Genomic DNA, 56,058 nt, shown 5'->3' with positions numbered 1-56,058 from the left:
GACGCCGATGTCGCGGTGGTCGCGGCCTATGGGCTGATCCTGCCGGTCGCGGTGCTGGAGGCGCCGCGGCTGGGCTGCCTCAACGTCCATGGCTCGCTGTTGCCGCGCTGGCGCGGGGCGGCGCCGGTCCAGCGCGCGATCCTCGCCGGCGATGCCGAGACCGGCGTCGGGATCATGCAGATGGAAGCCGGGCTCGACACCGGGCCGGTGCGGCGCGAGGCGCGGACGCCGGTGGCCGGCAAGACCGCGGGAGAATTGACCGGCGAATTGAGCGCGATGGGCGCGCGGTTGATGGTCGAGGTGCTCGATAATATCGCGGCCCATCCCGCAATGCCCCAGCCTGAGGAGGGCGTCACTTATGCCGCCAAGATCGACAAGGCCGAGGCGCGGCTCGATTTTTCGCGGTCCGCAGTCGAAGTCGAGCGACAAATACGCGCGTTCAATCCGGCGCCGGGCGCGTTCTTCGAATATGCGGGCGAGCGCGTGCGGGTGCATGCGGCCGAGATCCTGGCAGCGGGCGGCGTGGCCGGGATCGTGCTCGACGACCGGATGACGATCGCCTGCGGCGAAGGCGCGATCCGCCCCACCCTCGTCCAGCGCGCCGGGCGCGGCGTCATGACGCCAGACGAGCTGCTGCGCGGGTTCGCGATCCCGGCGGGCACCGGGCTTTGACCCGGTTCGCGCTGACGGTGGAGTATGACGGCCGTCCGTTCATGGGCTGGCAGCGACAGGACCATGGCCCGAGCGTCCAGCAGGCAATCGAGGAAGCGGCGTTCGCGGTCACCGGCGAGACATCGGTGGTGCATGCGGCGGGGCGCACCGATGCGGGCGTGCACGGGCTGGGCATGCGCGCGCATCTCGATATCGCCCGCGAAATCGTGCCGTTCCGGCTGATGGAGGCGCTCAACGCGCGACTGCGGCCGCATCCGGTGGCGGTGCTCGAATGCGTCGCAGTGCCCGACGACTGGCATGCGCGCTTCTCGTGCATCGCGCGGCACTACGAATATCGCATCGTCCAGCGGCGCGCGCCGCTGACCTGGGAGAAGGGGCTGGCGTGGCGGATCCCGGGCGCGCTCGATGCCGCGGCGATGCACGAAGCGGCGCAATTTCTGGTCGGGCGGCACGATTTCACGACGTTCCGCTCGGCGCATTGCCAGTCGGCGAGTCCGGTCAAGACGCTCGACCGGCTCGACGTGACTCGCCAGGGCGACCGGCTGCTGGTGCACGCCTCGGCGCGGTCGTTCCTCCACCACCAGGTACGCTCGATGGTCGGGTGTCTCGGGCTGGTGGGTCAGCGAAAGTGGAGCCTCGAGGATCTGTGCGACGCGCTCGAAGCGCGCGACCGCGCCCGGCTCGGGCTCAATGCGCCGCCCGACGGGCTGTTCTTCGTGCGCGCGGATTACCCCTGACGGCTGAACTTCGCGGCGAGCTCGACATGGGTCGACCAGCGGAACTGGCCGACCGGCTGGACCCAGTCGAGGCGATAACCGGATTGCGACAGAGTCTCTGCATCGCGTGCGAAGGTACTGGGATTGCACGATACATAGGCAAGGACCGGCGCGGTAGACGCGGCGATCTCGACGACCTGCTCGCGCGCCCCGGCGCGCGGCGGATCGAGGACGATCGCGTCGAAATTGGAAAGGTCCTTCGCAGTGACCGGGCGGCGGAACAGGTCGCGATGCTCGGCGAACACCGGGCGGCGTGCGAGCCCAGCCGCGGCCTTGAGCGCCGTGATCGGATCGCGCGCGCCTTCGGCGGCGTAGACCTTGGCTTTGGGGAAGGCGAAGGTGAAGGTGCCGAGGCCGGCGAACAGGTCGGCGACGGCTTTCGCACCGCCGACAATCTCCTGCACCGCGGCGACCAAAGCCGCCTCGCCCTCGGGCGTGGCCTGAAGGAAATTGCCCGGCGGGAACGGCACGGGGACGCCGCCCAGCGTGACGGTGACCGGCTCGGGCTCGTAACGGGCGCTCGCGCCGAAGCCCTCGTCGATCGACAGGCGGGCGAGATGATGGCGATGCGAAAAGGCGCTCAACGCCTCGGCGGCGGCGAGGCCTTCGGCTTCGAGCCCGTCGATCAGCACGTCCGGCCCCTGATCGGTCTGGACGAGATGGACGTTGATCCGGCGGGTGCCGGGGATCAGCGCCGCGAGCATGCCGCGGAGCGGCGCGACGAGCGCGAACAATTCGGGCGCGAGGATCCAGCATTCCTCGAGATCGATCAGCTCGTGGCTGTTCTGCCGGGTGAAGCCGAGCCGGATCTGGCGGCCGCGGCGCTCGGCGTGGAGCGTCGCGCGACGGCGGGTGTTGGGGGGCGAGAGCAAAGGCGGACGAACCCACGTCTCGAGCCCATGCGCCGCCAGCGCAGTGACCACGCGATCGGCGATGAATTGGGTCCAGCTGACGTCGTCGAGATGCTGGAGCTGGCAGCCGCCGCATTCGGAGAAATGCTTGCAGGGCGGGTTCTGGTGGTGCGGCCCCGGGAGGATCGCCCCCTCGGGCGTAACCCGATCGCCCGGCGCGGCGAAAGCGGCGTGGCGGCCATCGGCGGTGACGCCATCGCCGCGCGCGGCGACGCGGAGGACTTCGTCATCGTTCACAGACATTCTGAAACTGCCTCGGGGATGTGATCGACCAGCTGATCGGCGATCAGCGCCGGTCCGGCAAGCTGCGCGGCGCGGGCATGGAGCCACGTCGCGGCTTCGGCGGGGGCAATGCCCTTCCCGCCCTGCACGACCTGCGCGGCGAGCAGCCCGGCGAGCACGTCGCCGGTGCCCGCGGTCGACAGCCAGGGCGATCCGCCGGCGAGGATTCGGACCTCGCTTTTGGGCGACGCGATCACGGTGTCGGCACCCTTGTGGACGATCGTCGCGCGCGCCTCCGCGGCGGCCGCGAGCGTGCGCTCGATCTTGCTGCCTTCGCCGGCGAACATCCGGCCGAACTCGCCCGAATGCGGCGTGAGCCAGGTCGGCGCGGCGCGGGTTTCGAGCCAGCGCGCCGCGCCGCTGCCGAGCAGGGTCAGCGCGTCGCCGTCGAGGATCAGGGGTTTGGGCGCGGCGAAGGCGGCGCGGAGATAGGCCTCGGCGCGCCGGTCGCGGCCGAGGCCGGGGCCGAGCACCACCGCGTCGATCCGGTCCCAGCCGAGGAATTCGGCGAGATCCTCGGCGCTGCGCACTTCGCGGCGGACGAGCGCATCGGGCCCCTCGCTCCAAGGCCGATCGCCGGCGAGCACGACATAGCCCGCGCCGCCCGCCATCGCGGCACGCGCGGCGAGGCGCGCGGCGCCGGGCATCGCACCTTCGACCGCCGCGACGAGGCCGCGGCTATATTTGTGGCTGTGCACGCCGGGTGTCTCCAGCCCGGGGCGCGCGACGGTGCGCCAGCGAGTCTCGACCCGGATGTCGAGGTCGGCCAGCAGGAGCTTGCCGCAACGTTCGAGGCCGGCGTCGAGCAGATGCCCCGGCTTGAACGCCCCGAGCGCGAGCGTGACGTCAATCCCGCGCGGTGCGCCGAGATCGGCGCCGGTGTCGGCATCGATCCCCGACGGCAGATCGATCGACAGGACGAACTCGGCCTGTTTGACGAGATCGGCGAACACCGCGGCGAGGCCACGCTCGAGCGGGCGGGTCATGCCAGTGCCGAACAGCCCGTCGACGAGCACGGGACGCGGCCGCGCGGCGTAAAGCGACGAGGTTGGGCCGTGCCACGATGCGTGCATCCGCTCGGCGGCGCCGGGCGCAGGCGTGCCGGTGGCCACGAGACTGACGTCATGGCCCCAATTCCGAAGGAGGCGCGCGGCGACATAGGCATCGCCGCCATTGTTGCCGGGGCCGGCGAGAATGAGGATCGGGCGCCCCATCGCGAAGCGCGCGGCTTCCCGAGCGACCGCGGCGCCTGCCCGCTCCATCAGCGAATCCTGCGAGACGCCGCCGGCGAACACCGCCTGCTCGGCGGCGCGCATCTCCGTGGCAGTGACGACGGGCGCGCCGGCGGGGATCACTGGCGTACCGTCGCAGGCAGGCGATAGCGCGCGCCGCCGAGCGCAACCTCGATCTGGGCGGGTCCGAGCGGAGTGACTTTCGCCGGCTCGGCCCCGTCGGCGGCGATCACGCCGCGGCCGTCGCGGATGATCTGGAGGCGGCGGAAGGCGCCGTCGGGGTGGCGTAGGGTGAGGATCACGCCATTCGGGGTTTCGGTGCGGTCGAGGGTGCAGACCGGGGTGAGATCGGTGGCGCCGGCAGCGGCGCAGGCGATTTTGGGTTCTTCGGGCGCGCGCGCGGCCGATTGGTTGGGGACTTCGAGGGCTGGTTCAGCCGGCTTCTCGGCGGGCGGCCCGCCGCAGGAGAGAAGTGCGAAGCAAGCGCCGGTTACCGCAAGGAAAGGCGTGCGCGTGGCGCTCCCGTCCCCCAGCCCCTCCCGTAAACGGGAAGGGAGCGATCGCGGCGCGCGCTCGAATTCATCGCGCCCCTTCCGCGGAGCGGGAGGGGTCGGGGGCAGGTCTAGAGCCACCGGCATCTGCGCGACGCGGGAACATCCTTGTCCCTCCCTTGCAGGGAGGGGAAAGTATCAGATATCCGCGTAGACATGGCGTTCGGCGCTGGCTCCCGGGTGCGTTACCGCACCCTTATAGGCAGGGCCGACGGTTCGGGAATAGCGCCAGAGCGCGCCCGCCTGGTAATCGTTGACGCGCGGCTGCCACTTTGCGCGGCGTTCGGCGAGCACGTCCTCGGGAACGTCGAGGTCGATTGTCCCTGCCTCCGCGTCGATGCGGATGGTGTCGCCATTCTCGACCAGTGCGATCGGGCCGCCCTCGGCCGCTTCGGGACCGACATGGCCGATGCAAAAGCCGCGGGTGGCGCCCGAGAAGCGTCCGTCGGTGATCAATGCGACCTTCTCGCCCATGCCGAGACCGTAGAGCGCCGCGGTGGTCGACAGCATCTCGCGCATGCCGGGGCCGCCCTTGGGTCCTTCGTAGCGGATGATGACGACTTCGCCCTCCTCGATCTTGCGATGCTCGACCGCTTCGAACGCATCCTCCTCGCAATCGAACACCCGAGCCGGGCCGGTGAACTGGAGCCGGTGCATGCCCGCGACCTTCACGATCGCGCCCTCGGGCGCCAGCGTGCCGCGCAGGCCGACGACGCCGCCGGTGGGCGAAAGCGGCGTCTTGACGTCATAGATGACCTTCTGGTCGGGGTTCCATGTGACCTGGTCGATGTTCTCGCCCAAGGTCTTGCCCGTCACCGTCTTGCAATTGCCGTCAAGGAAACCGCCGGCGAGCATCGTCTTCATCAGCATGTAGACGCCGCCGGCCTCGTGCATGTCCTTGGCGACATACTTACCACCGGGCTTGAGGTCGGCGATGTAAGGTGTTGATTTGAAAGCCTCTGCAACGTCGTGGAGGTCGAACTCGATCCCGGCTTCGCTCGCCATGGCTGGGAGGTGCAGCGCGGCGTTGGTCGAGCCGCCGGTGGCCGCGACGACGCGGGCGGCGTTGATAAACGCCTCGCGGGTGCAGATGTCGCGCGGGCGCAGGTTCATCTCGATCAGGTTCATCACCTGATGCCCCGCCGCGACCGCGATCTGCTCGCGCGACTGATAGGGCGCGGGCACCATGTTCGAATTGGGCAGCGACAGGCCGATCGCCTCGCCGACGCAGGCCATGGTATTGGCAGTGAACTGGCCGCCGCAGGCGCCGTGGCCGGGGCATGCGACCTTTTCGAGCGCTGTCAGCTCGTGGAGCGGGCAATTGCCCGCGGCGAACTTGCCCACCGCTTCGAACACGTCGACGACAGTGACGTCCTTGTCGTGGAACCGGCCGGGCAGGATCGACCCGCCATAGACGAAGATCGAGGGAACGTTGAGGCGAAGCATCGCCATCATCATGCCGGGAAGCGACTTGTCGCAACCGGCGAAGCCGACCAACGCGTCGTAGCAATGGCCGCGGACGCTGAGCTCGACCGAATCGGCGATCACTTCGCGACTGACCAGCGAGGACTTCATCCCCTGATGCCCCATCGCGATGCCATCGGTGACGGTGATCGTATTGAAGCGCCGGGGCATGCCGCCATTGGCGATCACGCCCTCGCGCGCGGCATCGGCCTGGAAATCGAGCGTGGTGTTGCACGGCGCGCTGTCATTGCCGGCGCTGGCCACCGCGACGAAGGGCTTGGCGATATCCTCTTCGGGGATGCCCATCGCATAATAATAGCTGCGATGCGGTGCGCGCTCGGGCCCGACCGAAACATGGCGGCTGGGCAGACGGGATTTGTCGAATCGGTTGGTCATGATGCGCAAGCCTATGTCGCGGTAGCCCCGTTTTGCGCAAGACTATTGCGCAAAGAATTTGCCAGTCCGACTAAAGTCCGGCTCCATTGCTCCACTCCTGCCGCGTCGCGAACAAGGTCGTTGCGTATTTCGATCGCGACCGAGGGGATGCCGTTGGCCTCGGCATGACGGTTGAGCGTGGCGTTGAGCAGGCGGCCCGAATAGGGCTCGTTGTCGCCGGTGACCAGGCCTTGGCTTCGGAAGAAGTCGATCGCGGGGCGCGCGGCGCGGGCATCGCGATTGTAGAGTATGCCGACCTGCCATGGCCGATCGGTGCCGCCATGTTCGAGGCACGGCGTGAAACTGTGGATCGACAGGATCAGCCTCGGCCGCTGGCTGCGCACGCGGCGCGCGAGCAGACGATGATAAGGCGCGTGAAAACGCGCGATCCGTGCGGCGCGGTCGACCGTGTCGTTTCCGGGGATCAGATGGCCGTCGCTGCGATGGGGGATCAGGCCGACATGGTCGGGCTCGCGATGGAGATCGACCACCAGCCGCGAGACCGTGGCGAGGATCGCCGGCGCGTCGAGACGCGCAGCAAGGCTGCGGGTCAGCGGCCCGGCGCCGATGTCGACGGCGATGTGGAGATCGAGCAGTTCAGCGGCTATCTGCAGGTCGATATCGGCCGGCACGGCGTTTGAGGCATGATCGCAAAGCAGCAGGATATCCTGCTGCTTTCCTTCGATGATCTCGGCGGGCGCGCTCATCGATACAGCGGCTTGCGGCGCTCGCGGAAGGCCGCGATGCCCTCGGCGAACTCGGCCCCGCCAAACGCGTCGTCGAACGCCTGATCGAGCCCCTTCCCACCCGTGATCGCGCGCTTGAGCAGCCGGACCGCTTGCGGCGCGTTGCCGGCGATCGCGGCGGCGAGCTCCGAAGCGGTGTCGATCGCCTTTCTGGAACGCAGCTCGACAAGCCCGATGCGCTTGGCTTCGTCCGGCGCCAGCCGGTCGCCGGTGAACAGCATCAGCGAAGCCATGCCCTTGCCCAGTTGCGCGACCAGCCGGGCGACGTCCGGCTCGGGATAGCCGAGCCCGAGCCGCGCGGGCGTGGTGGCGAACTCGGCGTGGTTGCCGGCGACGCGGATATCGGCGGCGAGAATCAATGCCACCGCGGCGCCGAAGCAGCCGCCGTCGATCGCGGCGATCACCGGCATCGGCAAGGCGGCGAGCGCCTCGATCGCTTCGCGCATGGCGGTGCGGAAGGCCGTGCGCAACGCCGGATCCTGCTGGAGCGCCTCGAACTCGCGGACATCAGCGCCGGCCGAGAAGATGCCGGGAACGTCGGATCTGAGGATCACCGCCCGGGCGTCGCCGACTTCGCGCGCGGCGGCGGCGAGCGCCTGCCATGCCGCGATCGGCAGCGCATTCCTGGCTTCGGGACGCGCCAGCGCGAGAGACGCGACCGGGCCGTCGCGGGTCAGGTGGATCATGGCCGCGCTCTGCCCGATCGCGCCGCTTCTGTCACGCTGGCGGTTGCGGCGGCGGGCATTGCCCGATAGCGCGCCCGGCATGACTCGCATCGTCGGCCATGTCGCGGCGCTCAACCGTTATCCCGTCAAGTCGATGGCGGGCGAGCGGCTGGGGATTGCCGAGGTCGACTGGCAGGGGATCGAGGGGGATCGCCAATATGCGTTCGTCCGCAAGGCCAATGGCACGCGCTTTCCGTGGCTGACCGCGCGCGAGGTGCCAGCGATGGCGCTCCACCGCGCCAGCTTCGCCGATCCGGGCGCGCCCAAGACCTCGGCGGTGCTGGTCGAGACACCCGACGGCGCGGCGGTACCGCTGCACGATCCGATGCTCCACGCCCATCTCGAGGCGGCGGCGGGGGAGCCGGTGGGGCTGCTCCAGGTCGCGCGCGGCATCTATGATTCGATGCCGATCTCGGTCGTCACCACGGCGAGCCACGCGCGGATCGAGGCGGCGCATGGCTGCGCACTCGATCCGCAGCGTTTCCGCGCCAATGTGATGATCGAAAGCGAATTGCCGGTGAATGATTGGCAGGGGCTGCGGCTCGCCTTCGGCAACGAGGCGGATGGCGCGATCGTGCAGATGGCCGATCCCATCCCGCGCTGCGTGCTGATCACCATCGATCCCGACACCGCCGCCAAGGACGTGGGGGTATTGCGGACGGTCGCCCGGCAGTTCGGCAATGCCTATGGCGTCTATGCGACGCCGGCGCGGCCGGGGCTGATCCGGGCGGGGGATCCGGTGCGGGTGGTCGACTGACGCCAGTTCGCGGCCCGGAAGTACCGGATCGGTTCAACTGCCCGCTGATCAGCGAGATGGAGCAGAAGGCTGAACGTCGAGCAAATGGAAGCTGGTGATCGCATGATGCACATCGCACATCCCGGCCACGAACATCAAAAGAGAGGCGATCCCCACCGATATCCCAATGGTGCGCATGGCGTTCGCAGATCTACTCCAGAAAACACTGGCACGCGAGGCATGCACATATGGAGGCTGGAATGAACACTTCTTCTTCTCGAGACTATTCCTGGTAGCGTATTGCGACAGATAGGACGCTCCCAAGGAACCCACACCGCAAACTATACCAATCGCGAACCAGACCAGGCTATCTGCTATCGATGTGATTTCCTTAATACCGAGCCGCCCCTGCCCGACCAACCCGCCAATGAAAGCGAGGACGGAAACAGCCGCCCCCGCGTTAACGATGACTGCGCTCCGGATCGTGACCTGGCCCGCCTGGACTGCCGTCTCATGCGCTTTCGCAACAAGCTGGTGATGCCGATCATGTTCTCGAATCGCGTCCTCGCTTGATGGCTCCGAAGGAGACGCTTCGATTTTCCGTTTCGGTCGGTGTCCAGGCACGGCCGCTCGCCTTCGATAGGCCCGCATCGGGCGGGCTTGACGGCGGCATCCTTTATCACCTGCACAATATCCGCAATCTCCCGATGCAGATCGCTCCCATGAGCGACGACCGCCGGGAGCAGCACGCAGCGTCCTGTCATGATTCGGACAAAACGATCGGCCGGCGCGAAGGGGCGCATCGACGCCGCCTGATCGCAACCCTCAGCCCAGCCCGTCGAGCGCCTTTTCCACCCCGTCCATGGTGAAGGGCTTGGACAGGATCGGGCGATCGCGCCACGGCTCGGCGATCGAATCGCCTGCCCCGCCGGTGGCGAGGATGAAGGGGATGCCAAGTTCGGCGAGCTTTGCGGCGATCGGCCAGCTCTGCTCGCCGCCGCGCAGATTGACGTCGAGGATCGCCGCCTCGACTCCCCCCGCCTCGATCCGCGCCAGCGCACCGGCGACGTCGTCGGCCGTTCCGGCGAGCTCCCGGTCGAGCGCGTCGAGAAAGTCCTCGAGCATCATCGCGATCAAGGGTTCATCCTCTACGATGAGGACACGGCGCAAGCTTGGCATGTTCGGCACTTTGCAGGAAATTCCGGCGCCGCCAAGAGATTATTTCGGCGCGAGAACGTCGCGGGTAGCTTCGGCAAGCTGTTGAACCGAAAAGGGTTTGGGCAGGAAGGCGACATTGCCGAGATCGATCGACCTGCGCAGCTGCTCCTCGGCATAGCCCGACATGAACAGGATCGGCAGATCGGGATAGCGCGCGCGGACCTGCCGCGCCATGGTCGGGCCGTCCATCGACGGCATCACCACGTCGCTGATCAGCAAATCGGGGCGCTCCATGGTCTCGAGCGTCTCGAGCGCCGCCTCGCCATTTTCGGCGGTGACGACGGTATAGCCCTGCCGGGTGAGCGCACGCTCGGCGACGGCGCGGACCATGTCCTCGTCCTCGACCAGCAGGATCGTCCCCGAACCCCACAGGTCGATCTGCTTGGGCTTGGCCGGCACCTTGGCGACCACGGCCTCGGGCGCACTGTGCACCGGCAAATAGATGGTGAATTCGGCGCCGCCATCGGGGATGTTGTCGGCGAAGATGAACCCGCCCGATTGCTTGATGATGCCGTAGACGGTCGACAGGCCGAGCCCGGTGCCCTTGCCGACTTCCTTGGTGGTGAAGAACGGCTCCCAGATCTTGCCGAGAATGTCGGGCGGGATGCCCGTCCCCGTGTCGGTGATGCGCAGCGCGGTATAGTCGCCGACCGGCAGAACGTCGTCGTCCATCTGCCGGACCTCGGCCGCGGCGACGCAGGCAGTGGCGATGGTCAGGGTGCCGCCGCCGCTCGGGTTGGCCGATAGCATCGCGTCACGGGCATTGACCGCGAGATTGACCACGACCTGCTCAAGCTGGCCCGGATCGGCGCGGACCGGGCCGAGATTGCGGCCATGCTTGACCTCGAGCCGGACGGTCTCGCCGAGCAGGCGCTTGAGCAGGTTCGACACCTCCGAGATGACGTCGGGGAGCTGGAGCACTTGCGGTCGGAGAGTCTGCTGACGCGAGAATGCGAGCAATTGCCGGGTCAGCGAGGCGGCGCGGTTCGAATTGGCGCGGATCTGCTGGATGTCGTCATAGTCGCTGTCGCCGGGCGAATGGCGCATCAGCATCAGATCGCAATGGCCGATGATCGCGGTGAGGATGTTGTTGAAGTCGTGCGCGACGCCGCCCGCGAGCTGGCCGACGGCCTGCATCTTGGTGGCCTGGGCGATCTGCCGCTTGAGCTTGCCCTCCTCGCCCGAATCCTTGAGGCTGATCAGCACTGCCGCGTCGCCGAGCCCGCGCGCGCCGGCGATGGTGAGCGCGACCGGCTCCTCGGGCGCGTCGTTGAAGCGCACCGTCATCTCGGCAGATTGCGCGGCGCCGCCGGCGAAACGGCGGACGGCATCGGCAAGTGCGGCCTTGTCCTCGCGCACCACCAGATCGATCGGATAAAGCGGCGGCGCAGCGGCGTTGATCCGCGCGGCGCGAACGAACGCGTCGTTCATGCTGACGAAGCGGCCGTCGCGATCGACCAAAGCGAGCCCCGATGGCAGCATCGCGATCAGCGAGCGGACATGCGCCGAGGCGCTCGCCCCGATCGCCGGCGCCGGCAGTGCCATATTGTCCTCGTCGAGCAAAGCGACCAGCATCGGTGCCTCGTCGCCGTCGAGGAACGGGATCTGGAGCACCCGCAGCGGATTGCCCTCGAGCCCCTCGCGCTCGAAGCGGACCAGCCCCGCGGAATCGGTGATCAGGAAGCGGGTGAAGTCGCGGCCCTCGGCGGGCGCGTCGGGCGCGCCCATCGCGCGCGCCTTGAACACCCGATTGGCCGAGCGGACCCGGCCTTCGGGAGTGACCATCACCGCCATGATCCCCGCCGCGGCGAGCCGATCGCCGGTATGGCCATGAATCAGCGCTTCGACCTGGGTGGCGAGATCGAGCGCCTGCACGCCGACGAAGCGCCACACCAGCGATTCGTCGCCGACCCGCTCGACCCGGGCGGAGACGGGCGCGCCGTAAACCTGAATATTGTCGACATGCGCCTCGCCGTCGCGCCACGCCGTGCGCGCGGCGACGCCCAATGCCTCTACCGCGGAGTCGCTGACCGGCAGGCTGGGCGGAGTCGGCCAGCCGGCGAACAGCATCTCGTAGCGGGCATTGGCGCAGACCATGCGGCCGGCGCGGTCGGTGACGGCAAGCGCGTCCTCCGATGCGGCGGCGAGCGCCTGCGCCACCGACCAGTCGGTGTAAGTCTCGACCTGCGCCTCGCGATGGAGCATCCGGCGCGCACCGAGCAACACGCCCGCCGCCAGCAGGCTCGCGGCGACGAAGCCGATCGCGACGACGCGATCGTTGAGCGTGATCAGGATGAGCGCGGCCGCGGTCAAACCGGCAGCGACCGCAGCGACCAACGGCAGCAGGCGGCGCGGAGCAGGTGCAGGAGTCGGCAAGGTCGCCATCGGGTTAGCGATGTTCGCTGCGGCCGGGCGGGTCAAGTATTCCCTCTCCCGTCGGGAGAGCGAGGGAGCCGCGAAGCGGCGGAAGGCTGAGGGTTGAACCGCCCTCAGCCTTCCCACTCGCTTGGCGAGCGGGCCCTTCCCGCTCCCAAAGGGAGCGGAAGACGGGAATCACCAGATCCGGACGCGTTGCTCGGGGGTCAGGAACAATTTGTTGCCCGGGGCCGGCGCGAAGGCCGAATACCAGGGATCGAGGTTGCGCACGACCCAGGCGCGCTGCTGCGACGGGCTGTGCGGATCGGTGAGCAGACGTTGGCGCAGATTGGCCTCGCGGTAGTTGCGCCGCCAGACCTGTGCCCAGCCGAGATAGAAACGCTGATCGCCCGAGGTGCCGTCGATCACCGGCGCGCCCTCGCCGCCCAGCGAATGCTTGTAGGCGTCATAAGCCACGGTGAGGCCGGCCAGATCGGCGACATTCTCGCCGAGCGTGAGCGCGCCCTTCACGTGCATCCCCGGCAGCGGCTCGTACTGGTCGTATTGCGCGGAAAGCGCGTCGGTGCGCGCCTTGAATGCGGCGACATCGGCCGGCGTCCACCAATCGGTGAGGCGGCCCTCGGCATTGTACTTGGCGCCCTGATCATCGAAATGGTGGCTTAGCTCGTGGCCGATCACCGCTCCGATGCCGCCATAATTGACCGCGGGATCGGCGTTGGGATCGAAGAAAGGCGGCTGCAGGATCGCCGCGGGGAAGACGATCTCGACCATGCCGAAATTGGCATAGGCATTCACTTCCATCGGCGTCATGCCCCATTCCCAGCGCCGGATCGGCGAACCGAGCTTCGAGACCTCGTCGTCATGCGCCCAATTATTGGCGCGGACATTGTTGCCGTACGCGTCGCCGGCGGTGATCTGCAGGTTCGAATAATCGTGCCAGCGATCGGGATAGCCGATCTTGGGGGTGAAGGCGGCGAGCTTGGCATGTGCCTTGACCTTGGTCTCGGGCGCCATCCAGTCGAGCTGATCGATGCGGCGATCCATCGCGGCGATGACGTTCTTGACCAATGCGTCGGCCGCGGCCTTGGTGGCCGGCGGGAAATATTTGGCGACATAGGCCTGGCTGACCTCGTCCGACACGGCACCGGTGGTGAACTCGACTGCGCGCTTCCAGCGGACCTGCTGCTCGGGCGTGCCCGACAGCGTGGTGCCGTAGAATGCGAACTGTTCCTTGTCGAAGCCGGACGGCAGCACGTCGGCGAAATTGTCGAGGCTGCGGACGAGCAACTGATCCTTGAGAACGGCGAGCGGCGTGGCCTGGACCTGCCTGGCGATCGCCGTCACGGCGCTGGGCTGCGCGACGATCACACTGTCGACCGACGCGCCGATGCCGGCGAAATAGCCCTTGAAATCGAAGCCCGGCGCCTTCCGCACGAGCTGGGCGACGGTCATCTTGTTGTAGGTCTTGTTGGCATCGCGGCTCTCGACGCGGGTCCAGTGCGCCTGCGCGATCCGCGTCTCAAGCGCGAGGATCGCCTTGGCGCGCGCGGCGGCATTGGGTTCGTGCGCCAAGGTCAGGACGTTGGCGAGATGCTTCTCATAGGCACCCCGCGTCTCGACGAGCTTGGCGTCCTTCGAGAGATAATAATCGCGGTCGGGCATGCCGAGCCCGCCCTGCGCGAGGCTGAGCGCATAGACCTCGGGATTCTTGTCGTCCTGGCCGATATAGCTGCCGAACAGGCCCTGCACGCCGTTGCGATCGGCCTGCGCGTACAATGAAGCGAGGCCCGATTTGGCCTTCACGCTCTTGATCTGGTCGAGCCAGGGCTGAATCGGCGCAAGGCCCTTGGCGTCGATCGCCGCAGTGTCGAGATAGGTGGCATAGGCGACGCCGATCTTCGAATTGGGATCGGCCTTGGCCGCTTCGAGGATTTCCTGCGTGCGCTGCTTCGACAGATCGTCGATCACGTTGAACGCGCCGAAATTCGACTTGTCCGACGGGATCGGGGTGGTCCGCGCCCAGATGCCGTTGGCATAGCCGTAGAAATCGTCGCCGGGGGCGATCGACTTGTCCATGCCGGCCTCGTCGAAGCCGTAATTGCCGAGCTGCGGGCGCGGCGCCGTCGCGGGCGCGACCGGGCCGACAGCGGCCTGCGACACGGTGGCGGTCTGGGCGGCTACAGCCTCGGGCGGCGGCGTGTCAGCGCGGGTGCAGCCGGCGAGCAGCGCCGGCGCGGCGAGGAAGGTAGTGGCAAGAAGCGGAAGACGCATGGAGCGGCCCTTCGAAAAGAGAAAGGCGCTGTCTTACGCCGCTGCTACGCCGCGTCAATCTGCCGCGCTGCGCGCTCGGTTGAGCGCTTGCGCCATTTGCGCGTGATCCAAAGACGCCAGCCGAACGCCGCCACGACATAGCCGAGAATGCCGCCGATGACGGCGCACATCGCCATGCCGACTGCGGTGGGCAGGCCGACATCCGCCGCGAGCCAGTGCAGCCAGCCGGCATCGGCGACTGCGGTCCTGGCCTGCGCCGCGCTGGTGCCGCTCAGATGCAGCGTCCAATTGCCGAGCTTGTAGTAGAGAATGAACAGGAACGGCGTGGTGAACGGATTGGTGAAGAAGGTGGTCAAGGCGGCCGCGGGCACGTTCGCGCGCAACGGCAGCGCGAGCACCGCCGATGCCGGGATCTGGCCCATCGGAATCAGGATGCCGGTGAACATGCCGAGCGCGACGCCGCGCGGCACCGAGCGCCGCGTCATCCGCCACAGCGACGAATGCAGGATGCGGTGCGCGATCGGGCGCAGCCAGCGGTTCGATTCGAAGCTCTCGCGCGTCGGCAAATTGCGATCGACCCAGGCGCGGAAGCGTGCGCCGAACCCGTCAGCCACGGTCGCGGAGGATCCGGCCTTGCTCGCGCTTCCAGTCGCGTTCCTTGATCGACTCGCGCTTGTCATGCGTCTTCTTGCCCTTCGCGAGCGCCAGCTCGACCTTGGCGCGCCCGCGCCCGTTGAAATAGATCGAGAGCGGGACGAGCGTCATACCCTCGCGCGCCACGGCTCCGTGCAGCTTGTTTATTTCACGCTCGTGAAGGAGCAATTTACGCGGGCGCTTGGGCTCGTGATTATAGCGATTGCCATGGCTGAATTCGGGGATGTTGGCGTTGACCAGCCACACCCCGTTTTCCTTCACTTCGGCATAGGCCTCGGCGATCGAGCCCTCGCCGAAGCGCAGCGACTTCACTTCGGTGCCGGTCAGGGCAAGCCCGGCCTCGTAGACCGTCTCGATGAAATATTCGTACCGCGCGCGCCGGTTCTCGGCGACGGTCTTCACTTTCTCGAAGGTGGCGGGGCGAGGACGGGCCATGGGATGTGGGCATGTAGGGGGGCGGCGCGCCGAAGGGAAGCCGATCGTCCCGGTCGGCAAAAGAAAAGGCCCGGCATTGCGGCCGGGCCTTTCATTCCCCTCCCTACCGGGGAGGGGTTAGGGGGTGGGTTACGGCGAGCGGGGCTCGATGCCCTGCTCGCCGCTTCAATGCCGGGTGATGAGTCCTCAGAGCGCGCAGACGCGCGCACCCACCCCGGGCCCTCCCTGCGAGCAGGGAGGGGCGCTCTTCAGATCAACGCATCCGCGTGCTGAACGAGACGCCGATGATCCGCGGATCGTTGAACACCGCGGCCATATAGTTCTCGATCACGCCCTTGAGGTTCTTCTCGTTGGTGATGTTGCGGGCGAACGCAGCGATTTCCCAATCGCCGTCGCCGCCTTCATAGCCGATCTTGAGACCGCCTTCGAAGTTGCCGTCCGAAGTGAACTCTTTGGTGTCGTACAGCACGAAGCTGGTGAAGCCCTGCAGGTTCCAGTCGGTCGAGACGAAGAACTTGCCGTCATCGCCCGTCGGGATGTCGTAGCGCGCCGCGACGTTGAGATTGTATTCGGGCGCGTTGGGCAGGCGATTGCCGTCGATCCGGGCGAAGGTGCCGCGGCCGGGGATGACCACGGTCGGATCGTCGACGGTGCAGACGATCGTCCCACCGAGCACACAGACCTGCGCGAGCGCGGCCTGATCGTCGATCTCGGTGTGGAGCCAGCTGCCGCCCAGCGAGAGCGCGAGATTCTGCACCGGATGCACGTCGAGCTCGGCCTCGACACCATAGGCCTTGGCCTTGTCGGCATTGAGCAGCACGCCGTTGCCGTTCACGTCATTGGCGTTCAACTGGATGTCGTCGACCGTGTAATAGAAGCCGCTCAGATTGAAGCGCACGCGATTGTCGAGCAATGCGCCCTTCACGCCGGCCTCCCACGACAGGATCGTCTCCGAATCCGCCGTAGTGAAGTCCGAGTTGAACACCGCCGAGCGGCCCTGGATCGTCGGACCGCGGAAGCCGCTGGCGACGCGGGCATAGACGCTGACATCGTCGCTAAGCTTGTAGAGCGCGCTGACGTCCCAGCTTTCCCTGGTGTCCTCGAGCTCGACGAAGCGGCGGCCGGCATAGGTCACCGCGCCGGTGCCGGTGTCGGCGGTCTTGAGCAGGCGGGTCGACTTGCTGTCGTTGGTGATGCGCGCGCCGGCGGTGAGCGTGAGGTTCGGGATCAACTCGTAGCTGGCCTGGCCGAACGCCGCCCACGACGTGTTGACGTTGCGCAGCCGCACCCAGTTGTTGGGATTGTTGCTGTTGGGATCGGCGGGGTCGAACGGCGCCGAGAGGAACACGCGGCGCTGGTAGAAATCGGTGATGTCGCGCGAGTCGAAATAATAGCCGCCGAACTGCCAGTTAAACTTGCCGGTGCCGGGGCTGGCGATGCGCAGCTCCTGGCTGAACTGGTCGAGATCGCGGACATTGCCCTGCGACTGGCCGTAGAATGCCGGGCCGGCGAACAGGGTCGCTGCGCCGCCATCGGTGTCGCCGCGGCTGTAACCCGAGGTGGTTTCCCAGGCCGAGATCGAGGTGAGCACCGCGCCGCCCAGATCGTAGCTCGCGCGCAGCGACGCACCATAGGTGTCGTACGCCTGCGGATTGTCCATCGCCTCGTCATAGGCGACGCGGTCGCGCGGTTCGTTCTCGACGCTGTTCGAGCCCTTCACCAGCGCGCCGCGGTGGAACAGGGTCGAGCTGCCCTTGTACCAGCGGCCATGCCCGGAAAGGTCGAAGGTCAGGCGATCGGTCGGCGTGAAGCGGAGCTGGAGTCGCAGGTTGCGGTCGTCGAAACCGCCCATCGCGTTGAAGCTGCCGCGGGTGCCGTCGAAGCTCGGGCCGGTATAGCTGTTGTCGACCCAGTCGTCGCGGTGCTGATAGAGGCCGGAAACGCGGAACGACAGCACGTCGTCGACGATCGGACCGCCGAAGCCGGCGTCGATGTTGGAGCTGCCATATTCGCCGACCGACAATGCGGCGCGGCCCTGAAAGGTCTGGCTCGGGCGGATCGTGTCGAACTTGACGATGCCGGCGGTGGTGTTGCGACCGAACAGCGAGCCCTGCGGGCCGCGCAGCACTTCGACGCGGTCGAGATCGTAGACCGGGTTCGACTTGAGCACGACATGCTCGAGCACGACATCGTCCTGGATGATCGACACCGGCTGCGACGCGCCGAGATAGAAATCTATATTGCCGAGGCCGCGGATGTAATAGCGCGGGAAGATGCGGCCGGTGGTCGTCTCGGCATAGAGGCCGGGGACGCGGCCGGCGAGCGCGAGCGTGTCGTCGCCCGCGGCCTGGAAGTCGCGAAGCGAATCGCCCTGCAGCACGGCGACCGAGACCGGCACGTCGATGAGGCGCTCTTCGCGGCGTTGCGCGGTGACGACGATGTCGCCGGCATCAGCCTGGGCGTCGACTGCGGCCTCGGTGTCCTGAGCAAAAGCGGTGCCGGCGTAGAGCAAGGCGGCGATGGCCGCGCTCGAACGAAGGACGCGGCGGACAGATACGAATTTCATCGGTTCCCCAATCTTGTTCTGGTTCGCGGACGCACGCAGCCGTCGCCCGGCGCAGAATGCGCGCGGGACGGCCGGGGTTCGCGAAAGGGCTGTTTTCCCTGAGCGCGCCGCTAGGCGCGGATTGTGATGGGATTGTGACGAATGCTTGCGCTTTTCCGCGGCGCAAGATGCAGCATTTGCAAGCGGTCGCTAGATCAGCCCGGCATGCGCCAAAGCAGCGTCGACCGCGGCGCGGCTCGCCTCGCCGGCTTCGGTCATCGGCAGACGCAGCTCGCCGGGGAAGCCGGGGCGGACCTTGCCCAGCGCATATTTGACCGGGCCGGGCGAGGCATCGGTGAACATCGCGATATGGAGCGGATAGAGCCGGTCGTGGAGTTCGAGCGCGCGGGCGGTGTCGCCCGCGGCCCAGGCAGCCTGGAAGTCGGCGCACAGCCGCGGCGCGACATTGGCGCTGACCGAGATGCAGCCGGTGCCGCCCATCGCGTTGAAGGCCAATGCGGTCTCGTCATTGCCCGAGAGCTGGATGAAATCGGGCCCGCAGCCGGCGCGCTGCTCGGACACCCGGCCGAGCTGGCCGGTCGCGTCCTTGACCCCGAGGAAGCGGCTGCCGAACGCCGCGACGATCCGCGCCATCGTCGCCGGCTGGATGTCGGTGACCGTCCGGCCGGGAACGTTATAGAGGATAATCGGCAAATCGGTGGCGTTGGCGACGGCCTCGAAATGGCGGAAGATGCCTTCCTGGCTCGGGCGGTTGTAATAAGGCGGCACCATCAGCACCGCGTCGGCGCCCGACTGCTTCGCGGCATGGACGTTGGCGATCGCCACCTGGGTGTCGTTCGAGCCCGCCCCGGCCAGCACCGGCACTCTGCCCTTGGCCTGATCGGCGCAGATGCGGACGATCTCGAAATGCTCGTCCTTGGTCAGCGTCGCCGCCTCGCCGGTGGTGCCGCACGGAACCAGAGCCGCCGAACCTTCGGCAATCTGCCATTCAACAAGGTCCCGGTAATCTTGCTCTGCAAAACTGCCGTTACGGAACGGCGTGACCAATGCAGGAATCGACCCGGAGAACATGGCGTGAAAATCTTCCTCATTTCCCGAGATCGGGACTGGCAGATAGGCGGCGAGTCCGTATGATGTCCAGCATGCTCGGGACGGTTATCAAGAGCGCTGTATTGCTCGCTGGGGTGTCGGGGGTCGCGGTTTCGTCGCAGCTCACGCAGGAACAAATCCGATCGGCCGCGGGGGCGCTGCAGAATGCAGTCGCACCGGTTTCGCCGGCTTATGCGCAGGCCGATCCGCTCGCGCCGGCGCTCGCCGAATGGAAGCGGCTCCAGCAGTCCGACAATTGGCCCTTTTCCGACTATGCCAATTTCATGCTCGCGCATCCCGGCTGGCCAGGCGAGACCGGCCGGCGCGCCGCGGCCGAGACGGTGCTCGACAGCGGCAGCTGGGCACCGGGGCTGGTGGTGCGCTTCTTCGATCGCTTTCCGCCGCTGACGCCCGCCGGGCATGTCCGCTTCGCCGAGGCGCTCGCCGCTTCCGGCCGGCGCGCCGATGCCGACGAACAGGCGCGCAAGGCGTGGCGCGCGGGGACGATGCGCGCGTCGGACGAGAGCAAGCTGATGGCTTCGTTTCTGTCGGCGCTGGCGCCGGCGGACCACGATGCCCGGGCGGACATGCTGTTGTGGAAGGGCGCGACCAGCGCGGCGCAGCGCCAGCTCGGCTTCGTCTCACCGTCGAAGCGCGCGATCTTCGAGGCGCGGATCGCGTTTCGCGCCAAGGCGGCCGACGCCGCGCTCAAGGGCGCGAACGCGATGGATATCGGCCGCAACGATCCCGGTTACATCGCCGATCGTGCGCGTTGGCTGCGCGACAGCGGCCAGAGTCCGGCGATGCGCGCCTATCTGGCGCAGCGGCCGCGGCTGACTTCGTATCCGGGCGATGCCGAGGCGTGGTACGAAGTGCTGCTGATGGCAGCGCGCGGCGCCTCGGCCGACGGACAGCACAGCCTCGCCTATCAGATCGCCGCCCAGGTCGACGACGCCTTCCCGTCAACCACGGTCATTGCCGAACTGCCGCTGGGCGAGCGCGACGATTATACCAGCCTGACCTGGCTGGCGGGCACCACGGCCTATTACAATCTCGCCCGCCCCCGCGACGCAATGGGCATGTTCGAGCGCTATTCGAGGGGCTCGAAGACCCCGACCACCCAGTCCAAGGGCCTGTACTGGGCGGGGCGCGCCGCCGAGGCGGCGGGCGATCAGGTCGCCGCGCAGGACTATTTCGCGCGCGCCGCGGGCTTCGCCGATCTCTATTACGGCCAGCTCGCCGCCGAACGGCTGGGGCGCCCGCTCAAAGGGCCGCCGCCGCTCGACACCCGTGTCGCCGACATTGCGGCCCGCGATGCCTTTTACCGGCGCGAGACGGTACGCGCGGTCCAGCTGCTCGGGACGACCGGCGACCGCGTCTCGCAAGGCATGTTCATTCGCCAGATCGCGCGCGACGCCACGTCCGACAGCGACCATGTCCTCGCCGCCGAGCTCAGCCGCACGATCGGCCGGCCCGACCTGGGGGTGATGGTCGGGCGCAGCGCGCTGGAGAACGGACTGTCGGACTATACCGCGGCGGGCTTCCCCTCGGTGAAGGTCCCCGAGACGCAGCGCGATTACTGGACGATCATCCACGCGATCGCGCGGCAGGAGAGCCAGTTCGATCGCGCGGCAGTGAGCCATGCCGGCGCGCGCGGGCTGATGCAGCTGATGCCGGGCACCGCCGCCGAGACCGCGGGCAAATTGGGGCTGAGCTACAACCGCGAGTCGCTGACCACCGATACCGACTACAACATCAAGCTCGGCTCGAGCTATTTCCAGCGCGTCTACAACCTCTATGGCAGCTATCCGCTGGCGGTGGCGGCGTACAATGCCGGGCCGGGCAATGTGAATAAATGGATCCGCGCGAACGGCGATCCCCGGCTGCCGGGGGGCGACATGGTCAAATGGATCGAGCAGATCCCGATCTTCGAGACCAAGAACTACGTCCAGCGCGTGCTCGAGAACGCCGTGGTCTATGATCTGCTGAACCCGCAATTCGCGCGCTCGCGCGGACCTTCGAACATGAGCTGGTATCTGGGCAAGAACCGGCCGGGTTAGCCGCACATCAAGCGGTCACCCCGGCCCTGTGCCGGGGTCCACTGCGCCGCAAACGATCAGCCTGAGGTTCAATGTGCGCCTCAAGCCGCATAGCGGACCCCGGCACAAGGCCGGGGTGACGAAGGTGGCGAGGCGTTGTAGTCCCATTTCGATGGACCGCCCGAACTACATCACCCCCGCCGGCTATGCCGCGCTCCGCGCCGAATATGACGCGCTGTTCGCGACCGAGCGACCGGCTCTGGTCGAGACGATTGCTTGGGCGGCGGGCAATGGCGACCGCTCCGAGAATGGCGATTACATCTATGGCCGCAAGCGGCTGCGCGAGATCGATCGACGGCTGGGGTTCCTGTCGCGGCGGATGAAAGCCGCCAGGGTGATCGATCCCGCCGGGCAGGAAGAGCGCGGCAAGGTGTTCTTCGGCGCTACCGTGACCATCGCCGACGAGGACGACAACCATCGCACGCTAACCTTGGTCGGCGACGACGAGACCGATGCCGGCAAGGGGCTGATCGGCTGGAATGCACCGCTCGCCCGCGCGCTGCGTGGCGCCGCGATCGGCGACCTGCGCCGGGTCGTCCTGCCCGGCGGCGAACGGGAATATGAAGTGATTGCCGTAACCTACCCCTGATTCAAGGCCCTGACTCGTGCCCCGGATGCGGTGAACCGCATCCCCGCCCCGCTTCGCTTTCGACACGCCGTGCTAGACTGGCGACGGGAGCCCGATAACGGGTCCGGGTTGAGTATGGGTATATGGCAACACAGCGCATAATGGTTTCCGGCCGCGTTCAGGGCGTCGGCTATCGCGACTGGGTCGTGCGCACCGCGCAGCGCACCGGCCTGACCGGCTGGGTACGCAACGTCCGCGACGGGCGGGTCGAGATCCTCGTTTCCGGCGAAGACGATACCGTGGCGAAGCTGGTAGAGGGGTGCCGCGAAGGATCGCCGCTGGCGCGGGTCGAGCATGTCGAGGCGTTCGCCGCCGACGACGAGAAGCAGCACAAGGGCTTCACCAAACGCTTCACCGCCTGACGGGGAACAGCCGCTCTGTCCCGGCATTTGTTCGGGCAGAGGAGACGACCAATGGAAAATCCCCGAACCGACGCCGCGCGCGCCAATGACGACAGCGATCTGATCGAAGGCAGCGAAACGACCGGCGAACCGACGAGCAGCGGCGGCAATCTGGCGCGCGACGTCGCGAGCCAGGCTGAAGAAGCGCTGATCAACGATCCCGAAGAGCGCGCCCGCGTAAACAAGGACGACGACATCGCGCACGGCACCGAGGTCCGGCCGGATCGCGCCTCGCGCGGCCGACTGAAGCGAAACGCAGGGTTTCGCGGCGCCCGGTTGATTCCGCGGTCCGGGCATGAAAGGTTCCGCTTGTGAAACGGCGCGGCCGACGCGCCGCCGAACAGGAGGAAACGCATGCCCATACCCGCGAGCTGGTCCGGTCCCTTGCTGAGCGTGCTGCGCATCGTCGCCGCACTCGCTTTCCTGCACCACGGCACATCCAAATTCTTCGGCCTGCCGCCCTTTCCGATGCCCGCGCCGCTCCCGCCGATGCTGCTCGCCGCGGGCGCGATCGAATTGGTCGGCGGTGCATTGCTGCTGATCGGATTCTTCACCCGTCCGGTGGCGTTCATCGCCTCGGGCATGTGCGCGGTCGGCTATTTCATGGCACACGCGCCCAAGGGCTTCTTCCCATCGGTCAACGGCGGCGAGGCGATCCTGCTCTATTGCTTCATCTTCCTCTATCTCGCCGCGGCGGGCGCAGGGCCGTGGAGCGTCGACGCGACGCGCAATCGCCCAAAGGCATGATATCCGGGATCGCGTCGGCCGAGCGCCGGCGCGATCCGCCGTCGCAACAGTGCGCTGAGCTATGGGGACCTAGGACGATCCCCCGCGCATGATAAGGTACCGCGCATGACGGAGTTGCTGCCTCTCAACAACAGCCACTTGCCCGTCAAGCTGCGGCTGGAAGATTATCTGCGTCTCGATGCTGCCGGCGCATTCGAAGAGTATCGGAAGACCGAGCTGATCGAGGGGGAAATCTTCTTCATAAACGCGCAGCATCGGCCGCATGCAGTGGTGAAGTCCCGCTTGCACGTCCTTCTCGCCGCAGCGCTGAAAGCTCAGGATGACGGCTGGGAGGCGATTGTCGAAGGATCGATCGCGGTTCCGCCGCACAGCTCGCCCGAGCCCGATATCGCCGTGACCAGCGAGCCCGACGGCAAGGGATTGATACCGCTCGATAGTGTCAAGCTGATCGTCGAAGTGTCCGACGCCACGTTGGCGTTCGACATGCAGCGCAAGCTGGCGCTGTACGCGCGCAATGGCGTGCCCGAATATTGGGTGGTCGACGTGAATGCACGCGTGATCCACCAAATGTGGACGCCGGAAGGGCAGACATATGCCAGGCACCGCGAGCTGGCTTTCGGACAGGCTGTCAAAGCTACGACGATCGTCGGGCTGACGATCGAGACCGCGCAAATCGGCTAGCCGCGCTTCCGCGCCAGCCAGTAATCGAAAGCCTGCGCCTGCAGCCGGGCGACCAGCGCAGCCGCTTCCGGACCGGTCCATTCGCCCTGATAGGCATAGGCTTCGCGCGCGCCGATCCACCAGCCCTGCCCCGGCAGCCGATCGGTTTCGCGGACCACCAGCACGGCGAGATCGGGCTCCCCTGCGGCCGCCCCTGCCGCATCGATCGCATCGAGCGTCTTGCACACCGCGCGCATCTTCGGCCGGGTGAAACGATGGCCCAGCCCGCCTAAAAGCTCCGAATAGCTCAAGGCGCGCCGCTCACGCGCAGCCGCGATCAGCAGCGTACGCACCCGCGGCACATCGGCGAGCGAGCCGGCGCCGGCTTCATCGGGCACCAGTCCTTCGTCAACGAGCCAGCGGCCGAGCGTGTCGCCGAAGCCGGGCGCCTTGCGAGCCATCAGACCGCAGGCGCCCGGTTCGTCATCAGCGCGTCAGCTTCTTGTACGACAGCGCGGTCGGGCGGTCGGCGGCGTCGCCGAGGCGGCGGCGCTTGTCTTCCTCATAGGCTTCGAAATTACCTTCGAACCATTCGACGTGGCTGTTGCCTTCGAAGGCGAGGATGTGCGTGGCGAGACGATCGAGGAAGAAGCGATCGTGGCTGATCACCACCGCGCAGCCCGCGAAATTCTCGATCGCTTCCTCGAGCGCGCCCAGAGTCTCGACGTCGAGATCGTTGGTCGGCTCGTCGAGCAGCAGGACGTTGCCGCCGCGCTTGAGCATCTTGGCGATGTTCACCCGATTACGTTCACCGCCCGAGAGCTTGCCGACATTCTTCTGCTGATCGGCGCCCTTGAAGTTGAACGCGCCGACATAAGCGCGGGTCGAGGCGTCGTGGCCGTTGACCTTCATGTAATCGAGCCCGTCCGAGATTTCCTCCCAGACGTTCTTCGACGGATCGAGGTGATCGCGGCTCTGATCGACATAGCCGAGGCGGACGGTGCTGCCCATTTCGATCGTGCCGGTGTCGGGGGTCTCCTGCCCGGTGATCATCTTGAACAGAGTCGACTTGCCCGCGCCGTTGGGCCCGATCACCCCGACGATGCCGCCGGCGGGCAGCGTGAAGGAGAGGTTCTCGAACAGCAATTTGTCGCCATAGGCCTTGGAGATGTTCTCGACCTCGATGACCTTGCCGCCGAGCCGCTCGGGCACCTGGATGACGATCTGGGCCTTGCCGGGCGAGCGATTCTTCTGCGCCTCGACGAGTTGCTCGAACTTGGCGATACGCGCCTTGGACTTGGTCTGGCGCGCCTTGGCGCCCTGCCGGATCCATTCGAGCTCATCCTTGATCGCCTTCTGACGCCCGGACTCCTCGCGCTCCTCCTGTTCGAGGCGCTTCGATTTCTTCTCGAGATAGGTCGAGTAATTGCCCTCGTAGGGGAAATATTTGCCGCGATCGATCTCGAGGATCCAGCCGACGACATTGTCGAGGAAGTAGCGGTCGTGGGTGATCATCAGCACCGCGCCCGGATATTCCTTGAGATGATTCTCGAGCCATTCGACGCTCTCGGCATCGAGATGGTTGGTCGGTTCGTCGAGCAGCAGGATCGACGGCTTCTGGATCAGCAGCCGGGTGAGCGCGATCCGGCGCTTCTCACCGCCGGAGAGGTTCTCGACCGGCCAGTCGCTCGGCGGGCAGCGCAGCGCTTCCATCGCGACTTCCAGCTGGTTGTCGAGGGTCCAGCCATCGACCGCGTCGATCTTGGCCTGGAGATCGCCCATCTCCTCCATCAGCGCGTCGAAATCGGTATCGTCCTTAGGGTCGCCCATCTCGGCCGAAATCGCATTGAAGCGGTCGACGAGGTCGGCGGTGCCGCGCGCGCCTTCCTTGACGTTCTCGAGCACGGTCTTGGTCGGGTCGAGCTGGGGCTCCTGCTCGAGATAGCCGACCGTGATGTACTCGCCGGGCCAGGCCTCGCCGGTGAAATCCTTGTCGACGCCCGCCATGATCTTCATCAGCGTCGACTTGCCGGCGCCGTTGGGGCCGACGATGCCGATCTTGGCGCCCTGATAGAATTGCAGGTTGATGTTCGACAGCACCGGCTTGGGGGCGCCGGGGAAGGTCTTGGTCATGTCCTTCATGACGAAGGCGTATTGGGCGGCCACGATAGGGTCTCCGATGGGGTTCTGGAATGCAGGAAAGTCGGCCGCGCATGTAGCGATCAGGCGTTCACTTGGCAACGTGACCCCTGCCCGGCGCGGTGATATCGTCATCGCGCCGGGAGGAGCACGACCATGTCCATCGAAGAGCGTGAGGATCACACCGTCTACATCGCCGTGGTGAACCGGGAGGAACAATATTCCATGTGGCCGGCCGGGCGCGAATTGCCCGTCGGCTGGAAGGAGGCGGGCAAGTCCGGGACGAGGGAGGAAGTGCTCGCTTTCATCGAGGAAGTGTGGACCGACATGCGGCCGCGGAGTCTGCGCAAGGACAATGCGGAATAGACCGCGGAAACGCACCGGAAATTCGTCTGTGCATTGGCAAATGTTACGGGGGTGGCTAGCACCGCCGCCATGACCAAGCGCTTCCTGCTCGCGGCCGTCGCCGCGCTCGCCCTTCCCCTCCCCGCTCTCGCCCAGACCCACGATGTCGCGGCACTGCGCGATGCGGCGCTCAAGGACGATGTCGCTTGGGACATCACCGAGGGGCTGACCACCGAGGTCGGCCAGCGGCTCGCCGCGACCGAGGCCGAAGCGCGCGCCCGGCAATGGGCCGTGAAGAAGCTTACCGCATTGGGCTTCAAGAACGTCCGGATCGAGAGCTATCGCATGCCGTCATGGGTGCGCGGTGCGGAAACGGCCGAAGTGCTCGGTGCCTCGGCGCAGAAATTGACGATCGCGGCGCTCGGCAATTCGGGGTCGACCGGGCCGAAGGGGGTGGAAGCGGAAATCGCCTATTTTCCGAGCTTAGCCGATCTTCAGGCCGCGCCGGCCGAAGCCGTGAAGGGCAAGATCGTCTTCGTCAGCCACGGCATGACCCCGACCCAGGACGGCTCGCAATATGGCGCGTTCGGCGGCGCGCGGCGGCAGGGCCCGGCGATTGCGGCGAGCAAGGGCGCTGCGGCGATCCTGATCCGCTCGATCGGCACCGATTATCATCGCAATCCACACACCGGCGTCACCAGCTGGCCCGAAGGTACGAAGCCGATCGCGGCGGCGGCGCTGTCGCTCCCCGATTCCGAGCAGCTCGAGCGGTTGCTCAAGCGCGGCCCTGTGCGGCTCAAACTGCTGGTGACTCCCGAGTTCGCCGGCGGGGCGCCCTCGGGCAACGTCATCGCCGAAGTGCCGGGCAGCGATCCCGCCGCGGGCGTGGTGGTGGTCGGCGGCCATCTCGATAGCTGGGATCTCGGCACCGGGGCGATCGACGACGCCTCGGGTCTCGGCATCACCACCGCGGCGGCGAAGCGGATCATGGACGCGGGTCAGCCGCGCCGGACGATCCGGGTGGTCTGGTTCGGCGCCGAGGAAGTCGGCGGCGTGGGCGGCGAGGCTTATGCCAAAGCGCATGCCGGCGAACGCCACGTCTTCGCTTCCGAATCGGACTTCGGCGCGGACCGGGTGTGGCGGTTCGAGACCAATCTGCCCGATTCGGCCAAACCGATCGCCGACCGCCTCGCGACCGCGCTCGCCCCGCTGGGGATCGCGCGCGGTAAGGATCCCGCCGGCGGCGGCACCGATGTCGCCCCGATCTTGCGCACCGGCGTCGCCGGGATCGATCTGATCCAGTCGGGACTGCGCTATTTCGACTATCACCACACCCCCGACGACACGCTCGACAAGGTGGATCCGGAACAATTGCGCCAGAATGTAGCGGCATGGACGGCGTTGCTCGCAATCGTCGCGAACGCGCCCGAGGAGATCGGCAAGGTCCAGCCCGCCGCGCATTGATTGCGATCTGGCGGCGCTCGCATGTCCGAATTCGGGCGAAAAAGTGGCAGAAATTTTGCGGCGCGGCACATTTGCGATTGACGCAAGCGCAACGACCGCTATTCCAGCGGTTCGCGTCGGGCATTCGGGCCGGGTGCGAAACGTTTAATGTTCCACAGGAGCAACCCACATGAAGAAGATCCTCATTGTTGCTGCGACCGCCGGCCTGATGTCGCTCGCGGCTTGCAACGGCGGCACCACCAACACCACTGCCGAGAACGTCGCGGAGAGCCACGAGGCGAACGCAGCGATCTACGAAGAAGCCGCTGACAACACCACCAACGCCGTCGCAGAGAACGTCCTCGAGAACGCTGCCGATGTCGAAGAGAACAAGGCCGACGCCGCCGAGGCGAACGCGCATTGATCTCTTTTCCGGTCCGCATGGGCCGGAACTGAAATTCGGGAAGGGCGCCTCCGCGGGGGCGCCCTTTTTGTTTGCGAGGCGTTGATCGCGACCGGCATCGAACCGGCGCGGCTGCGAAGGGAACGCGGATGGGACCTGGCGTGAGCGCGGATGGAAAGAAGCGGCCGTTCTGGCGTCTGCTCTATTTCTGGGTGCTGATCGGCATCGTCGCCGGAATCGGCGTCGGAGCCCTATGGCCCGCGTTTGGCGCGAGCCTCCAGCCGCTCGGCGAGGGTTTCATCAATCTCGTCAAGATGATCATCCCGCCGGTGATCTTCCTCACCGTGGTGACCGGAATCGCCGGATCGCGCCAGCTGGCGGCGCTCGGCCGGGTCGTCGTCAAGGCATTCGTCTATTTCCTGTTCTTCTCGACGCTGGCGCTGATCGTCGGCCTCGTCGTCGCGCACATCGTCCAGCCCGGCGCGGGCATGAATGTCGATCCGGCCACGCTCAACGCGGCGGCGGTCCATGGCTTCGAGGAAAAGGCGCACGACACGACGGTGACCGGGTTCCTGCTCTCGGTGATTCCGACCACCCTCGTCTCGGCGTTCACCAGCGGGTCGATCCTTCAGATCCTGTTCGTCGCGGTGCTGTTCGGCGTGTCGCTGACCTTGGTCGGCGAGGCTGCGCGGCCGGTGACCGACATGCTCGAGCGGATCGCGCTCGTCATATTCCGGCTGGTGACGATCGTGATGTGGGCGGCGCCGGTGGGCGCGTTCGGCGCGATGGCGTTCACGATCGGCAAATACGGCCTCGCCAGCCTGTTCAGCCTCGGGGCGCTGGTCGGCACCTTCTATCTGACGGCCTTGATCTTCGTCCTCGGCATTCTCGGCGCAGTTGCCGCGCTCAACGGCTTCTCGATCTTCAAGCTGATCCGCTACCTCAAGGCCGAATTGCTGCTCGTCCTCGGCACGTCCTCGTCGGAAGCCGCCCTGCCCGCCTTGATCCAGAAGATGCAGCGCGCCGGCTGCGACAAGGAAGTGGTGGGGGTGGTGGTGCCCACCGGCTATTCGTTCAATCTCGACGGCACCAACATCTACATGACCCTCGCCGCCTTGTTCATCGCGCAGGCGACCGGAGTCGAGCTGAGCCTGGGCGAGCAGATCGCCTTGCTCGGCGTGGCGATGCTGAGCTCGAAGGGCGCGGCGGGGGTGACCGGATCGGGCTTCATCACCCTCGCGGCGACGTTGGCGATCGTGCCCAAGGTGCCGATCGCCGGCATGGCGCTGATCCTCGGCGTCGACCGTTTCATGAGCGAGTGCCGCAGCCTCACCAACTTCATGGGGAATGCCGTCGCGACGATCGTGGTGGCGCGCTGGGAAGGCGCGCTGGACCGCGACCAGTTGGCGCGCGCCCTGAACGGCGCGACGGACGAAGTGCCGGCGGCGGCGCCGATCGAGAGCGATCCGGATTGAAGCCCGGCCAGCCGACGGCGGCCGCCCGCTGCTGCAGACGCAGCAGGGTGCCGCACTCCCTGTTGGGTTAACACCAGCCGCTACCGCGCGAGCTTTGGCGCGAGCAAGACATATCGAAGCCATCTCAATGCCTTGACCCTTATGGCACGTCCCTTGCTGACCGTTCCTCCGACTGTGGCGCGCATGCGCTCAACATCATCGGGGGACCGAACTTGCCCAGCCTGCCCAATCGCAATATCCCGTCGCTCGCTGTCCGGTCGAGCGTCCTCGCGCTCGCGCTGGCCAGTGCGAACCCGGCTCTCGCCGCGTCCGGAAAAGAAGACGAAGCCGCCGAGGCGAAGGCGGCCGTAGAGGATCCCGCCGAGGATCCCGGGCGCGCGGGAACGAACGACATCGTCGTCACCGCCCAGCGCCGCGAACAGCGGCTTCAGGAAGTGCCGACCGCGGTGACCGCGCTGAGTGCCGAGCATTTCAGCGAAGGCGGAATCGGCCGCTCGGCCAACGAAGTGCTCAACCTCGTGCCCAATGCCTCGGCGGGCACCCAGCAGCACGGCCGCCCGCGCTGGTGGATCCGCGGCGTCGGCGCGGGCCAGCAGCAGCTCGATCTCGCCAATCCGGTCGGCTTCTATCTGGACGACGTCTATATCAGCAACGCCAGCGCCACCGGCCTGCCGCTGTTCGACATCGAGCGCGTCGAGGTGCTGCGCGGGCCGCAAGGCACCTTATGGGGCAAGAACACCACCGGCGGCGCTATCAACGTCATTTCGAAGCGCCCCTCGCTCACCGGCGGCGGCGACCAGAATTACGTCAAGCTCGAATATGGCAGCTTCGACAACAAGATCGCCGAAGCAGGCGTCGGCGTAACCCTCGTGCCGGGCGTGCTGGCGGCGCGGGTCTCGGGGCGCTTCGACGATCGCGAAGGCCGCTTCACCAATTTGTTCACCGGCGAGAAGTCGAACGCGGTGCGCGACAATGTGCTGCGCGGGCAATTGCTCCTCGCGCCGACGCCGGGGCTCGAGGCGCTGCTCAGCCTGCATTACCGCGACTATGAAACAGACGGCACTTATTGGACCACCGCCAGCTACGCCGCCAATGGCGTGTTCCGGAACGGCTATTCGCCCTCGACCGACAAGGACGAGATCAGCACCAATGCCGGCGAATTCAGCCGCAGCGCGCAATTCGGCGGCTCGCTGCACCTCGACTGGGACGCCGGTGCGCTCTCGCTGACCTCGATCACCGGCTATGAGCGGTTCAAGACCCGCGGCGCTGGCGACGGCGACTATACCCCGCTCGAGATCTCGCGCAGCTATGTCCGGGCGCGGACACAGCAATGGACGCAGGAGCTTCGCCTCGCCTCGCCGCAATCGGACCGGCTCAACTGGATCCTCGGCGCTTATTATTTCAACGAGAAGATCGTCTCGAACGCTTATTCGGCGACCCTGCCCGCTGGCACGGTTCCGGCTAAGCCAGGAAGCACCGCGCCTGCCGCTTATAGCCTCACGCGCTACGATCATCGTGCGGAAAGCGGCGCGGCGTTCGGCAGCGCGACCTTCGACTTTACCGAAGCGGCCAAGCTGACCGTCGGCGCGCGCTGGACCCGCGAGACCAAGACGCTCGACTTCGATCGCAGCGCCTCGCCGGGCGCCGCCGCGACCGGATGGAGCAATTACGCGCGATGGTGGGACAATTACATCGGCAGCTTCGGCGGGGTCGGCACCTTCTCGGGCGACCTCAAACGGACTTGGGACGCCTTCACCTATGACGTGACCCCGTCCTGGACGGTCGCGCCGGACAATCTGTTCTACTTCAAATATTCGCACGGCGTGAAATCCGGCGGGTTCAACACCGCCGCGACGCTGCCGGTGGCCTTGGTCGCGGTCGAGCCCGAGGAACTCGACGCGTTCGAGCTCGGCTACAAGTCGCAATGGTTCGACCGCCACCTGACCTTCAACGCCACTCTGTTCCATTATGATTATCACAATGTGCAGATCAACGTGGTCGGCCCCAATCCCGGGGCGGTGGGCGGCGCGACGGTGTCGTACCTGCAGAATGCGGCCAAGGCGCATGTCAACGGCGCCGAGATCGAGCTCGAGGCGCGGCCGGTCGAGGGACTGACGTTCACCGGCGCGGTCGGCATCCTCGACACCAAATATGACGAATTGCAGGTGGTGAACGGCGGTGCGGATCTGTCGGGCGCGCGATTCGTGCGGGCGCCCAAGCTCACCCTCAACGGCAGCGCGACCTACACCGTCCCGCTCGCCAATAGCGGCAGCGTCGATCTGACGGCCGACGCGCGCTATACCTCGCGCCAATTCTATTACATCACCCCGCAGGACCCGCTGAATCGCAATCTGCTGACCCAGAGCGGCTACACGATCGCCAATGCGCGGATCAGCTATAGCTCGGCGGACGATCGCTACACGCTGTCGGCCTTCGTCAACAATCTGCTCGACACCGAATATCTCAACCATTCGCTGCCCGCGGCGAATGCGGCGCAGAACATCACCGGCGACACCGTCGCCTGGGCCGACCCGCGCACCTATGGCGTGTCGCTGATCGTCCGTTTCTAGATCGAAGCGACGCAAAAAGGGGGCGCCGGTGGAATGCCACCGGCGCCCCTTTTCATTGTCGCAAGATCACTCCGCGGCTTGCAGCAGGACGTCCGCGCTACGGCCGAGCAGAGGCAGCACTTCCTCGCCGACGCGATACGCTTCCTCGAGATGCGGCGTGCCGGCGAGGATGAACGCGTCGGTGCCGCGCGCGATCAGCTCGTCGAGCCGCGCGGCGCATTGCTCGTAGCTGCCGACGATGCCAAGCGCCGGGCCGCCGCGCAACAGGCTGAACCCGCCCCACAAATTGGGCGCGACGATCAGATCGTCATAGCGCTTCGCCTCGCTCGGGCGCAGCGCCTGCTGGCGCGCGGCGCCGACCGAATCGGTCGGCCCGCCCCGCGCTTGGCCGCGGCGCTCCGCGCTCAGATTCTCGAAGCCGATGCGGACGTCGCGCCACGCTTCCTCCTCGGTCGCGCGCGCGACGAGATCGACCCGCACCGCGCATTTCTGCTGTCCGCCCAGCGCCGCGGTCCGCTCCTTCACCCGCGCGAACTTGTCGGTGAGTTGATCGAACGGCTCGAGCCAGGAGAGATAATAATCGGCATGCTTCGCGGCGGACTGGAGCGCGGCGTCGGACGATCCCGAGAACCAGATTTCGGGCAGTTCCTCCGCGGCGAGCAAAGGCGACAGCCCGCCGTCCCCGACCTGATAGAAGCGCCCTTCGTAATCGAAGCCCTCGCTCCGCCACACGCCCTTGAACACGTCGAGAAACTCGGTGGTGCGGCCATAGCGATCGTCATGGCTGAAGCTGTCGCCCCACCAGAGCTGGCTCGGCCCGCCCCCGCCGGTGATGATGTTGAAGACGGTGCGCCCGCCGGTCGCGCGCTGCAAACTCGCCGCCATGCGCGCGGCGTGAACGGGATTGAGAAAGCCCGGCTGGAACGCGATCATGAAGCGGAAGCTGCGCGTCTCGCGCGCCAGCAAAGGCGAGATCACCCACGGATCGTCGGTCCCCGGGAAGGACGGCAGCAGCCCGCCGATGAACCCGACGCTCTCCGCCGCCTTTGCGATCTCGGCGAGATGGTCGACATAGCGAAAGCCGTCATCCTCGCCGTGCCGGTCCAGCCCGGGCGCGATATTGTGCGGGCCGGGCGGCGACCAGTCTCCTCGGTCATAGGCGCTGTGGCGCAGGCTGCCGTGACAGCCATGGGTGGGAAGTCGCCAGTAGAAATCGATGGACATGAGGCACCTCAGGCAGCGGCGCGGACGCCTTCGGTCAGCGCGCGGAAACGGGGAAGGACGTGCTGGCCGATCGCATAGGCCTCTTCGAGCGAGGACGGCGCGGTCAGCACGAAATGGGTGATGCCGAGCGCGGCCAGCGCGGCGAGGCGTTCGGCGACATCGGCATAATTGCCGACGATCGCCGAAGCGGGCAGGCGCGCTCGCTGCGCATCCTGCCACGCCTCGTCGCTGAACTCGCGCGCGAGCACCGGCTGGATCACGCCGGGCGCGACTGACCGCCCTTCCCCGCGCGCCAGCGCATCCAGCTTCTCGACAAGGCCGCGCAACATGGCCACCGGCGCCGCCGCGAACAGGTGCACATCGGCCGAGCGCGCCGACAGCGCGAGTTCTTCGTCGCTTTCGCCCTGAAGGAAGACGAGTGGGAACGCCACGCGGTCGAGCGGCGCGTCGAACCCGCCACCCTCGACTTCGAAATGCACGCCGGCATGTGAAAAGGGCCGCTCGCCATGCACGCCGCGCGCGACATGAAGGAATTCCTCGGTGCGCTCGATGAGTTCGTCCTCGGCGACATGATCGCCGTCGCGCGCGCGGGTCAGCGCATCCGCCGGCGTGGCGATCGCCCAGCCCAGCCGCTCATGGGTGAGCCGCTGGAAGCTCACCGCCTGCTTGGCGGCATAGACCGCCGACCCGACCCATGCCGGAAATTCGGGAATCAGCGTCAAACGCGGAGCCGCGCGCGCAATCACCGCGGCAACAGTCCGGCTGTCGTCGGACCCGGCGCGATAAGGCAGGAATCCGCCGTCGAACGCGGTCTGCGCCGCCGCCTGCGCGATCTGGGCGTAATAATCGTAGCGGTTCGCCGCGCTGGTGCGCACGTCGCGGAACAGCGTGAGCGCATTCGGACGCGCACTGCGCTCCGAACGCGCAGCGTCCGCTGCCGCATCGATCTGCCAATAGACCTGAATGGTCATGCCGCATTCCTCTCGTCTTCGAAGGCCGCCAGCCCGAGCTTTCCGGCGAACACCGTCTCGGCAAGCGGACGGCGTCCGCTCGGGATCTCGCCGGCGTGAAAATCGGCGTGGAGCGTGTCGAGCCCGCCGACCCGGCCGAGCGCGACGATCGTCTCGATCGCAAAGTCTTCGGGCACCTCGAGCTGCGCGCGCGCCGCCTCGCGATCGAAGCCGCCGATGCCATGGGTATGCCAGCCGAGCAGCAGCGCCTGATGCGCGAAATTGGTCCATGCCGCGCCGGCGTCGAAGCTGTGCGACACGTTCGCCACGCGCTCGCCGCGGCGTTCGACGTGCAGATCGGAGAGGATTACGATCAGCGCCGAGGCCCTGCTGGCCCAGAGCGCATTACGCGGCGCGAGCAAACCGACGAGAATCTCCCAATGCGCATCGCCATGGCGCGCGACCAGGAAGCGCCACGGCTGGGCGTTCGAGGCCGAGGGCGCCCATCTCGCCGCCTCGAACGCGCTGCGCAGCACCGCGTCAGGCACCGGCTCGCCGGTGAAGCTGCGCGGCGACCAGCGATCGACGAACAGGGGCGCGACGGGATGATCGGGCTGGCGCGACATCAACGCTCCTCCCGGCCGGGCAGGCGGACGAGGTTGCCGGGCTCGGCCGGCGACGCAGTGAGTTCGGCGAGGATCTCGTCCTTGAGCTTGTGCAGCAAAGGCGCGCCGCGATCGCGCGGATGCGGCAGGTCGACATCGACGATGCGGCGGATCCGCCCCGGGCTCGGCGCCATCACCACGACGCGGTCGCCGAGATAGAGCGCCTCCTCGACGTCGTGCGTTACCATGATCATCGTCGAGCGCTGGGTCATCCAGATGCGCTGGAGCTCGTTCTGGACATGGACGCGGGTGAGCGCGTCGAGCGCGCCGAGCGGCTCGTCGAGCAGCAGCAATTTGGGCTCGGTCACCAGCGCGCGAGCGATCGCGGCGCGCTGCGCCATCCCGCCCGAGAGCTGGTGCGGATAGGCCTGTTCGAAGCCCTTGAGGTTCACCAAGGCGATATGATCGGCGACGATCTGCGCGCGGCGCGCCTTGGGCGTTTCGGTGTTGAGCAGTGCCAGCTCGATATTTTGCTCGAGCGTCATCCACGGGAACAGCCGATGGTCCTGGAAGACGATGCCGCGATCGAGGCTGGTGGTGGCGACGCGCTCGCCATCGAGGCGGATCTCGCCGCTATATTCGTCGTCGAGACCGACGATCAGCCGCAACAGGGTCGACTTGCCGCATCCCGAGGCGCCGACGATGCTGACGAACTCGCCGGGTTCGACATGCAAGTCGATCGCTTCGAGCACCGGGCGCGACACCCCGCCGATGGTGAAGCTCTTGTCGAGGTCGCTGATCGAAAGCGCGCCTTTCGCCGCGGCGGCGCTTTCCGGAACGGTTCTGGGTCTGGCTTCTGCGATCATGACGCTCTCCTGATCAAAGGGGGACCGCCTGCCAGCGCAGCAGATGCCGCCGCAGGCGCAGGAACAATTGGTTGATGACGAAGCCGAGGATCGCCGTGGCGATGATCGCTACGAGGATGATGTCGAGCTGTTGCTGGGTCTGGGCGACCTGCATCGTCACGCCGAGCCCGCCGCCCACGCCGAGCAGAATCTCGGTGGCGATCGACGCGATCCATGCGAAGGCCAGCCCCTGGGTCAGCCCGGTCAGGATCAGCGGCATCGCCGCCGGCAACAGGATCAGGCGGAAGCGCTGGAGCGGGGTGAAGCCGTAGATGCGGCCGACGTCGAGATAGCGCGGCTCGACATGGGTGACCCCGGCATAGCTGTTGAGCAAGGTCGGGAAGAAAGCCGAGATGCTGACCACGATCAGCTCCGATCCCTGCCCCGTGCCGAACCACAATCCGATCAGCGGCAGCCAGCCGATCAGCGGGACTTGCCGGATCGCGTGGAGCAGCGGTCCCAGTACGCGATCGAGCGGCCGCCACACCGCCATCGCGACGCCGAGCGCCACGCCGAGCGTACCGCCGAGCGCGAGCCCGGTGAGGCTGCGCGAGAGCGTCGAGACCATGTCGGAGAGCAGCGAGCCGCTTTCCGCCAGCTCGACAAAGGCCGACCCGATCGACTGGAGCGGCGCGAAAGCGAGCGAGCGGGCATCGCCCGAGGACGCCTGCCATTGCCACCAGCTCAGGAACAGCGCCGGCACGACGAAGCCGATCGCGATGCGGGCCCAGCGGCGGGACAGCGCGGCGGTCATGCCGTCTTCCAGCGGGTCGCGCGGCGCTCGATCGCGCGCGCCCCCCAATCGAGCGCGAAGCCGATCACCCCGCTCACCACCACCCCCGCCAGCACCACGTCGATGCGGAAGAGCTGGCGCCCCATCTCCATCATCTGGCCGATGCCGCTGTCCGCCGCGAGCAATTCGGCGGCGACCAGCACGACCCAGGCGCGGGTGAGCGCCACGCGCAGCCCGGTGAGCACCGAGGGAATCGTGGCCGGCACAAGGATCCGCCAGATCAGGTCGGGCAGCCGGGTGCGATACACTCGCGCCACGTCGAACCAGGCTTTCGGCACTCCGCGCACCCCGTCAAAGGTCGCCAGCGCTACCGGGAAGAACGCCGCCAACGCGACGATCGCGATCTTGAACGGCTCGTCGATGCCGAGAAAGATCACCAGCATCGGCACGAAGGCGATGACCGGAACCTGCCACAGCGCGAGGAAGAACGGCGACAGCGCCGCTTCGGCGAGCCGCGACAGCGCGATCGCGGCGCCGAAGGCGAGCCCGGCGAGCGCACCGATCGTAAACCCCGTCGCGAGCCGGAACATGCTCTCGCCGATATGGCGTTCGAGCTCACCGCTCTGCGCCAGTTCCAGCAGCGTGCGTGCGACTTCGCTCGGCGGGACGAGCACTTGCGGCGGGAACAGCCCGCTGAGGCAGGCGAGCTGCCAGAGCGCGAGCAACGCCACCGGCGCGACGATCGAGGACAGGGCCGAGCGGCTAGCCCGGAACGTGTCGGCGGGCGGAACGCGAAGCGCGGCGCTCGCCATCAGGACCGCGCTCCCGCCGCCTTGGCGGGCTCCGCCGCTGCCGCCTTCGGAGTCCAGAACCCGTCGAGCTTCAGATTGCGCAGCGACTGCCTGACGAAGCGATCGTCGAGCAGCGCATCGGCATCAACCTCGATGCGCACCAGCCCACGCGCATGCGCATAGCCGGCGACCGAACGATAATGTCCCAGCACATCCGGGTTGAACAGCGGCGTGAACCGCTCGCGCCATGGGATGCCGGACTCGGCATAATCCTTGGCGATGATCTCGACGGGCATCGATCCGCGCGCCGCGTCGCGGATAACCGCGGCCTGGTTCGACTCCTGTGCCGACCATGCCGCCGCCCGAACATAGGCATCGACGACGAGCTGGGTGAGCTCGGGATGCGCGTCGACGAAATCGCCGCGCGCGAACAATTCGGCGCGCATCTTCCAGTCGGCCGGCGCCTGCTTGGTCGACCAGACCACGCGCCCCATCCCCTTTTGCTCGACCAGCAGGCCATCGGAGAGCAGGAATGCGGCATCGACATTGCCCGAGGCGAGCGCCGCGGGAGTGGCGGCGGGGTTGATGTTGACGATGGTGAAGTCGCTTTGCTTGAGGCCGTTGGCGTCGAGCAGTTTGGAGAAAGGCAGCTCCCATGGCCGACCACGATGGAGCGCGATCCGCTTGCCCTTCAGATCGGCGATGCTTTTGGCAGCGAGCCCGTTGCGGACGACGAGATAGGAATTCTGCCCCTGCCCGATCGGCGCCACCAATTTGAGCGGCACGCCGCCCGAGACCGCGATGATCGCGGGGAAATCGCCATAGGATGCAAAGTCGATGCGCTTGCCCGAAAAGCCCTCGTTGATCAAAGGCGCGCCGACCGCGGTCGGCACCGGGGTGAGCGCCAGCTGAATGCCGCGCCTGGCCAGCTCGTCCTTCAGCCAGCCCTGCTCGATCACCACGCCGGTGACGCCGCTATAGACCTGCCGTCCCTCGAACGGATAGGCGATACCGGCGATGTTGACGATCCTGGGCGCCGTGGCGTTTGCGCCCCCTGCCCCACGGAACTGGAACGCGATCAACCCGGCAAGGAGCGCCAGCGCGATTGCGCCGATCGCCCAAGGTTTCCATGACTTCGTGCTACTCGCCAAGCGGAATTCCTTTCGCCTGACGAAATGCACTTCGCGTGCCAAAAGCGGCTTGCAGGGGATGGTAGCGGTTTGAGCGCGTGGACACGGGTTCGGCTGCGCGATTCGAAGCAATCAAGTGACGGCGACTGCGCGAAATGCAGCGGCGGAAAGCGATCCGCGCCCGCGCATTCGAGCCGTTGCGACCTTGGCACGCGCCTTGCTCCGGCCATGCACCAAACCATGCGGGAGACGAGGATGACGGGAGGCCGAGACGCACCCGAGTGCATCTGGATCATGCGCTGCCCGGTTCCCGCGGCGTCGGGCGTCGCCTGCGCGCTCGGCTGGATGCGCGAAGACTTCGAGCGCGACGGCATCGCGGTCAGGCGCGTCCATGAGGCCGGGCTCAACCTCGTCGCCGACGATCCCGGGCTCCAGGCGCGGCATCTCTTCCGCGAGGGCGGCAACATCCAGGCACTGGCGGCACGCGCGCAGGATGCGCCGACGCGGGTGATCGGCCTGACCTGGATCGACGAACGTCAGGCGATCATGGTGCGCAAGGACACTCGCGTCATGCGCCCGGCCGACCTCAAGGGACTACGCTTCGCCCTTCCCGGCTTCGCAGCCACTCGTGGCGCCAGCATCGCCCGGGGCATGGCGCTCCACGGCATCAAGAGCGCGCTCGCGCTCGGCGGCCTCGACCTCGAGCATGTCGAGCTTGTCGATGTTCCCGCGCCGCCGATCGAGCAGCCCAGTCCGCAGGGCATGCGCCGATTGTGGCTGGGGCTCGAATGGCTGGCCGCAGGCCGGGTCGATGCGGTCTATGTAAAGGGCGCTGCCGCCGCCGAGACCGTCGCCCGGCTCGACCTTTCGGTCGGCGTGGATCTCGACGCCTATCCCAGCCGGCTCGCCAGGGTGAACAACGGCACCCCGCGGCCGATCACGGTCGATACGCATATGCTGGAGCATCACTTCGATCTGGTCGTCCGCTTCCTCCAACAGACACTGCGCGCCGCCGATTGGGCCTCGACGCACCTGAGCGCGCTGAAGCAGGTCCTCACGCACGAGACCCTCGCCGGCATTGCCGGCGTCGAGGCCGCCTATCGCGGCGATTTCCACCGCTCGCTGCATCCCGATCTCTCGGCCGACCGGGTCGACATGCTCCGCGTGCAGGCGGATTTCCTCTGGCTCCACGGCTTCCTCGACGCGCGTGTCGACGTGGATCAATGGGTCGACGCCCGCCCGCTGGCGGCCGCGCTCCGCCGCCGCGAGGCCGCCAGAAACCCACCCCTCGCGACGGTCTGAAAGCTCAGCTAGGTCAGGCGAATGATTTCCTACTAACTTGATGGGAGATTTCACGCTATCCTCCCCGACAAGATCGGGAGGAACCCATGGTCGCAGTCCCGCAAGACGATACCATCAAGCCGCTCGACGTGGCGGTGACGACCACCCGGCAAGCGGGCGGCCGCCCGGTGCTGGCGTTCGATTGCCAGAAGCATCATTCGGTCGGCATGCGCGCGCGCGCCTTCATCTTCTCGGATCCGCGCTCGCGCGCGCTGGTACCGCTGATCGAGAAGACCGCGCCGAGCGACGCCAACATCCTCGTCATCGGCGAGACCGGCACCGGCAAGGAACTGGTCGCGCGCTATGTCCATTCGCTGAGCAACCGGGCGCAGGCGCCTTTCCTTGCGATCAATTGCGGCGCCTTTTCGGAATCGCTGATCGAAGGCGAGTTGTTCGGCTATGAGAAGGGCGCCTATACTGGCGCGCACACCGCCCGCCCGGGCTGGTTCGAGGCAGCGAACGGCGGGACCTTGTTCCTCGACGAGATCGGCGACCTTCCCCTTTCGCTGCAAGTTAAACTGCTCCGCGTGCTGCAGGAACGCGAGGTCGTCCGATTGGGCTCGCGGACCCCGGTCCCACTCGACGTGCGGGTGATCGCCGCGACCAATGTCGACCTGCACCATTCGGTCGCCAATGGCACCTTCCGGCCCGATCTCTTCTATCGGCTGCAGGTTGTGACGCTGCCGTTGCTTCCGTTACGCGAGCGCCGCGCCGACATCCTGCCGCTCGCCCGCCATTTCCTGCAAATCTATGGCGACAAGATCCAGCCGACGCGGCTCGAGCTCAGCCCGGCAGCCGAAGAAGCGCTCTATCGCTACGACTGGCCCGGCAATATCCGTGAGCTGGAGAACGCCGTTTATCGCGCGACTCTGGTCAGCCAGGACGGCGTGATCCAGAGCGCGGATCTCGGCCTGCCGAACGCGGACGGTGTGGCCGCCTATCCGCCCAGCCTGACCGATAGCGAGCCCACCCCTTCGAGCGGACAGCTCGAGGACGTCATCCGGCCGATGGTGGTCAAACTGCTCGACGCGGGCCATGACGCGCTGCTCGACCGGCTGGTCAGCGCGGTGGTCACCGAGACGTTCCAGCTCTGCGCTTCGAACCAGATCAAGACCGCCGCCGCGCTCGGCGTGACGCGCAACGTCGTGCGCACCCATCTCAAGAATTTCGGGCTGATCTAGCCGCGCGGTGAAAACTCACCACGACGTCTGCTGAATATCGCGCAATCCATACGGAAATTCCGCCGTCGGCCGCCGGGCCTCTCTCCGCAAATCGACTGGCACGCCCCTTGCTCCTTGTTTCGCCAGACAAGCGAGGATCAGCAATGGCAACCATGCTCGAACGCCCGGCGTCCACGGAATCCTTTCCCGCCGAACTCTGGTTCACGCGCTGCCCGGTCCCGACCGCGACCGGCATCGCCTACAAGCTCGGCTGGCTCGGCGACGAATTCGCCGGCGACGGCATCGCGCTGCGCACGCTTCAGGAATCGGGCTCCGAGCTCGGCCGGCACCATTACGATCATCGCCTGCCGAATTTGATCCGCGAGGGCGGCAACATGCTCGCGATCGCGGCGCGGGCGCAGGGCGAACCGACCAAGTTGGTGGGGCTCACCTGGATCGAGGAGAGCCAGCTGATCCTCACGCGTCCCGACACCGGGATCCACACTGCCGCGGACCTCAAAGGGCGCCGCCTCGCGCTCCCGGGCTGGACGCGCAACGACATTCCCAGCCACGTCCGCGGCACCAGCATCGCGCGCGGCATGTCGCTCCACGGTTACAAGGGCGTGCTCGCCTCGGTCGGCCTGACCTTCGACGATGTCGAATTGGTCGAGATCGAGGATCGGCTCCGCAATGTGGGCGGCAGCGGCCGCGACCTCGCGCCGCGCCGCGGGACCACCGGGCTCAGCCGGCTATGGCCGATCGACGCGCTGGTCTCGGGTCATGTCGACGCGATCTACGTCAAGGGCGCCTCGGCGCTCGACAGCGCGCGCGAAGCGGGGCTGGTCGTCGCCGTCGATCTCGACGCGATGCCCGATCCCCGCTTCCGGGTGAACAACGGCACGCCGCGTCCGATCACGGTCCACCAGCGCCTGCTCGACCAGCATTTCGATCTGGTCGTCCGCTTCCTCGCGGTGACGCTGCGCGCCGCCGATTGGGTGGCGGCGGAGCCCGACAAGCTCCGCGCGATCCTCGAATTCGAGACTGAAGGCAGCCCGGAAGCGGTCGACCGCGCCTATGCCCGATTGCATGAGGGGCTCCATCCCACGCTCGACGCCGGGCGGCTGGCTTTGCTCGATCAGCAGAAGAAGTTCCTGCTCACCCACGGCTTTCTCGACGCCGATTTCGCGCTCGCCGATTGGGTCGATGCGCGTCCGCTCGCAGCTGCGCTCGCGCTCAATGCCGGCGGGAATATTCCATCCCAAGTCCTTGCCTGAGGAGCAAAAAATGTCCGAACGTCCCGGTCTCTCGCCCGAAGCCATCGCCTTCGTCGTCGAAGCGGAGAAGGAGGCGAGCCGCGCCTTCCGCCTGTTGCGGGAGACGCGCACCATCTCGCCCAGCGGTACCTTGTTCTACGGCGTCCGCATCCCCGGCGAGGACAAGATCGTCACGCTCAACTATCAGGGCTTGTGGGAGGAGGATCCCGATCGGCCGCTGACCGGGGTGATCGATTTCGACGGCAACAGCTATTGGAGCAACCCGCCCGGCGGCACCGCGCGCTACCTCAAGCTGTTCCGCACCCATCCCGACGTACAGGCAGTCAGCCACGTCCATACGCCGCACCTCGGCGCCTATTCGCAGGCGCATCGGGCGCTGCCCTTGCTCTACGTGCCCAACCGCCGCTTCCGCTTCACCGCCGAGCTGCCGGTCTATATCAACCGTCGCCAGCCCGAGGTCGACTTCATCCTCGATGCGATCGAAAACGACCGGCAGGTGCCTGGAATCGTGGAGGCAAATGGCGGCGCGACGGTGTGGAGCTGGAAGGGCATCCGCGACCTGACCAACAATATCGTGCTGCTCGAGGAAGGCGCGCAGTTCCAGATCCTCGGCGCGGCGCTCGGCGGATCGAAGCCCTTCGGGCCCGGCGTGCTCGAACAGCAATGGAAGATGGGCAAGCTCGTGCCCTCCACCGCCAGCGTCGCCGACGATGGGACGATCCATTATGCCGAACCCGCAGCGGTCGCGGCAGAGTGATCGCAATGGCCAACAAACGACAGCTCGCGCTCGGCGTGTTCCTCACCCGCCACGGTCATCACCCCGGCGCGTGGCGCCAGCCGGGCTCGGCGAAGAGCGGCCGGCCTGATTTCAACTATTGGGCCGATCTCGTCCGCACCGCCGAGCGCGGCAAGCTCGACACCGCATTCTTCGCCGATTTCGCCGGGCAGAGCGGCGACAGCACCAAGGGCATCGAGCGCCGCCACGCGTTCCTCGATTTCGAGCCGCTGACGCTGACTGCGGCGCTCGCCAGCATCACCAGCCGGATCGGGCTGGTGGCGACGGTGAACACCAATTTCGAGCAGCCTTATGCGCTCGCCCGCCGCTTCGCTTCGATCGACCATATCAGCGGCGGGCGGATCGGCTGGAACATCGTCTCCTCGCTCGCCGATGGCGCCGCGAAGAGCTTCGGGCTCGATCAGCCGCTCAGCCATTCCGAACGCTATGAGCGCGCCTCGGAGTTCGTCGATGTCGCCCGCGCTCTATGGGACAGCTGGGAGGACGACGCGTTCGAGCATGCCGATGCCGAGAGCGGGATCTATCTCGATGCGAATGACGTGCATCCGGTGCGGCACGAGGGAAAGCATTTCCGCATCAGCACCGTCCTCGACACCGCTCGGCCGATCCAAGGCCATCCGGTGTTCGTCCAGGCGGGCAATTCGGAGGTCGGCCGCGAGTTCGCCGCCAAATATGCCGAGATGATCTATGCCGCCGCGCAGTTCATCGAGGAGGCGCAGCGCTTCTACGCCGACGTGAAGGGCCGCATGGCGAAGCACGGCCGCGACCTCGACACGCTCAAGGTGATGCCCGGCCTGTCCTTCGCGATCGGCAGCAGCCTGCAGGAAGCGCAGGACAAGTTCGCCGCGCTCGAATCGGCGGTCGACTTCTCGGGCGAGCTCAATCTGATGGGCCATGATGTCAGCGCCTATCCGCTCGACGGCCCCCTCCCCGATCTGCCCGAGCCCGAGAACGGCAAGGGCCGCTGGCGCCAGCTGACCGCGCTGGCGCGGCGCGAAAACCTCACCATCCGCCAGCTTTTCCTCCGCTTCAACGCGGTCCGCGGCCACCGCGTCGCGATCGGCACGCCGGGTGACATTGCCGATCAGATCCAGGACTGGTTCGAGCGCGACGCCGCCGACGGGTTCAACCTGATCCCGCCGCTATTGCCGAGTTCGCTCACCGAGTTCGTCGATCTCGTCGTGCCCGAGCTCCAGCGGCGCGGACTGTTCCGCACCGAATATGAAGGCACGACCTTGCGCGCGCACCTCAATCTCCCGCGCCCGCAGATCGCGCGCTCCGCAGAAACGCCGGCGCAACGCATCCTCGTCCCCGCCTCCTGACCAAGGAACCTCGTATGGCCAACACGCTCGACACGCTCTGGTACACTCGCTGCCCGGTTCCGACCGGGCTCGGCATCGCCATCCAGCAAGGCTGGCTGGAGGACGCCTTCCGCGCCCGGGGCACCAAGGTCTCCTCGCTGCTCGAATCGAACGACTTCGCCACGCGCGAATCGCATTTCAGCCACACGCTGCAAAATTCGGTGCGCCACGGCGGCAACATCCCGGCGATCAGCGCACGCGCGCTCGGCCGCGACACGCGCGTGATCGGACTGTCCTGGGCCGACGAGACCCAATTGATCCTCGCCAGCCCGGAATCGCGCATTCAGTCGGTGCGCGACCTCAAGGGGCGACGGTTCGGGCTGCCCAACTGGAAGAATGTCGAGATCGATTTCTCGCGCGCGCAGGCGATCCGCGGGCTGGAGAACGCGCTGAGCCTCGAAGGGCTGAGCGTCACCGATGTCGAACTGGTCGATCAGGATGTCGAGACCCATTACAGCGACGGTTCCGCCGAGAACCTCAACGGCACGCTGGCATGGGGCGGACGCAGCACCAGCCGCGCGCGGGCGAACAACCTCGAACTGATCGCTTTGCTGCGCGGCGAGGTCGATGCGATCTTCCTCAAGGGCGCGCATGGCGCACAGGTTGCGAACCAGTTCGGTCTGACCGTCGTGATCGATACCGGCGTGCATCCCGAGCCGCTGATCCGCGCCAATAACGGCACCCCGCGCACGCTGGCGGTGGACGGCCATCTGCTCGACAATCATTTCGACGCGGCAGTGACGATCGTCGAGCAGGTGCTGCGCGCCGAAGCCTGGGCGCAGGACAATCCATCCGAGGTGCGCCGCTATCTGGCGCGCGAGACCAATGCCAGCGAATATTGGGTATCGATCGCTTACGGCAGCGACGCGCAGACGCGGCTGAAGACCGATCTTGCCGAGCAATCGATCGTCGCGGTCCAGGACTTCACCGATTTCCTCCATCGCTGGAATTTCATCCCGGCCAGCTTTGACGTTCGCGACTGGATCGATGCCCGGCCGCTCGAAGCTGCGCGCTCGGTGCGCATCGCGGTCTGACGCGCCCGCAATGCTGATGGCCACCGCCCGGCCACCCGCTCCCGCGGGCGCGCCGCTGCTTCGTTGCCTGGCAATCTATCGCCGGATGCCGCTGCGCTTCGCGGCGACGGCGGGGATGCTGCTGGCGGTAAACCTCGCATTGGTGGCGCAGCAGGGACTGGTCGGACGCGCGGTCCACGAGGCCGGGCTCGGCCGGCTCGTCGTCCGCGATGCCGCCGGCGGGCTCGATTATAGCCGCGCATGGTTCTGGGTGGCGCTGCTGCTCGCGCTCTCGGCGGCGCGGGCGACGGTGCAATATGGCGCGGGACTGTTGTCGCTCGCGATCGGGCAGGAATTGCTGACGATCCTGCGCCAGCGTATCCTGATCCAGGTCCAGCGGCTCGACCTCACCTATCACTGGCGCCATGGCGTCGGCGAGATGGTGACTCGCATGACCCGCGATGCCGACAAGGTACGCGACGCGCTGATCAACTTCTGGCGGCAGATGTTCGAGACCGGGTTGATCGTCCTGATCTCGGTCGCGTTGCTGACCTGGTATTCGCCGTGGTTGGGGATCGTCCCGCTGGCCCTGATGGCGCTTGGCATCGCCTTGCTGGCGGCGCAGGCGGACACGCTGGTCTCGCTCGATCGCAAGATCGGCCATGCCTATGACGCCGTCACCCAGGACCTTTCCGAAGGCGTCCACGGCGTCCGCGTGATCAAGGCGTTCGGGCTCGGCGACGCGCGCATCGCGCGCTTCGACGGGCATATCGCCAGTTTCCGCCGCGAGGCGCGCGCCGCGATCGTCCATGCGTCGCTGCGCGTGCCGCTGCCGCAGGCGGTGATCGCGCTCGGCCACGCCTGGGTGCTCGGCTATGGCGCGTGGCTGATGCGCGAGGGACGGCTCGATCTCGGTGCACTCGTTGCCGCTCTGCTCGTCGTCAATACGCTGGTGCTGCGGATCGAGGGGATCGGGCTGCTCCTCCAGATCATCGCCGACGCGCGCGCCTCGGCGGGGCGGATCTGGGAAGTGCTCGATGCGGTGCCCGGCATCGTTTCGGGCAAAGCGCGCCTGCCCGCCGGACCGCTCGGGTGCCGACTGGAGAATGTCTCGGTCGCACCTTTGGGCGACGGCGCGGCGGTGCTGCGCGACCTTTCCTTCACCATTCAGCCGGGCGAGATCGTGGCGCTCGTCGGCCCCACCGGATCGGGAAAGACGCTGCTCACCGGGCTGCTACCGCGCCTGCTGGAGGCCGATGGCGGCACGGTCCGGATCGGCTCGGACCAAGCCGGCTGGGCCGATGTCCGCGACCTCGATCTCGGCGAACTGCGCCGCCGCGTCCACGTCCTTCCGCAGGAAAGTTTCCTGTTCTCGGACAGCCTCGCCGCCAATCTCCGCCTGACCGCGCCCGACGCCGACGACGCCCGTCTCCGCGCGGCGCTGGAGCAGGCGGCGGCAGGCGAAGTACTCGATCGCCTTTCCGACGGCCTCGCCACGCGCGTCGGCGATCGCGGCATCACGCTTTCGGGCGGCCAGCGCCAGCGCATCTGCCTCGCGCGTGCACTCCTCGCCGATGCCGACATTCTCGTGCTGGACGACGCAACCAGCGCGCTGGACGCCGCGACGGAACGCCGCGCGATCGACAATATCCGTGCGCTCCGTCGCAACGCCGCGCGGCCGCTGACGATGCTGATCGTGTCGAGCCGGCTGTCGACGATCCTCGCCGCCGATCGCGTGCTTTTGCTCGCCGATGGTCACATCGCCGCGGAGGGCACGCATGAAGCGCTCGCCGCGACCTCGTCCGCCTATCGCGCGTTGATGGGGCTGTAAGATGAACGCGCTCGCCGGTGACCGCCCGCTTTCGGATATAGAGCTTGAGGAGAAGTTCGCGCAAAAGGCGCTCGATCGCGGAATTCTGCACCGGCTCTGGCCGCTGCTCCGCCCGGTCCGCACCCGCGTCGCCGCGGTGGTTGTCATCGAGCTGGTGCAGGTGCTGGCGATCTTCGCCCGGCCGCTGCTCATCGGCATGGCGATCGATCGCGGTCTCGGCGGCGCCGGACGCCCGCTCGACGGTGCGCTGATCGTCTGCGCATGTATCGGTCTCGCGGTGACCTGGGCGCTGCGCTTCGGGCTCGGCGGCCTGTCGCAATATTTCGCCGGCACCGCGGCGATCACCGTGCTCAATGCGATCCGCAGCCAGGTCTTCGCGCATGTCCAGACGCTCGGCGTCGGCTATTTCGATCGGACCAGGGCGGGCCGGATCATCTCGCGCGCCGACCGTGACGTCGACACGCTCGAGCCTTTGCTGATCCAGGGCCCGCCGCAATTGCTGTCGGCGGTGCTGCGCCTGCTGATCTCCGCGGCATTGCTCTGGGCGATCGCGCCCATGCTGCTGCTCGGGCTGGCCGGAGTGGTGCCGGTTCTGATCCTCGCAACCTTTGCGTTCAAACGGGCAGCGCAGCGCAGCTGGGCGCGCGTCGCCGAGAATCGCAGCCGCTTCACCGCGCATCTGGTCGAGACCGTCGCGGGGGTCCGACTGATCAAGCAGGCCGGGCGCGAGCAGGAGAATCTGGCGCGCTATCGCGGGCTGCTGACCGATTTCAACACCGCGCTGATCCGCGGCAGCATCCGCTCCGCATGGTTCGCGCCGTTCACCGGGCTGCTGACCACCGCCGGGCTCGCCTTGATCCTCGTCGTCGGCGGGCGCGGGATCGCACTCGGCACGCTCACGCTCGGCGAACTGACCCAGAGCCTGTTCTACGTCTTCCTGTTCCTCGCCCCGCTGCAGGAGTTCAGCGATCTGTTCGAGCGCTTCGCCAACGGATCGGCCTGCGCGCAGCGCATCTTTCTCCTGCTCGATACCGAACCCGAGATCACGGATGCGCCCAATGCGATCGACTTGCCGCGCCTGCGCGGCGAGATCGCGTTCCGCGAGGTCGGCTTCGGCTATCATCCCGAGAAGCCGGTCATTCACGCTCTCAACCTCGACATAGCGGCGGGTGAGGTGGTCGCGATCGTCGGCCCCACGGGCCACGGCAAGAGCACGCTCGTCCAGCTGCTCACCCGGTTCTACGATGTCGGCTCGGGCGCGGTTTTGCTCGACGGCCACGATATCCGCGGCATCTCGGAAGCCAGCCTGCGCCGGCAGGTCGGCGTGGTGTTGCAGGACAATGTGCTGTTCGGCGGGACGGTGCTCGACAATCTCCGGCTCGCCCGGCCCGACGCCACCGACGCCGACCTGATCGCCGCCGCGCGCGAACTCGGCGCCGACGAGGTGCTCGAAGCCCTGCCCCACGGCTATCGCACGTCGGTCGGGCCGCTCGGCAGCCAATTGAGCCAGGGCCAGCGCCAGCTCGTCTGCCTCGTCCGCGCCTATCTCGCCGACCCCGCGGTGCTCGTGCTCGACGAGGCGACCTCCGCCGTCGACGTGAGCACCGAGCGCCGCATCCAGGCCGCGCTGCGGCGGCTGTGCGAGGGCCGCACCGCACTGATCATCGCCCACCGCCTCGCCACGATCCGCGACGCCGATCGCATCGCAGTCGTTCGCGAGGGCAGGATCGTCGAACTGGGCCCGCATCGCGATCTGATCGAACGGAACGGCGTCTATGCGGGGCTCTACCGCGCTTACGACCAAGCTCCGCACAATCATGCCCGCGTGTCGGCATGACGGAGCGCCAACGCACGCCTCGGAGGCTGCAACCGAAGCGGCGTCGTGAACGCGCGATGCTGTGTCGGATATTGCTCCGACACGCTGGCCGTGCTTAGCTTCGCGCGCAATTCCCAAGGGGGGAAGAAATGAAGCTGGTTATTATCACCTGTGCGTTCCTGCTCGCGCCCGCAGCGGCTGCGCAAGAGACCACGACCTATGACTATGACGCCCTCGGACGTCTCGAGAAGACTTCGACGACCGGCGGTCAGAACAACGGCACGGTCAATCAAGTCCAATTCGATAAAGCCGGCAATCGCGTGAATTACACGACTACCGGCGCGACGGGGACACCGAGCAACGGCATGAAGGTCATCGTCCTGCCACTCAACGGCTTCACGGTCATCGCCATTCCCAATCCCTGGGCCGCGAAATAAAATCATGCAGCGCAAGACAGATGCGCGGCCGAGGCCGTCCTTTGCCCGCGTGGCTGCGACATTCGCTGCTGCGCTTGTTTTCCCTTCCGCCGCATTGGCGGAATGCGGTCAGGGAGCCTGCAACGACGTCAAGATAACCTATTTCTATGTCGACGGATCGAATGCGAGCTGGCTGTCGACCTCCGGCAACGAAACGCTTCTGAATCAATGCGCCGCCGACGGCGGCGTGTTGTTGAAGATCGACCCTCTCCGCGCCAATGCCGACTGGCTCTATTCGACGGCACTGAGCGCGTTCATGGCCAACCAGACCGTCAGCGTCCGCGTCGATCCGACCGTGCCCGGGACCTGCACGATTGCCTATATCACGATGGGCAAGCTCTAAAGGCAACGGATCGGCGCGTCGTCTTGCTGGTCACGACCAGTTGCCCATCTGCTGGATCGGGCCGGGCGCGACCGATTCCCGCCATAATACGATCCGGGCGCGATTGGCGTATTGCAGCATGAAATAGGCGTACATCGATTTGCCGTCGTCGGTCGTCAAATCGATATAGTAATTGTAGCAGCAGCCCGCCCATTCCGGATTGAAGGCGTGCAGGTTCCGGAAATACAGTTTTCCACCATAGATCGAGAACTGCACGAGCGACGCGTTGTCGGCGATCGCAGCAGTCGAGTTCTGAAACAGGGCACGCGACGTCGCACCCGTCGGAACTGGCACTGATCCTGCGCGCGTGAAAGAGCTGCCCGAATGTAGGTCGATATTGCTCCGGTTTTCCGTGGATGCCGGGCCAAGCAGCGAAAAACACAGCAACGCAGTCTCGCAAATTCCCATGTCGCCCCCTCAAGATGCGCTGATGTAGCCAAGATCGGCCGTCAGACGCCGTACTTCTATCCAGCATTCTCTATTGCACCAAGATGCCGCCAACGGAATTGTCCGAAGCCGGAAATGCGCCTGGGCGGGGAGGCTATGGCAACGCCCGCCTGGCAATCCTATTGTGCCGCCGAATCAGGAGCCCGCATGTCTGGGAAAGATCAGGACCGAAAGGCGCGGGCGGCGGAGCAGGCAGCGGTGCGGCGAGGGCGGCACGCTTGAGCTGCCCGGGGATCATCGATTCCGACTTTCTCGGCAGCGTCCTGCGCTTTGCCGATTGCGAAGCGCAGACGATCGGGATGCAAGGCTATCAGGCGCTCGCGGCATCGGGCTCCCCGTTGGGCGCGCTGCTCACCGGCTTGCTCACCATCCTGATTGCCTTTCTCGGCTACCGGATGTTGCTCGGGCATGTTCCCGACGGACGCGAAGGGATACTCACTTTCGTCAAGATCGGACTGGTGCTCGCCTTCGCGACCAGCTGGGCTGCGTATCGCGTGACCATCTATGACGTCGTATTGCGCGGTCCCGCCGAGATCGTCGGCGCGATCGGCGGTGCATCCGGCCTCCCCGGCGCGAATGGCGGGTTGGTCGCGCGACTGGGCGAAGTCGATCGCGCGATGGTCGAGCTGAGCCGGCTGGGCATGACCGGCGGCGTGCCCATCCTCGCCCAGCCCGGGGGCGAGCCCGGAGGCAACACGCAGGTGCCGCCCGAGCCGCAATATCAATTCAATTACGAGCCCGGGACGATCTTCGGATCCTCGTCGCTCGGCACCGCGCGCCTCGTCTTCCTCACCGCGACCATCGCGGCCTATGCCTCGGTCCGGCTCGTCGCCGGACTTCTGCTCGCGATCGGGCCGCTCTTCATCACGTTCCTGCTCTTCGACGGAACGCGCAGCTTGTTCGAAGGATGGGTGCGTGCGCTCGTCGCCGCCGCGGTCGGGGCGCTCGCGGTGACGATGACGCTCGGCGTCGAGCTTGCACTGCTCGAGCCGTGGCTCGCCGATCTGCTGAGCCGGCGCTATGTCGGGCTGCCCAGTTCGGCCAGCGCGACCGAACTTCTCGTAATCGGGCTCGCCTTCGCAATGATCCTGCTCGGCGCGCTCGGGATGGCCGCGCGGGTGGCGCTGGGCTTCCGGCTGCCATTCGTGCGTGCGCGCCAGATCGTCGAGCGCCATGACGGCGCCACCAGCATGTCTTCGGTGTCATCGGTCCATAATCGCGCGACACTGCCCGGAGAAGAGCCCTCCCGCGCCACCGCGATCGCCGAAGCCGTTGCGGTTGCGCAGCGGCGCGAGGCGCGCGGCCTGATCGAACGCGCCTCCCCTGTCGCGACGGCGGCCGGAGCCTCCATGCAGCACCGCGACACGGCTGCGCCCGCCGCCGTTCCATTAGGCCAAGGGCATCGCCGTCGCGGGCAGACCCGCGTCTCGGCGAGCGCACGCAAGCGCGACATCAAGCCGTGACGGCGCGACTCTCGCCACATGTCCGGCCATGAGCGTCGGGATCCTCTATCCCGATCTGGCGGATCCGGCGACCCCGGCGCCGCTCTTCGCGGCGGTCACTTGGATCGAGCGGACGGTACTCGGATCGGTCGCCACGAGCATTGCCGTGATCGCGGTGGCGGTGGTGGGACTGATGATGCTCCGCGGCCGGCTCGAAGTGCGCCGCGGCGTCACCGTGATCCTCGGCTGCTTCGTATTGTTCGGCGCGCCCGTGCTGGCGGCGGGAATCCGCGGCATCGCCTCCAACGTCCTTCCCGCACCGCCGATCGTGCCGGCGGCTCCGCCGCCGCCGCCCATGCCGATCGCGCGGGGGCCGTCTCCGATGATGCCGCCCCCGCCCCCCGAGCCCTCGAACTATGATCCCTATGCAGGCGCATCGGTGCGCCCACACTAGCAGCACGCCTTGGCGAAGGCGGCCTCGCCTTTTCTCGCCACGGTCTCGCGCAACTCGCTATGGTTGCATCTCGATGTAGAGCGGGACGAGTGCATTTCCGATTTTTTCAATACGAATAACGCCAACTCCAATAGGGGGGATTGATGAGAAAATTTAATCGTATCGCGCTTATCGCGAGCATTCTGTCCTTATGGCCGCAAACCGCCTCCGCCGATTTCTGGTGCGACGGCACACCGACCAGCATTTTCACCAACAGCAACGGCGCCGTCATCGTGCAGATGCCGTGGCGGCTCGATTGGGTGGCAGTCTGCAACGTCAAGACGAGTTGGAAGGGTATCGACCCTTCGGTCTGCTGGACGTGGTTCTCGTATCTCAACACGGCGATAACCGAGCAGAAGCCCATTACGGCCTACTATTCCGGCACCGGAACCTGCGCCACAGTCGCGACCTATGAGAATGCGCCGGCGCCTTATTATGTGCGCCTCAATCCATGATGACGTTGCGCGGGCCGGCGCGGCACGTTGCTCGCTGCCCAATCCGCGCGAGGAAGGCTGTCTATTTGAGCAAGACCACCGATGAACGCCGGTGACAGAGCGTGCGCAGCGCCGGCCGGGCGCTCCCGCACCGGGCGCCCGGCGCCCTCACCGCAAAAGGACGACGAGGATATCCTCGCCATCCGTCCAGCGCGTGCAGGTTCCCGAGCCTTCGATCAGCACCGATTTGCCGCTCATATAAGCGGACAGCAAGATCGCCATCTGGCTCTTGCCGGCATCGCTGTGCTCGTCGGCGATCATGTAATAGCTGGTATTGGCAGCGCAGGCCGCACGGCCAGAAAAAGCGCTTTCGATGACCACATACTGAAGACCGTCGGACGCGCGGACGACCAGCGACTTGACCTTGCCTTCGCTGGAATTCGCCTGCGCCGGGATCGCGATTCCCAGCGATGCCATGCCCAATGCCGCAGCCGCTGCTCGCGACCAATATACTCGCCGACTTCTCATATTTCGTCCCCACCCGTTTGATCCGTATCCGCATGATTGGACGAGATACGATAGCGGCAACAGCCCAAAACTCGCCGAAGCATTCGCACCCAGGATCCTCCCCATGCCCCGGCTATTGCAAAAACCGCCGGAGCGACCGATGACAGCAACGGATTCGCCAGGGGGAATTTTCGTGCGCACGAACGCGTTACGGTCATTATCGCGTTGTCTTGCAGCCCTTTCCGGCCTGTTCATGGCGCAGGTCGCATCGGCACAGGAATCGTTCGGCGACCCTGCAGGGTCCGGCGTGGTCGTCGCAGCCGTGAACTGGCTGCAGGGAACGTTGCTCGGCACGGTGGCGACGGTCGTCGCGGTGATCGCGGTGGCGTCGGTCGGCTTCCTGATGCTGACCGGCCGGATCAACTGGCGCTATGGCGCTACCGTGATCCTCGGCTGCTTCATCCTGTTCGGCGCTGCGAGCATCGTCGCGGGAATCCAGTCGACCGCCCAGCTCGGACAGTGACATGAACGGTCTCGAGCGCGATCAACTCTTCGTCGCGTTGACGCGACCGCAGATGTTCGCCGGCGTGACGTACAGCTATTTCATTGCGAACGCAGTGGTGGCGACCGAACTGTTCCTGATCTTCAAATCGATCTGGGTGCTGATCCCCTCACTGGTGATTCACCTCGCCGGGATGGTGCTGTGCCTGCGCGAACCGCGCTTCTTCGATCTTTGGCTGACGCGGCTCGGACGCTGCCCCCGCGTACGCAATCATGCGATCTGGCGATGCAACTCCTACCGCCCCTGACCCGCGCCCCCAAGGTCGTCGCGCGCGAGGCGCCGGTGGGACGTCATCTGCCTTATGCGCGCCATGTCGACGATCACACGATCGAGACGCGCGACGGGCTGCTGTTTCAGGTCATCCACCTCGGCGGGCTCCTGTTCGAGACCGCCGACACCGAGGAAATCAACTACCGCAAGCGACTGCGCGACGCGATGCTGCAGTCGATCGGGTCGTCACGCTTCGCAGTCTATCATCACATCGTCCGCCGCGAAGTCGAGGTCGAACTCGCCGCCGAATTTCCCGACGCCTTCTCGGCGCGGCTCGACGAGGCGTGGCGCGCGCGGCTGGCGCGCAAGAAGCTCTACGTCAACGACATCTTCCTGACGCTGGTACGCCGACCGCTCCAGGGGCGTGTGGGCATTCTCGACCGATTGCGCGGGACCGGTCCGGTGGCGACCGAGGCCAATGAATTGCGTCAGCTCGAGGCCGCACGCGACGCGCTGCTCGCCGCGCTGGGCAGCTATCGCCCGCGCCTGCTCGGCACCTATCAAACCGCGCAGGGAACCTGTTCCGAATTGCTCGAATTCCTCTCGACGCTGCTGAACGGCGAGATGCGCCCGATATTGCTGCCGCTGCAGGATATCGGCGCCTATCTTCCCTATCGCCGGATCAGCTTCGGACAGGAGACGGTCGAACTCGGCGCCGCGGGCGCGCTGCCGCGCAGCTTCACCGGGATCGTCTCGATCAAGGACTATCCCGGTCAGAGCGCGGCGGGGATGCTCGACGAATTGCTCCGCTTGCCCTTCGAACTGGTCGTCTCGCAGAGTTTCGGCTTCGTCGACCGCCAGGCGGCGCTGTCCAGGATGAATCTCGCGCTGCGGCGGATGCGCTCCGCCGAGGATGAAGCGGTGAGCCTGCGCGCCGAGTTGTCCAACGCCAAGGACGACATCGCCGGCGGCCGCGCCGGTTTCGGCGAGCACCATCTGACGATCGCGGTGCGCGGCAGCACCCCGGCCGAAGTGGACGAAGGTGTCGCGGAGGTGCAGGCGTCGCTCGCCGATATGGGGATTATCGCGGTCCGCGAGGAGATTGCCCTCGAGCCCGCCTTCTGGGCGCAGTTTCCGGCCAATTTCAAATATATAGCTCGGCGTGGATTGGTCTCGACCGCAAATTTCGCGGGGTTTGCGAGCAGCCACAACCTCGCCCAGGGCAGCGAAAGCGGCAACCATTGGGGGCCGGCGGTGACCTTGCTCGAAACCACCGCGGCGGGGCCCTATTATTTCAACTTCCACCATGGCGATCTCGGCAATTTTACGGTGATCGGCCCCTCGGGCTCGGGCAAGACCGTGGTGCTCAACTTCCTGCTCGCCCAGGCGCGCAAGTTCGCGCCGCGGATCATCTTCTTCGACAAGGATCGCGGCGCCGAGCTGTTCCTGCGCGCGATCGGTGGCCGCTACGATCTGCTGCGCCCCGGAACGCCGTCGGGCCTCAATCCGCTCCAGCTAGCCGACCTGCCCGCCAACCGGCAGTTCCTGATCGACTGGATCACCTTGCTCGCCGGCGGCGCGGACATCGAGGAGACCGCGCGCATCAAGGATGCGATCGACGCCAATTTCGATCAGCCCGTCGAGCAACGGCGGCTGCGCTATCTCGCCGAATTGTTCCGCGGCGGCCACCGCCCGCACGCCGCCGATCTCTGGTCGCGCCTTTCCCCATGGTGGGGCGATGGCGAACGCGCCTGGCTTTTCGACAATCCCCGCGACGAGACCGACCTCGCCGCGCACACGGTCGGCTTCGACATGACCCAGATCCTCGACGATCCGGCGATGCGGACGCCCGCGATGATGTATCTTTTCCACCGGGTCGAGGAACGGCTGGACGGCACGCCGGCGATCATCGTCGTCGACGAAGGCTGGAAGGCGCTCGACGACGACGTGTTCGTGCGCCGGATCAAGGATTGGGAAAAGACGATCCGCAAACGGAACGGCATCGTCGGTTTCGCGACCCAGAGCGCACAGGACGCGCTCGAGAGCCGCATCGCCAGCGCGATCATCGAGCAGGCCGCGACCCAGATCTTCATGGCCAATCCGAAAGCGCGCGCCGAGGATTATAT

Annotated in this window: 54 protein-coding genes (2 of these 54 cut by a window edge); 30 read left to right on the top strand and 24 right to left on the bottom strand. The window is 66.7% G+C overall.

The features are described 5' to 3' along the window. Positions 1-672: the 3' portion of a methionyl-tRNA formyltransferase gene (gene fmt / locus Q9Q95_RS05150; RefSeq protein ID WP_306094558.1), read on the top strand. 231 nt of this gene lie to the left of the window's left edge; only the last 672 of its 903 coding nucleotides appear in the window; the start codon falls outside the window, past its left edge; its stop codon occupies positions 670-672. After that, on the top strand, positions 669-1,409 hold the full coding sequence (truA, locus tag Q9Q95_RS05145) for a tRNA pseudouridine(38-40) synthase TruA (RefSeq protein ID WP_306094555.1): 741 nt from the start codon (positions 669-671) through the stop codon (positions 1,407-1,409). Before fmt ends, truA begins: the two co-directional genes overlap by 4 nt. On the opposite strand, the gene Q9Q95_RS05140 is transcribed toward truA, so the two are convergent. From Q9Q95_RS05140 to Q9Q95_RS05115, 6 genes are all read right to left on the bottom strand, one after another. After that, positions 1,400-2,602 (bottom strand): class I SAM-dependent RNA methyltransferase, encoded by a 1,203-nt coding sequence (locus tag Q9Q95_RS05140; RefSeq protein ID WP_306094553.1) that lies wholly within the window; start codon positions 2,600-2,602, stop codon positions 1,400-1,402. The genes truA and Q9Q95_RS05140 overlap by 10 nt on opposite strands. Further along, entirely contained in the window at positions 2,593-3,996 is a 1,404-nt protein-coding gene (locus tag Q9Q95_RS05135) for an NAD(P)H-hydrate dehydratase (protein WP_306094551.1), read from the bottom strand. The genes Q9Q95_RS05140 and Q9Q95_RS05135 overlap by 10 nt, the downstream gene beginning before the upstream one ends. Then, positions 3,993-4,175, bottom strand: a complete 183-nt coding sequence (locus tag Q9Q95_RS05130) for a hypothetical protein (RefSeq protein WP_306094549.1) — start codon at positions 4,173-4,175, stop codon at positions 3,993-3,995. The genes Q9Q95_RS05135 and Q9Q95_RS05130 overlap by 4 nt, the downstream gene beginning before the upstream one ends. 387 nt (positions 4,176-4,562) lie before the next feature. Further along, positions 4,563-6,284, bottom strand: a complete 1,722-nt coding sequence (gene ilvD / locus Q9Q95_RS05125; RefSeq protein ID WP_306094548.1) for a dihydroxy-acid dehydratase — start codon at positions 6,282-6,284, stop codon at positions 4,563-4,565. An 11-nt stretch (positions 6,285-6,295) separates the two neighbouring features. Continuing rightward, positions 6,296-7,030: an N-formylglutamate amidohydrolase gene (locus Q9Q95_RS05120; protein ID WP_306094546.1), complete on the bottom strand. Its 735-nt coding sequence runs from the start codon at positions 7,028-7,030 to the stop codon at positions 6,296-6,298. Next, complete coding sequence (locus Q9Q95_RS05115; RefSeq protein WP_306094544.1) at positions 7,027-7,836, bottom strand: enoyl-CoA hydratase/isomerase family protein; 810 nt, start codon at positions 7,834-7,836, stop codon at positions 7,027-7,029. Before Q9Q95_RS05115 ends, Q9Q95_RS05120 begins: the two co-directional genes overlap by 4 nt. Between Q9Q95_RS05115 and Q9Q95_RS05110 the strand changes: the two genes are divergently transcribed. Beyond that, positions 7,835-8,551, top strand: a complete 717-nt coding sequence (locus Q9Q95_RS05110) for an MOSC domain-containing protein (protein WP_306094542.1) — start codon at positions 7,835-7,837, stop codon at positions 8,549-8,551. The genes Q9Q95_RS05115 and Q9Q95_RS05110 overlap by 2 nt on opposite strands. 804 nt (positions 8,552-9,355) lie before the next feature. On the opposite strand, the gene Q9Q95_RS05105 is transcribed toward Q9Q95_RS05110, so the two are convergent. The 7 genes from Q9Q95_RS05105 to dapA all read right to left on the bottom strand — a co-directional run bounded on the left by Q9Q95_RS05105 (position 9,356) and on the right by dapA (position 19,121). Beyond that, on the bottom strand, positions 9,356-9,709 hold the full coding sequence (locus tag Q9Q95_RS05105; RefSeq protein ID WP_306094541.1) for a response regulator: 354 nt from the start codon (positions 9,707-9,709) through the stop codon (positions 9,356-9,358). Between the two features lie 39 nt (positions 9,710-9,748). Next, positions 9,749-12,133, bottom strand: a complete 2,385-nt coding sequence (locus Q9Q95_RS05100) for a response regulator (protein WP_306094695.1) — start codon at positions 12,131-12,133, stop codon at positions 9,749-9,751. Between the two features lie 168 nt (positions 12,134-12,301). Further along, on the bottom strand, positions 12,302-14,395 hold the full coding sequence (locus tag Q9Q95_RS05095) for a M13 family metallopeptidase (RefSeq protein ID WP_306094538.1): 2,094 nt from the start codon (positions 14,393-14,395) through the stop codon (positions 12,302-12,304). Positions 14,396-14,439: 44 nt separating this feature from the next. Next, the gene (locus tag Q9Q95_RS05090; RefSeq protein WP_306094536.1) at positions 14,440-15,009 is read right to left on the bottom strand and encodes a DUF2062 domain-containing protein; all 570 of its coding nucleotides are present in this window, start codon (positions 15,007-15,009) and stop codon (positions 14,440-14,442) included. After that, the gene (gene smpB, locus Q9Q95_RS05085; protein ID WP_306094534.1) at positions 15,002-15,484 is read right to left on the bottom strand and encodes an SsrA-binding protein SmpB; all 483 of its coding nucleotides are present in this window, start codon (positions 15,482-15,484) and stop codon (positions 15,002-15,004) included. Before smpB ends, Q9Q95_RS05090 begins: the two co-directional genes overlap by 8 nt. Positions 15,485-15,737: 253 nt before the next feature. After that, a complete protein-coding gene (locus Q9Q95_RS05080; RefSeq protein ID WP_306094532.1) occupies positions 15,738-18,050 on the bottom strand; it encodes a TonB-dependent receptor in 2,313 nt (770 codons plus the stop codon). Between the two features lie 189 nt (positions 18,051-18,239). Next, positions 18,240-19,121 (bottom strand): 4-hydroxy-tetrahydrodipicolinate synthase, encoded by an 882-nt coding sequence (gene dapA / locus Q9Q95_RS05075; protein ID WP_306094530.1) that lies wholly within the window; start codon positions 19,119-19,121, stop codon positions 18,240-18,242. A gap of 71 nt (positions 19,122-19,192) precedes the next feature. Here dapA and Q9Q95_RS05070 point away from each other — a divergent pair, with 71 nt between their 5' ends. From Q9Q95_RS05070 to Q9Q95_RS05045, 6 genes are all read left to right on the top strand, one after another. Then, positions 19,193-21,199 carry a lytic transglycosylase domain-containing protein gene (locus Q9Q95_RS05070; RefSeq protein WP_306094529.1) on the top strand — a complete coding sequence of 669 codons (2,007 nt, stop codon included), beginning with the start codon at positions 19,193-19,195 and terminating at the stop codon, positions 21,197-21,199. Between the two features lie 151 nt (positions 21,200-21,350). Continuing rightward, positions 21,351-21,827: a transcription elongation factor GreB gene (greB, locus tag Q9Q95_RS05065; RefSeq protein WP_306094527.1), complete on the top strand. Its 477-nt coding sequence runs from the start codon at positions 21,351-21,353 to the stop codon at positions 21,825-21,827. A 140-nt stretch (positions 21,828-21,967) separates the two neighbouring features. Continuing rightward, positions 21,968-22,228, top strand: a complete 261-nt coding sequence (locus tag Q9Q95_RS05060) for an acylphosphatase (RefSeq protein ID WP_306094524.1) — start codon at positions 21,968-21,970, stop codon at positions 22,226-22,228. 51 nt (positions 22,229-22,279) lie between these two features. Further along, positions 22,280-22,582, top strand: a complete 303-nt coding sequence (locus tag Q9Q95_RS05055; protein ID WP_306094522.1) for a hypothetical protein — start codon at positions 22,280-22,282, stop codon at positions 22,580-22,582. Positions 22,583-22,621: 39 nt separating this feature from the next. Further along, positions 22,622-23,014: a DoxX family protein gene (locus Q9Q95_RS05050; protein ID WP_306094520.1), complete on the top strand. Its 393-nt coding sequence runs from the start codon at positions 22,622-22,624 to the stop codon at positions 23,012-23,014. 105 nt (positions 23,015-23,119) lie between these two features. Then, positions 23,120-23,695 (top strand): Uma2 family endonuclease, encoded by a 576-nt coding sequence (locus tag Q9Q95_RS05045; RefSeq protein ID WP_306094519.1) that lies wholly within the window; start codon positions 23,120-23,122, stop codon positions 23,693-23,695. Here Q9Q95_RS05045 and Q9Q95_RS05040 read toward each other — a convergent pair. Both Q9Q95_RS05040 and ettA read right to left on the bottom strand, forming a co-directional pair. Beyond that, positions 23,692-24,135: a ribose-phosphate pyrophosphokinase gene (locus tag Q9Q95_RS05040; protein ID WP_371876684.1), complete on the bottom strand. Its 444-nt coding sequence runs from the start codon at positions 24,133-24,135 to the stop codon at positions 23,692-23,694. The genes Q9Q95_RS05045 and Q9Q95_RS05040 overlap by 4 nt on opposite strands. 25 nt (positions 24,136-24,160) lie before the next feature. Then, positions 24,161-25,840 carry an energy-dependent translational throttle protein EttA gene (ettA, locus tag Q9Q95_RS05035; protein WP_306094517.1) on the bottom strand — a complete coding sequence of 560 codons (1,680 nt, stop codon included), beginning with the start codon at positions 25,838-25,840 and terminating at the stop codon, positions 24,161-24,163. Positions 25,841-25,969: 129 nt separating this feature from the next. Here ettA and Q9Q95_RS05030 point away from each other — a divergent pair, with 129 nt between their 5' ends. From Q9Q95_RS05030 to Q9Q95_RS05010, 5 genes are all read left to right on the top strand, one after another. Continuing rightward, positions 25,970-26,179 (top strand): MbtH family NRPS accessory protein, encoded by a 210-nt coding sequence (locus Q9Q95_RS05030; RefSeq protein WP_306094516.1) that lies wholly within the window; start codon positions 25,970-25,972, stop codon positions 26,177-26,179. A gap of 69 nt (positions 26,180-26,248) precedes the next feature. Beyond that, the gene (locus Q9Q95_RS05025) at positions 26,249-27,622 is read left to right on the top strand and encodes a M20/M25/M40 family metallo-hydrolase (RefSeq protein WP_306094514.1); all 1,374 of its coding nucleotides are present in this window, start codon (positions 26,249-26,251) and stop codon (positions 27,620-27,622) included. Between the two features lie 169 nt (positions 27,623-27,791). After that, positions 27,792-28,025 (top strand): hypothetical protein, encoded by a 234-nt coding sequence (locus Q9Q95_RS05020; protein ID WP_306094512.1) that lies wholly within the window; start codon positions 27,792-27,794, stop codon positions 28,023-28,025. A 128-nt stretch (positions 28,026-28,153) separates the two neighbouring features. Continuing rightward, entirely contained in the window at positions 28,154-29,479 is a 1,326-nt protein-coding gene (locus tag Q9Q95_RS05015) for a dicarboxylate/amino acid:cation symporter (protein WP_306094511.1), read from the top strand. A gap of 212 nt (positions 29,480-29,691) precedes the next feature. After that, positions 29,692-32,049, top strand: a complete 2,358-nt coding sequence (locus Q9Q95_RS05010; protein WP_306094510.1) for a TonB-dependent receptor — start codon at positions 29,692-29,694, stop codon at positions 32,047-32,049. Positions 32,050-32,115: 66 nt separating this feature from the next. Here the strand turns inward: Q9Q95_RS05010 and Q9Q95_RS05005 are convergent, their stop codons facing one another. The 7 genes from Q9Q95_RS05005 to Q9Q95_RS04975 are packed head-to-tail and all read right to left on the bottom strand — an operon-like array spanning position 32,116 to position 38,408. Beyond that, a complete protein-coding gene (locus Q9Q95_RS05005) occupies positions 32,116-33,273 on the bottom strand; it encodes an LLM class flavin-dependent oxidoreductase (RefSeq protein WP_306094509.1) in 1,158 nt (385 codons plus the stop codon). Between the two features lie 8 nt (positions 33,274-33,281). Next, positions 33,282-34,244, bottom strand: a complete 963-nt coding sequence (locus Q9Q95_RS05000) for an LLM class flavin-dependent oxidoreductase (RefSeq protein WP_306094508.1) — start codon at positions 34,242-34,244, stop codon at positions 33,282-33,284. After that, positions 34,241-34,849: a nitroreductase family protein gene (locus Q9Q95_RS04995; protein WP_306094507.1), complete on the bottom strand. Its 609-nt coding sequence runs from the start codon at positions 34,847-34,849 to the stop codon at positions 34,241-34,243. Before Q9Q95_RS04995 ends, Q9Q95_RS05000 begins: the two co-directional genes overlap by 4 nt. Then, positions 34,849-35,694: an ABC transporter ATP-binding protein gene (locus Q9Q95_RS04990; RefSeq protein WP_306094506.1), complete on the bottom strand. Its 846-nt coding sequence runs from the start codon at positions 35,692-35,694 to the stop codon at positions 34,849-34,851. The genes Q9Q95_RS04995 and Q9Q95_RS04990 overlap by 1 nt, the downstream gene beginning before the upstream one ends. A gap of 13 nt (positions 35,695-35,707) precedes the next feature. Then, entirely contained in the window at positions 35,708-36,487 is a 780-nt protein-coding gene (locus Q9Q95_RS04985) for an ABC transporter permease (protein ID WP_306094505.1), read from the bottom strand. Next, a complete protein-coding gene (locus tag Q9Q95_RS04980; protein WP_306094504.1) occupies positions 36,484-37,278 on the bottom strand; it encodes an ABC transporter permease in 795 nt (264 codons plus the stop codon). The genes Q9Q95_RS04985 and Q9Q95_RS04980 overlap by 4 nt, the downstream gene beginning before the upstream one ends. Beyond that, positions 37,278-38,408, bottom strand: a complete 1,131-nt coding sequence (locus Q9Q95_RS04975; protein ID WP_306094503.1) for an ABC transporter substrate-binding protein — start codon at positions 38,406-38,408, stop codon at positions 37,278-37,280. The genes Q9Q95_RS04980 and Q9Q95_RS04975 overlap by 1 nt, the downstream gene beginning before the upstream one ends. A 234-nt stretch (positions 38,409-38,642) precedes the next feature. On the opposite strand from Q9Q95_RS04975, the gene Q9Q95_RS04970 reads away from it, so the two are divergent. From Q9Q95_RS04970 to Q9Q95_RS04925, 10 genes are all read left to right on the top strand, one after another. After that, positions 38,643-39,689, top strand: coding sequence for an ABC transporter substrate-binding protein (locus Q9Q95_RS04970; RefSeq protein ID WP_306094502.1), 1,047 nt, complete (start codon positions 38,643-38,645; stop codon positions 39,687-39,689). An 86-nt stretch (positions 39,690-39,775) separates the two neighbouring features. Then, positions 39,776-40,909, top strand: a complete 1,134-nt coding sequence (locus Q9Q95_RS04965) for a sigma-54-dependent Fis family transcriptional regulator (RefSeq protein ID WP_306094501.1) — start codon at positions 39,776-39,778, stop codon at positions 40,907-40,909. Positions 40,910-41,052: 143 nt separating this feature from the next. Next, entirely contained in the window at positions 41,053-42,162 is a 1,110-nt protein-coding gene (locus Q9Q95_RS04960) for an ABC transporter substrate-binding protein (protein WP_306094500.1), read from the top strand. Positions 42,163-42,172: 10 nt separating this feature from the next. After that, the gene (locus Q9Q95_RS04955) at positions 42,173-42,919 is read left to right on the top strand and encodes a class II aldolase/adducin family protein (protein WP_306094497.1); all 747 of its coding nucleotides are present in this window, start codon (positions 42,173-42,175) and stop codon (positions 42,917-42,919) included. Between the two features lie 5 nt (positions 42,920-42,924). Next, positions 42,925-44,280 (top strand): LLM class flavin-dependent oxidoreductase, encoded by a 1,356-nt coding sequence (locus tag Q9Q95_RS04950; RefSeq protein WP_306094495.1) that lies wholly within the window; start codon positions 42,925-42,927, stop codon positions 44,278-44,280. Between the two features lie 14 nt (positions 44,281-44,294). Further along, positions 44,295-45,353, top strand: a complete 1,059-nt coding sequence (locus Q9Q95_RS04945; RefSeq protein WP_306094494.1) for an ABC transporter substrate-binding protein — start codon at positions 44,295-44,297, stop codon at positions 45,351-45,353. A 10-nt stretch (positions 45,354-45,363) separates the two neighbouring features. Further along, complete coding sequence (locus Q9Q95_RS04940) at positions 45,364-47,163, top strand: ABC transporter ATP-binding protein (protein WP_306094492.1); 1,800 nt, start codon at positions 45,364-45,366, stop codon at positions 47,161-47,163. A gap of 1 nt (position 47,164) precedes the next feature. Further along, positions 47,165-49,000, top strand: a complete 1,836-nt coding sequence (locus tag Q9Q95_RS04935; RefSeq protein WP_306094490.1) for an ABC transporter ATP-binding protein — start codon at positions 47,165-47,167, stop codon at positions 48,998-49,000. Between the two features lie 128 nt (positions 49,001-49,128). Next, the gene (locus Q9Q95_RS04930) at positions 49,129-49,416 is read left to right on the top strand and encodes a hypothetical protein (protein ID WP_306094489.1); all 288 of its coding nucleotides are present in this window, start codon (positions 49,129-49,131) and stop codon (positions 49,414-49,416) included. A gap of 4 nt (positions 49,417-49,420) precedes the next feature. Further along, positions 49,421-49,798, top strand: a complete 378-nt coding sequence (locus tag Q9Q95_RS04925; RefSeq protein ID WP_306094487.1) for a hypothetical protein — start codon at positions 49,421-49,423, stop codon at positions 49,796-49,798. Positions 49,799-49,828: 30 nt separating this feature from the next. On the opposite strand, the gene Q9Q95_RS04920 is transcribed toward Q9Q95_RS04925, so the two are convergent. Continuing rightward, the gene (locus tag Q9Q95_RS04920; RefSeq protein ID WP_306094486.1) at positions 49,829-50,131 is read right to left on the bottom strand and encodes a hypothetical protein; all 303 of its coding nucleotides are present in this window, start codon (positions 50,129-50,131) and stop codon (positions 49,829-49,831) included. 371 nt (positions 50,132-50,502) lie between these two features. On the opposite strand from Q9Q95_RS04920, the gene Q9Q95_RS04915 reads away from it, so the two are divergent. From Q9Q95_RS04915 to Q9Q95_RS04905, 3 genes are all read left to right on the top strand, one after another. Beyond that, positions 50,503-51,747, top strand: a complete 1,245-nt coding sequence (locus Q9Q95_RS04915; RefSeq protein WP_306094484.1) for a type IV secretion system protein — start codon at positions 50,503-50,505, stop codon at positions 51,745-51,747. 28 nt (positions 51,748-51,775) lie between these two features. After that, complete coding sequence (locus tag Q9Q95_RS04910; protein WP_371876683.1) at positions 51,776-52,180, top strand: TrbC/VirB2 family protein; 405 nt, start codon at positions 51,776-51,778, stop codon at positions 52,178-52,180. A gap of 143 nt (positions 52,181-52,323) precedes the next feature. Next, a complete protein-coding gene (locus Q9Q95_RS04905) occupies positions 52,324-52,674 on the top strand; it encodes a hypothetical protein (RefSeq protein WP_306094482.1) in 351 nt (116 codons plus the stop codon). 147 nt (positions 52,675-52,821) lie between these two features. On the opposite strand, the gene Q9Q95_RS04900 is transcribed toward Q9Q95_RS04905, so the two are convergent. Beyond that, on the bottom strand, positions 52,822-53,130 hold the full coding sequence (locus Q9Q95_RS04900) for a hypothetical protein (protein WP_306094481.1): 309 nt from the start codon (positions 53,128-53,130) through the stop codon (positions 52,822-52,824). 190 nt (positions 53,131-53,320) lie between these two features. Between Q9Q95_RS04900 and Q9Q95_RS04895 the strand changes: the two genes are divergently transcribed. The 3 genes in view from Q9Q95_RS04895 to Q9Q95_RS04885 are tightly spaced (at most 1 nt apart) and all read left to right on the top strand, a layout consistent with a single transcriptional unit that may run on beyond the window. Beyond that, positions 53,321-53,683, top strand: coding sequence for a TrbC/VirB2 family protein (locus Q9Q95_RS04895; protein ID WP_306094479.1), 363 nt, complete (start codon positions 53,321-53,323; stop codon positions 53,681-53,683). A gap of 1 nt (position 53,684) precedes the next feature. Further along, a complete protein-coding gene (locus Q9Q95_RS04890; RefSeq protein ID WP_306094477.1) occupies positions 53,685-53,969 on the top strand; it encodes a type IV secretion system protein VirB3 in 285 nt (94 codons plus the stop codon). After that, on the top strand, positions 53,948-56,058 hold the 5' portion of the coding sequence (locus Q9Q95_RS04885) for a VirB4 family type IV secretion/conjugal transfer ATPase (protein WP_306094476.1). 244 nt of this gene lie beyond the right edge of the window; the window shows 2,111 of its 2,355 coding nt (coding positions 1-2,111); it begins with the start codon at positions 53,948-53,950; its stop codon lies off the right edge, out of view. The genes Q9Q95_RS04890 and Q9Q95_RS04885 overlap by 22 nt, the downstream gene beginning before the upstream one ends.

Origin of the sequence: Sphingomonas sp. DG1-23 (genome assembly GCF_030730875.1) — a bacterium.
Taxonomy (GTDB): domain Bacteria; phylum Pseudomonadota; class Alphaproteobacteria; order Sphingomonadales; family Sphingomonadaceae; genus Sphingomonas.
This window is presented reverse-complemented; position numbering and strand designations above follow the sequence as displayed.

What these genes read in the sequence shown, in the direction of transcription:
- Q9Q95_RS05095 (WP_306094538.1), bottom strand. Translation starts at nt 14,395, where the DNA reads ATGCGTCTTCCGCTTCTTGCCACTACCTTCCTCGCCGCGCCGGCGCTG.
- Q9Q95_RS04965 (WP_306094501.1), top strand. Translation starts at nt 39,776, where the DNA reads ATGGTCGCAGTCCCGCAAGACGATACCATCAAGCCGCTCGACGTGGCG.
- Q9Q95_RS04985 (WP_306094505.1), bottom strand. Translation starts at nt 36,487, where the DNA reads ATGACCGCCGCGCTGTCCCGCCGCTGGGCCCGCATCGCGATCGGCTTC.
- Q9Q95_RS04925 (WP_306094487.1), top strand. Translation starts at nt 49,421, where the DNA reads ATGCAGCGCAAGACAGATGCGCGGCCGAGGCCGTCCTTTGCCCGCGTG.
- dapA (WP_306094530.1), bottom strand. Translation starts at nt 19,121, where the DNA reads ATGTTCTCCGGGTCGATTCCTGCATTGGTCACGCCGTTCCGTAACGGC.
- Q9Q95_RS05100 (WP_306094695.1), bottom strand. Translation starts at nt 12,133, where the DNA reads ATGGCGACCTTGCCGACTCCTGCACCTGCTCCGCGCCGCCTGCTGCCG.
- Q9Q95_RS04955 (WP_306094497.1), top strand. Translation starts at nt 42,173, where the DNA reads ATGTCCGAACGTCCCGGTCTCTCGCCCGAAGCCATCGCCTTCGTCGTC.
- Q9Q95_RS05000 (WP_306094508.1), bottom strand. Translation starts at nt 34,244, where the DNA reads ATGACCATTCAGGTCTATTGGCAGATCGATGCGGCAGCGGACGCTGCG.
- Q9Q95_RS05070 (WP_306094529.1), top strand. Translation starts at nt 19,193, where the DNA reads ATGCTCGGGACGGTTATCAAGAGCGCTGTATTGCTCGCTGGGGTGTCG.
- Q9Q95_RS04950 (WP_306094495.1), top strand. Translation starts at nt 42,925, where the DNA reads ATGGCCAACAAACGACAGCTCGCGCTCGGCGTGTTCCTCACCCGCCAC.
- Q9Q95_RS04905 (WP_306094482.1), top strand. Translation starts at nt 52,324, where the DNA reads ATGAGAAAATTTAATCGTATCGCGCTTATCGCGAGCATTCTGTCCTTA.
- Q9Q95_RS05040 (WP_371876684.1), bottom strand. Translation starts at nt 24,135, where the DNA reads ATGGCTCGCAAGGCGCCCGGCTTCGGCGACACGCTCGGCCGCTGGCTC.
- Q9Q95_RS04990 (WP_306094506.1), bottom strand. Translation starts at nt 35,694, where the DNA reads ATGATCGCAGAAGCCAGACCCAGAACCGTTCCGGAAAGCGCCGCCGCG.
- Q9Q95_RS04935 (WP_306094490.1), top strand. Translation starts at nt 47,165, where the DNA reads ATGAACGCGCTCGCCGGTGACCGCCCGCTTTCGGATATAGAGCTTGAG.
- Q9Q95_RS04895 (WP_306094479.1), top strand. Translation starts at nt 53,321, where the DNA reads ATGACAGCAACGGATTCGCCAGGGGGAATTTTCGTGCGCACGAACGCG.
- Q9Q95_RS04980 (WP_306094504.1), bottom strand. Translation starts at nt 37,278, where the DNA reads ATGGCGAGCGCCGCGCTTCGCGTTCCGCCCGCCGACACGTTCCGGGCT.
- Q9Q95_RS04995 (WP_306094507.1), bottom strand. Translation starts at nt 34,849, where the DNA reads ATGTCGCGCCAGCCCGATCATCCCGTCGCGCCCCTGTTCGTCGATCGC.
- Q9Q95_RS05050 (WP_306094520.1), top strand. Translation starts at nt 22,622, where the DNA reads ATGCCCATACCCGCGAGCTGGTCCGGTCCCTTGCTGAGCGTGCTGCGC.
- Q9Q95_RS05080 (WP_306094532.1), bottom strand. Translation starts at nt 18,050, where the DNA reads ATGAAATTCGTATCTGTCCGCCGCGTCCTTCGTTCGAGCGCGGCCATC.
- Q9Q95_RS04970 (WP_306094502.1), top strand. Translation starts at nt 38,643, where the DNA reads ATGACGGGAGGCCGAGACGCACCCGAGTGCATCTGGATCATGCGCTGC.
- Q9Q95_RS05110 (WP_306094542.1), top strand. Translation starts at nt 7,835, where the DNA reads ATGACTCGCATCGTCGGCCATGTCGCGGCGCTCAACCGTTATCCCGTC.
- Q9Q95_RS05030 (WP_306094516.1), top strand. Translation starts at nt 25,970, where the DNA reads ATGTCCATCGAAGAGCGTGAGGATCACACCGTCTACATCGCCGTGGTG.
- Q9Q95_RS05140 (WP_306094553.1), bottom strand. Translation starts at nt 2,602, where the DNA reads ATGTCTGTGAACGATGACGAAGTCCTCCGCGTCGCCGCGCGCGGCGAT.
- smpB (WP_306094534.1), bottom strand. Translation starts at nt 15,484, where the DNA reads ATGGCCCGTCCTCGCCCCGCCACCTTCGAGAAAGTGAAGACCGTCGCC.
- Q9Q95_RS04940 (WP_306094492.1), top strand. Translation starts at nt 45,364, where the DNA reads ATGCTGATGGCCACCGCCCGGCCACCCGCTCCCGCGGGCGCGCCGCTG.
- Q9Q95_RS05020 (WP_306094512.1), top strand. Translation starts at nt 27,792, where the DNA reads ATGAAGAAGATCCTCATTGTTGCTGCGACCGCCGGCCTGATGTCGCTC.
- Q9Q95_RS04960 (WP_306094500.1), top strand. Translation starts at nt 41,053, where the DNA reads ATGGCAACCATGCTCGAACGCCCGGCGTCCACGGAATCCTTTCCCGCC.
- Q9Q95_RS05115 (WP_306094544.1), bottom strand. Translation starts at nt 7,836, where the DNA reads ATGCCGGGCGCGCTATCGGGCAATGCCCGCCGCCGCAACCGCCAGCGT.
- Q9Q95_RS05045 (WP_306094519.1), top strand. Translation starts at nt 23,120, where the DNA reads ATGACGGAGTTGCTGCCTCTCAACAACAGCCACTTGCCCGTCAAGCTG.
- Q9Q95_RS05120 (WP_306094546.1), bottom strand. Translation starts at nt 7,030, where the DNA reads ATGAGCGCGCCCGCCGAGATCATCGAAGGAAAGCAGCAGGATATCCTG.
- Q9Q95_RS05015 (WP_306094511.1), top strand. Translation starts at nt 28,154, where the DNA reads ATGGGACCTGGCGTGAGCGCGGATGGAAAGAAGCGGCCGTTCTGGCGT.
- Q9Q95_RS05005 (WP_306094509.1), bottom strand. Translation starts at nt 33,273, where the DNA reads ATGTCCATCGATTTCTACTGGCGACTTCCCACCCATGGCTGTCACGGC.
- Q9Q95_RS04910 (WP_371876683.1), top strand. Translation starts at nt 51,776, where the DNA reads ATGAGCGTCGGGATCCTCTATCCCGATCTGGCGGATCCGGCGACCCCG.
- Q9Q95_RS05060 (WP_306094524.1), top strand. Translation starts at nt 21,968, where the DNA reads ATGGTTTCCGGCCGCGTTCAGGGCGTCGGCTATCGCGACTGGGTCGTG.
- Q9Q95_RS04890 (WP_306094477.1), top strand. Translation starts at nt 53,685, where the DNA reads ATGAACGGTCTCGAGCGCGATCAACTCTTCGTCGCGTTGACGCGACCG.
- ilvD (WP_306094548.1), bottom strand. Translation starts at nt 6,284, where the DNA reads ATGACCAACCGATTCGACAAATCCCGTCTGCCCAGCCGCCATGTTTCG.
- Q9Q95_RS05055 (WP_306094522.1), top strand. Translation starts at nt 22,280, where the DNA reads ATGGAAAATCCCCGAACCGACGCCGCGCGCGCCAATGACGACAGCGAT.
- Q9Q95_RS04900 (WP_306094481.1), bottom strand. Translation starts at nt 53,130, where the DNA reads ATGGCATCGCTGGGAATCGCGATCCCGGCGCAGGCGAATTCCAGCGAA.
- Q9Q95_RS04945 (WP_306094494.1), top strand. Translation starts at nt 44,295, where the DNA reads ATGGCCAACACGCTCGACACGCTCTGGTACACTCGCTGCCCGGTTCCG.
- greB (WP_306094527.1), top strand. Translation starts at nt 21,351, where the DNA reads ATGGACCGCCCGAACTACATCACCCCCGCCGGCTATGCCGCGCTCCGC.
- Q9Q95_RS05025 (WP_306094514.1), top strand. Translation starts at nt 26,249, where the DNA reads ATGACCAAGCGCTTCCTGCTCGCGGCCGTCGCCGCGCTCGCCCTTCCC.
- Q9Q95_RS04930 (WP_306094489.1), top strand. Translation starts at nt 49,129, where the DNA reads ATGAAGCTGGTTATTATCACCTGTGCGTTCCTGCTCGCGCCCGCAGCG.
- Q9Q95_RS05105 (WP_306094541.1), bottom strand. Translation starts at nt 9,709, where the DNA reads ATGCCAAGCTTGCGCCGTGTCCTCATCGTAGAGGATGAACCCTTGATC.